This is a genomic window from Bacillus sp. PPSBB_2, assembly GCF_045291115.1.
Classification (GTDB): Bacteria; Bacillota; Bacilli; order Bacillales; family Bacillaceae_G; genus Bacillus_A; species Bacillus_A cereus.
Genome location: NZ_CP147983.1, coordinates 2,433,437 through 2,491,107 on the forward strand (window position 1 = coordinate 2,433,437; position 57,671 = coordinate 2,491,107).

Genomic DNA, 57,671 nt, shown 5'->3' on the forward strand with positions numbered 1-57,671 from the left:
AAAAAGTACAAAATCTAAAATGAGCATCGAATTAGTGTATAACGATTGAAACGGCACTGAAAACTAATAATACGGCCATAATGATGTTAAATAATTGGTTATGTTTTACTAATAATTTTTGGAATATTGAACCAAATAAACTCCAACTAAATGTACTCATTAAACCGACTACACCTAGAAATAATGAAAAAAGTATAAAACTTGAATATGAATTGTAGTAAGGGAGTATGAAAGTCGATACTACAGTCAGTCCGAATAAAATCCCTTTAGGATTAACGAATTGAAGAGAAATCCCAACTGTGAATAAGTTTTTATTATCTTTTTCAACGGGATTCGTACTGCTTTTACTAGTAAGTATTTTAATAGCTAAATATAACATATACGCTACACCTAAAATTTTTAAAGGGAATTCGATTATGGGTAAGATATTAAGTAGTACAACATTAAAGAAACTACATAAAGAAGTGAGGATGAAAAAACCAAAAGCTACTCCGAAGCAAAACTTCATGCTTCTTTTTAATCCGTGTTGATTTGCGTATGTCATCGCTAAAAAATTGTTAGGACCAGGTGTGAAGCTACTTATAAATACAAATAACAAAAAAGAAAATATAGGCATTTGGACCCCCCTAATTATTTGTGTGTGTTATAATGACCGAAAAGAACAATATAACGTGCGCTTTTTATTATACATAACGGTCGTTATATTGTATAGAGTGTAGGGGTGTGTTTTATGGAAGAAATTCAACTTATCCTGGCTAAAAATTTAAAAACAATACGAGAAAAAGAAAAATTAAGTTTAGAAAAAGTTTCCCAATTAACGGGTGTGAGTAAAACGATGATTGGACAAATTGAAAGAGGGGAATCAAGCCCGACACTAACAACAATATGGAAAATTGCAAATGGCTTGAAAGTTTCTTTTACTTCTTTAATCAACACTCCTCAGCCTGATACGAAAGTGATTTTAAGAAAGGATATTCAAGTATTGTCTGAAGACAATGGAAAATATAAAGTGTATCCTTCTTTCCCTTTTCAAGATGGTAGACATTTTGAAATGTATACAGTGGAAATAGAAACAGAAGGGAAATTAAGTTCAGAAGGGCATAAAGAAGGCGCAGAAGAATTTATAACGGTATTTGAAGGTGAATTGACAGTAAAAGTGAATAACTGTCAATATAAATTAAATAGTGGAGATTCAATTCGTTTTAAGGCCGATAGATCACACTCTTATTATAATTTAGGGAAATCTTTGACTCGATTAAGCATGACAATTTATTATCCAACTGCATAAGTTTACATTTATAGTAACAAAAGATAAAACCATCTATAAGAGATGGTTTTTATTTTTTATCATTCACAAAAAAAGACACTCATCTGAGTGTCAACATAGTATTGCTCTCGCGTATAGGATTGGAGTACGTTTCTCAAATACGTATTGAGATGGTTCGTAAAAGAGAAACTGTCTTCATATTTAATGTAACATCGGTGGAAGTCAGTGTAAATTGATAATGTATATACGGAAAATTTAGTATAGATAGTTTCTACTATGAATATAGTGCAATTTGTTCTTTAATGCGCCATCACTTTTATGAAATAATTGGGAGGTTTTTATCATGATAGACTTAGTATTTAATAAAGTTTATTAGAAAAAGAATGAATCATTTTTTAATCGATTCGTATAATTGTTAGAGAGGCACCTGTTGAACCACCTCCAACCAAATTAACGATGTATAATACGCCGAATAATTGAAGGGAAATTGTATTATCGGCAATTAAATTATTGTTATAATTTGAAGTTGATATAGCGGGAGAAAAAATAGAACCAGGAAGTGGAGTAGAAGCGTTTAATAGTAGTTTTGTTCCAGTGAGTAGAGCAGTTGTCGTATTAACTTGATAGGTTAAATGATATCTTCTGGCTACAGGAATTGTAAATATATCGTTTGAGGCGTTAACTGTAAAATTACCGAGGCTTTGGTTATTAGAAAGAGGAATATTAGTTCCACCTAATACCTAATGTATTATTAGCGAACATAGAGTTTGTTGTAACTATTGACCCAGTACTTCCGGTAGGTTCAGTACTTCCAGTAAGTCTGTATGGAAGAATAATTTCAAGAGCTATTGATACTAGTTCTTCTATTCTTTTTTCATTTTTATCTTGAATTTAAATCACCTCATTTTTAAATTAGAATGCAATAAGTTTCGTGTTTTTGGAATGGAACTATCATTTTATTATATTAATAGTAGTAGTTAAAGCAACGGTAAAATGTTTAATAACTGTATGAATCATTTGGAAAGAAAAAAGAATAGTTATGAAAGTATTCCTTAATAATAGACTCATACTTATGTAAGTTAATTAAAAATATGTGGAATGAGGAATTAAATTGAAGCGGAATGATAAATTATCAATAAATAAAGGTAAGATAGAACCTGAGAATATTGGACCTACATTTCCAGCTCTTCCACCAATATATATTCCAACAGGAGCAACGGGAGTAACAGGAGCAACAGGAGCAACAGGAGCAACGGGGGCAACAGGAATAACAGGAGCAACGGGAGCGACAGGTCCAACAGGCCCAACAGGAGCGACAGGTCCAGCAGGTACTGGTGGCGCAACAGGTTTAACAGGAGCAACAGGCCCAACGGGAGCAACAGGCCCAACGGGAGCAACAGGTTTAACTGGAGCAACAGGCTTAACAGGAGCAACGGGAGCAACAGGAGCAACAGGTCCAACAGGAGCAACAGGTTTAACTGGTGCAACAGGCTTAACAGGTGCAACTGGTGCAACTGGTGGCGGAGCTATTATTCCGTTTGCTTCAGGTACAACACCAGCAGCGTTAGTTAATGCGTTAGTAGCTAATACAGGAACTCTTCTTGGATTTGGATTTAGTCAGCCTGGTATAGCATTAACGGGTGGAACAAGTATCACATTAGCATTAGGTGTAGGTGATTATGCATTTGTAGCACCACGCGCAGGGGTTATTACGTCATTAGCAGGTTTCTTTAGTGCAACAGCTGCATTAGCTCCATTATCACCTGTTCAAGTGCAAATACAAATATTAACTGCACCTGCAGCAAGCAATACGTTTACAGTACAAGGCGCACCTCTATTATTAACACCAGCATTTGCCGCAATAGCGATTGGTTCTACAGCATCAGGAATCATACCTGAAGCTATTCCAGTAGCAGCCGGGGATAAAATACTGTTATATGTTTCATTAACAGCAGCAAGTCCAATAGCTGCAGTTGCTGGATTTGTAAGTGCAGGTATTAATATCGTTTAATTTGTTACAATGTTTAGTAGGAAATTAAACAGGGGTTTGTATATAGTCCTTCCTAATAAATTTAGGAAGGACTATATTTTTTTGGAAAATAAGTAATAAATCAATTGAACAATTACTCTTTGTTAAGTTCGTATAAAAAAGTATAATTTACCCTTTCTCATTTAAGGAATAAGTTATGTAACTTTAAAAATTTTCGATCAGAAAAAAAGATGAATTCTTTAAAAAAAGAATTCATCCATAAAATAAACTATTTATTTTTATTGCAGTTACATCCTTTTTTCTTTACATAGCCTTGCTCGGCTAAGTCTCTTTGCGATTGGGAATTGGAAGATTGAGAATTGGAAGATTGAGAGGATGCTGAAGAGCTACTATTTTTATTATAAGAGTAGTTTTTTCGATAGTTATAATTACTCATAGTACTATCACCTCCAATTTAATATATAAATATTATATGTATGTACACTATCAATTGTTACTATTATTAATAGGAAGAGAAGATACAATAAAAAAATCTCCTCGGTATTTTCCTAGGAGATAAATGATGATTCTTTTAAAAATTTACAAATTAATAGCCCCAGTAAAGAGGAAAGTAATAAGAATCTTGGGGATACGGATTATGTTGTTGAGGGAGGGGCTGGGTTGGGTAATTTTTCATTCCACGGTTTTGATTGCAGTTTGCCGGAGGGCCAATAACAGTAGTTGATTGAATAGGAGAAACCGCTTGTTTCCATTGTTGTTCATTGAGGCAGTAAGTATGGGCCATCATATGAGCCGGAGTTAATCTTAAAATATCAGAACCGAAAATAACTTCTGGCGCTGGGGCATTGAAAATAGCTAATAAATGAGTATTATCTGCTGTAGCAATTTCATAATGCCACCACGCTTGTGGAATATTGGCAACTTGCCCGGGTTTTATCGGTAAGTTTAATATTTGATTCGTAAATGGATTAAGTAAAGAAACAACAGCAGACCCTGAAATACAATAAACAAGTTCAGCTGCATTTTGATGAATATGTGGTTCTACAACATTTCCTGTACTTAAATAAATATCTAATAATGAAGTATTTTCTAAAGTATTTAATTGTTTAATACCAAGTACATTTATATAATTTTGGGCATCTTTCCGAAAAAATTACTTTTATTTACATCATAAGTAAAATTGGTTGAGGGGGAGGTATAGTCGATGTTTGCAGTCAATTATATTACCCGCCTTTCTATAGGGAAGTTAGGTTACAAAATTAGGATATGTGTCTAGTCTTTGTTTTGTGCTGTTGTCGGTAGCTTAATAAATTCACTTATTCCATAAAGAATAAAGTATAAAGTATAAAGATTAAACTATATTCGTATTCCCATTCATACTTTGGATTGATGGAAAAAAGTAATGAAAATGTTAATTTAAAATTACATCAATCATTTATAAGGAGTGAATGTTCATGTCATTTAGTGAAATGATTAGAAATGAAGTACTCAGCTGGGCGGGTGTTTCTGAAAAACCGCATCGATTTGGTGGTATTGAAATAAATTATGGTAAGAAAGAACTTGGGCATCTTCATGGTGATAAATTAGCTGATTTACCATTTCCGAAGTTAAAGCGAGATGAATTAGTGAAGCAAGGATTGGTAAAACCACATCACGTATTACCTGAATCAGGATGGGTCAGTTATTATTTAAAGAGTGAAGAGGATATTCCATTTGCAATTGAGTTATTTCGTATGCAATATGATCGAATTAAAAAGTAAAGAAACAAAGTAGGATAATAAAAATTTATTTTTATGTCACATCCCTCCTTAATCGTTCGTCTTGTATGTAGAACGATTAAGGAGGGATTTTATTATGAATACATTTGATATAGCAATTGTTGGCGGTGGGCTTGCTGGATTAACAGCATCTATATATTTAGCGAAAGTTGGAAGGAAAGTGATTGTATTAGAAAAGTCCAGTCAATTCGGTGGCCGAGGGATGACTACAAATAAAAATGGAATCTGCATGAATCTTGGTGCACATGCTTTATATAGAGGCGGGGCAGCGTTTATAACTTTTAATGAGCTCGGTATGACTCTTCCAGGTGGAATACCATCTACAAAAGCACATGGAATATGGAAAGGGGATATATTCACCATCCCAACAGATTTTCGCTCAATTTTATCAACACCACTACTTTCTTGGTCTGCAAAAGTACAATTCTCACGTCTTATGATTCGTTTAGGAAATTTAGATGTAGGAGAAGTTCCGAAAATGAGTCTAACTACATGGGCAGAAAATGAAATAAAAGATCCAATGGTTCGCAATATATTTTATGCGCTATGCCGGACAACAACATATACGTTTGCTCCTACAATACAATTAGCATCATCTGTACTAAAGCAAATACAGCTTTCTATAAAAGAAGGAGTGCTTTATGTAGATGGTGGTTGGGAGACGATAATAACAAAATTAAGAGCTATAGCGAATGATATCGGGGTGCAGTTTTTGGCTAAAAAGCATGTTGTGGAAATTGAGCATTCCGAAGGTAAACAAAGAATACATTGTGTTGATGATGAGGTTTTTGAAGTAGGTACAGTCATCGTGACGACTCCGCCGAAAGAGGCTTGTAAAATAATAAAAGGTGCAGAAGGAACAAGTTTGCATAAATGGAGTGAACAATCGGTACCGGTTACTGTTGGTGCATTAGATATTGGCTTGAGACAATTACCCAATCCTACACATCAATTTGTATTAGGATTAGATCAACCTATATTTTTCACAAATCAATCGAGAGCAGCTAAATTAAGTGAAGACGGATCAATTGCAGTGAGTCTAATTAAGTACCATAATCCTGTGCTAGAGATGAATCATATTCATGAAGATAAAGAACAGTTGGAAAGTACGATGGAGTTGTTACATCCAAATTGGAAAAGAGAAGTTGTTGCACAGCAATATTTACCGAAAATAACAGTAGTACATGATTTTCCTCATATTGACCGTGTTGAAAAGCCGGGTCCTAATATACCTGAAATGCCAGGTGTTTATGTTGCAGGAGATTGGGCAGGGCATGATGAAATATTAGCTGATGCTGCGGTAGCAAGCGGGAAACGTGCAGCGTTACACATTTTAAAGCAATATGAAAGTGAGGCAGCTCATCATGGAAACGGAGCAGTTATATGAAGCGTATCAACCATTATTATTTTCGTTATCATACAGAATCCTTGGGAGTGTTATGGATGCTGAGGATATCGTTCAGGATGTATTTATCTCGCTAAATAATATAGAAGATCCACAATCTATAGAAAATATGAAAGCATATTTATGTAAGATGGCGACAAATCGTTCAATTGATAAATTACGATCGGCAGCGCATAAACGTAACGTGTATGTAGGGATGTGGTTACCAGAGCCACTTGTAGAAGAGAGTGATGAGCCATCAAAGTCATTTATAATGAAAGAATCCCTTTCCACCGCATATTTATTACTTTTACAACAACTATCTGAGGTAGAAAGGATTGTTTTCATATTAAGAGAGGTTTTCAGTTATGAATACGAAGAAATAGCTTCAATTGTTGATAAGAGTAGTGTGAACTGCAGGAAGATCTTTCAACGTGCACGAAAAAGCATGTTGGAGAAACCGAAGCAATCAAAATTAAGCACGGAGAAAATGGCTTCTTATGTTGAAAAGTTTGTAGCATCATTACAGTGTGGGGATACGGAAGGTATGTTGGAAGTATTAAAAACAGATGCTATATTCAAAGCTGATGGTGGCGGTAAAGTTACGACTGCGATCAATCCAATTTATTCTGCAGATCGGATTATACGTTTGTTCTTTGGGATTGCACAACGATTGACAGAAGAGTACACTGTTGATTTCAAAATGGTAAATGGTATACCAGGAGTTATAGTTACAATAAATAATAAAGTAACATATGTTCTTTCGTTTGCATTTGAGGATGAGAAGATTTCAAATATTTATATGATGGTTAATCCTGAAAAACTTATGCATTTAAATGTAAAAATATAAAAAAGCGCATTTCTTCAGAAATGCGTTTTTTATTATTTTTCTAACATTTCAAGAGGTACATCTTTTTCGCCAGCCACCTCAAATTTAATTTCCCCGTCTTCTTCATAAATACGTGTAATAATCGGTATAGTAATCATTAATTTTTTATGCTGCTTTCGTTTTCGAGCAGCATCTAAGCTAATCACGTTCATTTGTAAGCATCCTTTCTTCTGGAAATATATAAACAAAGAAAATGCGTCCGAAAAGGGCGCTTAATTGAATTTGAAATACCGATTCATTTAAATGGGGTTTATATAATTTAATAACTGCAATTTTAATATGAAATAATATGAATGGAATAATTGCACGTAGAAATTAACTTTACCAAAAAACGAAACAATATGCTATAAAAAATTATAAATCTTTGTCATATAACAGGAAAAAGGTTTTTGTTTCGCATATAATAAAAAGTAGACGGGCAGCAAGAGCTTTTTCATCATATTGCTTGGAAAGGCGATGAAAAGAATGGATACAGTAGATTCATTATTATTGCAACTTGAACAATATGGAGAAGAGCATGATCGAAATAAAAAAACAAGGGAAGAAAAATTACGGAATGTTTCTCGTGAGATGGGGCAATTTTTATCAATTTTAGTAAAAGGGTGTAATGCAAAAAATATCTTAGAAATTGGAACTTCTAATGGTTATTCTACATTGTGGTTGGCTAATGCGGTAGAAGAAACAAATGGAAATGTAACAACTGTAGAGCTTTCTTCAGAACGAGTTGGAGAGGCACTTGTCAATTTTGAAAAGGCAAACCTGTTACAAAGAATTGATATTCATAATCAAGAAGCAGGGGCATTTTTAGATTCCCAATTAGATCATTCATTTGATTTTATTTTCCTAGATTCAGAGCGCACGCAATACATGTGGTGGTTTGAGCATATAAAACGTATGTTACAACCAAAAGGTTTTCTTGTTGTTGATAATGCAACTTCTCATGCAAGTGAATTAGATGAGTTTATAAAAATGATTGAAGAAGATGATACGTTTGAAACAGTGTTATTAGCGTTTCAAAAGGGAGCATTTGTAGCTCGCAAAAATAAATAGAAGTGAGTGTAATAGAATTATCACATTGAAAACGGGTGAATGTCAAAAGATTGAGTGTAGCACGATTAAAAGAACGTAAATTATTTAGGAAATATATGAAGAATCCGCCTTCAGCATGTAGTTCTCTAGGTCTTAAGTCTGAGGAAAATTATGTTGATTACAGGTATACTTATAGTAAGAAACAGGGAATGACTGCATAAACAGACATTTCTAAAAAAATCGATTTCAAGCAGTCAGAATGTATATGAAATACGATATAATTGATGAAATATAGTGCATGTAAATTCGCACATATAAATAAAGGAGCGATTTTGTTGACTGAACTCGAGAAAAAAGAACCTGTATCCATTGTGAAAGATAATAATGTAGAAGTAGTAGTTGATACAGTTATAAAAGATGAAGAATTAGAGGAACTAAATAAAGAAGCTGATCTTTATGTACAAAAGTTAAATAGCGAGCAAAATACAGATTTATCAAAAGTATTGTCTCAGCTAGGAGATTTAGGAGATAAAGAGCAACAAGCAGCAGGACAAACGTTATCAGCTTTAAAACGCCCTGTAACAGCGATGATGAATGGGAAAAATGAAGAAATTCCAAATACATTGTTAGAATTACGAAAAGTGGTATCAGAGCTTGATCCCAATTCACTTAAAGCAAGTGGTATGAAGAAAATAATGTTTAAAGTATTCAAGAAAAATCCACTTGAAACATATGTGCATAAATACCAATCTATAGATAAACAAATCGAGGAAATTATTAGATCCCTTCTAATTGGCCGTGATAACTTACAAGAGGATACAGTTGGTCTTGAAATGTTAAAAGAACAATCGCACGATAAAATTCATGCGCTTGATAAACAAGTATACTTAGGGAAAAAGCTTGCTGGCATGCTTGAAGCTGAGAAACAAAACCCAGATCGTCAAAGGGATATTCCGTTAATTAACGATGCGTTAGAAAAGATACTTGTACGTACACGTAATATGCAGCAAGCGAAAAGTGTATTATTACAATCTATAGCTTCTGTAGACATCATTAAGAAAAATAACGAAAAGTTAACAGAGGCAATACGTAATGCAATTACGATGACGCAAAACGTTGTAACAGTTTCAGCTGCTATTCAGCTTGCATTAACGAATCAACGTAAAACAATTGATGCGGTAAATGCAACGAATGAAGCAATTGAATCGATGGTATTAAGTAATTCTCAAGCGTTAAAACAAAATACAGAAGAAACGACGAAATTGCTTGAAAACCCTGCTATTAGCATGGATAAATTACGTGAATCATTCCAAAATGTGTTCGCTGCAATTGAAGCATCTGAAAAATCGTCAGAACGTATTATCGAGTCAAGTAAGAAGTTCGTTATTGAACTAGACACATTTAATGATGAGATGAAGCAGAAACTCATTCAGCGTCCAAGGAAATAACGGATTATTAGAGGAGGTGAACAAATGAGTTTCATTCAAACAGTACTATTACTACTCGGTACATTGCTTTTAATAGCATTTACTGTTGTTGTTTTAGTCGTATATTTCGGACGGAAGCTGTATTTTTCATGGACGAAGCCATATAAAAGAGCGCAAGATTCTTTAGATAAGTTATCAAACAAATCAATACCGTTTCTACAAGAATTTACACAACATCCACTGTTTTATCGCTGGATTCGCACCGAAGGGAAGAAAGAACAAAATACATTAAATACTCTATTTTGTGCATCAGGTCAACGTACGAGAGAACAAGTCTTCTCGATGTTACCGAAAGAAAAGCAGAAAAAAGTGCATGTAATGGCAAAAACTACGAAAAAGCTTACGAATGAAGATATCGATGTAGCCACGATGAAAGTGAAAGATTTCTTAAGACAAGAAACACAGCAAACTGTAAAACCGACAGACTTATCATTTTACAAATTGTATTTTTATGACCGTTATCCAGACGCATTAAATACAATTCAAGCGTATAAACGCTCAATAAATCCTTCATTACAAAGAACGGTTGATGATATTACAATTTCAGTATTGAATGCACTTCCGTACTATCAAGAGCAACGCATGTTTGAACAACAACATAAACTTGAAACATTCTTAATGAAAGATTTAACGGCCATGTTATCGTTGGTAGTACAATTACCACCTTCACAAAGACCAGAGAAGGAAGAAGAACTGAAAATCTACTTGGAAAATTTCCAAAAAGAAATGGAAGTAGTAGAGCGAGATATTCGCGACTCAATTGATCACGATTTAAATGTGAAGATGAGAGCAGCGACTGAGAAGTTTAAGAATAAATAACAAAAAGCGCCTTAAAAGCTAAGTATCACGGCTTTAAGGCGCTTTTTTTATGAGGTTTTATTTTGCTCTAACGGTAGTATGACTAGAAGCCACACTTTCATTATGCAATCGATCAACTGCAGTTACGACATACGTATACGTTTCTCCAGAAATAGCGGTTTTATCTACATAAATTTCTCCAAGTTTTGTTTTTCTTACAGTAGTAAGTAAATTTTTCGGATTTTGTATATCCACTTCATTTTTCCCATTCGCGCGGTAAATAGCGTAATAAGTAGAATCATTATCTCTATTGTCAATGATACCGATTGCAATACCTTCATCTCTTGGAATGGCGCCTTTTAAAGTCGGTTGTTTTGGTGGATCATGATCAAGCCAAGGCATAGGCGGGATTAATGCAGGATGTTTATATATGTTTTTTGAAAGTCTATCTTTAACTCCGAGTGGATTGTTATTAATATCTTTTAAGCTAAAATGCATACTACCTTTTATATCAGGATATAGCCGGTTTAATGCAATTTGTTTTGGATATTCTTCTGGATCAGACCAAGCAGGGACGGAGTTATTATTAATTTTATAGGCCGCTTGACCGATGTATAGGTGAATCGGTTTGTTATTTGTTTCTTTAACCCACCAATCTACTAATATGTCATATGCAGCTGGGGTGAAACCTATATTCCAATATATTTGCGGTGTAATGTAGTCAATATATCCTTTTTGTATCCACTCACGTGTGTCAGCATAAAGGTCATCATAGTTTCTTTGGCCTGCGGTTGTGTTAGAGCCAGTGGGATCGTCAGCTATATTTCGCCATACGCCGAACGGACTAATGCCAAACTTTACATATGATTTTTCTTGTTTTATACCAGTATTTAAATCTTTTACAAGTTCATTTACATTATTACGTCGCCAATCTTCTATATTTGTAAATCTACCATTATTATATGTTTCGTACGTTTTCTGATCTGGAAATTCTTCACCGGCTACTTTATATGGGTAAAAATAATCATCCATATGCAGCGCATCAATATCGTAATTTTGTACGATTTCTAAAGCGCCTTCTGTTATAAATTTTTTTACTTCCGGAATACCGGGATTGTAATATAACTTTCCGCCATAAGGGACAACCCAATCGGGATGTTGCCTTGCAGGGTGATTATTTGATAATCGATTTATATCGGTGTGATTCATCGTTATTCGGTATGGGTTAATCCAAGCGTGGAATTCTATATTTCTTTTATGAGTTTCTTCAATCATAAATGCGAGCGGGTCATAACCAGGATCTTTTCCTTGTGTTCCTGTAATGTATTCAGACCAAGGACCGTAATTTGAAGGATAGAAAGCATCAGCGGTTGGTTTAATTTGTACAACAACTGCATTCATACCAGTGCTTTTTACATCGTCTAATAATCTTATAAATTCTTGTTTCTGTTTTTCAATGGGTAAGCCAGTTTTTGAGGGCCAATCAATATTCAGAACAGATGCAATCCATACAGCACGTAATTCATGTTTTTTGTATGCAGTATTTACTTCAGCATAAGTAAAGTGAGGGGGAATGAAAGAGAAAGGGATGAACAAGATGACGATACAACATATCATTAATAAACGTTTAACGATCATTTATACGCCTCCCTATCATATGATTATTTAAAATAATATATGAGGCGAGGTTGATTTTGCAATAGAGAAAATTGCATATTGAAACATTAATTTAATAGGAAAAATATTTTTAATGAAATTTACTTTCATTATAACTAAATTCATTTACTACTTCATATGCTTGTTAGTAAAGTGAAACTTCCTTTCATTTGAAGGGTAATAAATTATAAGTATAGGAGGATTAATAAATGAAAGTCTTGTTCGTCTGTTCTGGAGGAATGTCCAGTGCAATTGTTGTAAACGCTTTAAAAAAAGAAGCGGAGAAAAATGGTGTGAACATGGAAGTGCATGCAATTGGAACGAATGAGGTAGAGGAAGAAGTAAAGAATGGCTGGGATGTCGTAATGGTGGCACCTCAAATAAGACACCGATTTGACTCTGTAAAAAAATTTGCAGAGGAGGGATCTATTCCGTGTGGCATCATACCGCCGCAAGCATACACACCGCTTGGCGGCCCGACTTTATTAAAAACTGTAAATGAATTAATCAGTTAGGGGGAAACGTTATGAATAAGTTTGTCACGTTTCTTGATAAAAACTTATCTGGACCGATGGCAAGGCTTTCTGAGCAGAGACATTTACAAGCAATCCGTGATGGAGTTATTTCGGCGTTACCATTTATTATAGTAGGAAGCTTCTTTTTAATAGTAGCATTTCCACCACTGCCGAAAGATAGTTTTATATCAGTTTGGGCATTAAAGAATCAAACAAGTATATTGATACCATATCGTTTAACCATGTTTATTATGTCCTTATATATCGCATTTGGAATAGGATATAATTTAGCGAAAAGTTATAAATTAGATGCTTTATCAGGAGCACAGCTCGCGGTATGTTCACTACTTTTAACATTAACGCCTGAGTTAATTGATAAAAAAGGATTCATGCTTCCGATGACAAATCTCGGAGGTCATGGATTATTTGTGACGATGATTGTTTCTATTTTATCCGTAGAGATTTTAAGGTTTTGTAAGAAGAAAAATGTAATGATTAAAATGCCAGAACAAGTACCGCCATCTGTATCGCGTTCATTTGAAGCACTTATACCTGCAGCATTCGTTATTATTATAATGAGTCTAGTAACTGTCGTTTTTAGCATTGATTTACACCATGTTGTTGATAAATTAGCAGCACCATTAGTAAAAGCTGGGGATAGTTACTTCGGTGTAATGATTCCAGTGTTTTTAATTACGTTTTTTTGGTCATTCGGAATCCATGGTGTGTCGGTTGTTGGAACTGTTGCTCGGCCATTATGGGAAGTATACCTAGGGAAAAATGGTGAAGCAGTTGCTAGTGGAGCAGATCAGTTGCCATTTATTTCACCAGAGCCGTTATATCAATGGTTTATATGGATTGGCGGTTCTGGTGCGACGTTAGGGCTTGTATTAGCTATGATTGTATTTGGTCGATCGAAATATTCGAAAGCATTATCAAGAACTTGTATTGTTCCGGGTATTTTTAATATTAATGAACCAGTCATATTCGGATTACCGATTGTACTAAATCCAATTTTAATTATCCCATTTATCATTACACCACTTGTAACAGCAACTGTTGCATATTCAGCAACTGCGATGGGATTTGTAACACCAACGCATATTATGCCGCCATGGACACTACCTGCTCCAATTGGTGCATATTTAGCAACAGGTGGAGATTGGCGTGCGATTGTATTAGTTTTTATAAATATAGCAATATCGTTCCTTATTTATTTACCATTCTTTAAAATGTACGACAAAAATATGCTTGAAATTGAAAAGAATGGTGACGGGGAATCTGTTAATCCTTAATCTGCACGCTGTTATTTTGAGTGATAGACTTTTTGTCTATCACTTCTTTCACATTAAAACTAGAAAGGGGGAAATAGAATGAATATAAAATTTAGTTATAAAGGCGTATTTTTATTATTATTTGGAGTGATTTGTGCAAATTTACTTTTTGTCCCTTTATTAGGCATGCTAAATCTATCACAAATGCATAGTATATGGCTCGTTACAAGTATTGCGGCAAGCGTTTTGCTTACGGTAGTTGTTTCTTTCATTGATGGATCGTTTGCATCAAAAGCTCAGTTGTTTTTTAGATTTATATTGTTTTCGATTGGTTGTACGTTCGTTACTTACATGATTGTTTTTTAGTAAATAGGAGGTCATGCACGTTATGTATATTGCAGGGGTAATGTCTGGTACTTCATTAGATGGAATAGATGTAGCGCTCGTTCATATAGAAGGAAGTGGTGTAGATTCTAAAATCGAACTCATCCATTTTACTACTGTTCCATTTTGTAATGATATGAAAAATGAGATCCAACAAGCGTTATCAATTGAAACTTCGAATGTCCAACTTATATGTAGTTTAAATTTTAAACTTGGTTTATGCTTTGCCAATGCTGTAAAGGAAGTTTGTAAAGAGGCCAATTTTCCTTTGAGACAATTAGATTTAATAGGCTCTCACGGACAAACGATTTATCATCAGCCAAAGCAAGAAGGGAATATTATTTCTTCAACATTGCAAATTGGGGAACCAGCAGTAATAGCATATGAAACGAACACGACGGTTATCTCGAATTTCCGAACGATGGACATGGCGGCAGGGGGACAAGGTGCACCACTTGTACCATATTCAGAGATTATTTTATATCGGCATCAAACTAAAAATAGACTACTGCAAAATATTGGCGGGATTGGTAATGTTACAGTGGTTCCAAGTAAACGAAGTAATGAGAGTGTTATTGCTTTTGATACTGGACCAGGCAACATGGTAATCGATGAAGTATGTCAAAGATTATTTCATGTACCATATGATCAAAATGGTTGGATCGCAAGTCAAGGGGTGGTTGTAGATGAAATTTTAACATACTGTATGAACCATCCATTTTTGAACGTGAAACCACCAAAATCAACAGGTAGAGAACATTTTGGAGAAGCGTTTGTGACTGAATTATTAAATCGATTTGAAAAGCATAGTAAAGGAAATATATTGGCAACTGTCACGATGTTTACAGCATGTTCAATTGTTCATCATTATAAGGAGTGTATTTTACCGTATTATGACATTGATGAGGTGATTTTAGCTGGTGGTGGAAGTTATAATAATACACTTGTTGAAATGATACGGAATGGATTAAGAGAAGAGAAATGTAGTATATGTATACAAGAGGATATTGGTCATTCTTCAGCAGCGAAAGAAGCGATTGCATTTGCTATTTTAGCAAACGAAACGTATCATCGTAATCCGAGTAATGTGCCGAGCGCAACAGGTGCTAAGAATTCCGTGGTTTTAGGGAATGTAACATTCCCTCCAATATGTAAATGAAAATGAGGCGAACATATGAAGTATATGATTGGAGTAGATGGCGGGGGAACGAAGACAGAGGCAATTGCATTTGATCAAAATGGAAATGAAGTTGTAAGAGGTACGAGCAGATTTGGAAATGTATTAATAGATTTTGATCAGGCGCTTTTGCATATTATGGAAGCAATTAATCAATGCCAGAAGAATTTAATAAATGAGCATTGCGTTTGTATTTGTTTAGGATTAGCTGGTATAAGCGGAGCGAATACAAATGAATTAACATTACGTTTAAAAAAGAAATACGGAACAAAAATTGAAATTTTTAATGATGCAATGATCGCGCATGCAGCTGCTTTAAAAGGTAAGGATGGAATATTAACTATAGGTGGTACAGGTGCAATTTGTATAGGAAAGAAAGGAGAAGTATATCAGTATAGCGGTGGATGGGGACATATTTTAGGAGATGAAGGGAGCGGATATTGGATTGCATTACAAGCTTTAAAGAAAATGACAATTCAATTCGATCAAGGAATCAGCCTTTGTCCATTGAGTTTGAATATTCAAAGGCAGTTTCAACTTTTGACACCGTCTCATATAAAAAGCTTAGTATATACTTCTTCTAAAGATAAAATTGCAGCAATCGCACCATTAGTTATTCAGGAAGCGAGAAGTGGCAATGATGATGCGCATGAAATTATAATGCAAGCTGGAAAGGAATTAGCAAGAATTACGGTAGATGTTTATAACAAGATGCAATTTAAGCGCTCAACTCCAATTGCAGTAAGTGGCAGTATATTGCGTTTAGCTCCTGAAATATTTGCTGTATTTAAGAAATGCTGTGAAGAAAGTATGAAAGAAATTACATTCGTATCACAAGCAGAAATGGCAGTGAAAGGAACATACCATTTAATGAGGGATATATATTTTTAAAATTAGCGCATGAGAATTTTTGTATGATTTGTAAAAATATGATGTTAAAATGTATAAAGGGATGTATGTTAAAAACGTACAATATACGTAGTAATTGAATATTGTATATGTATTCCCATTTAGAAAGTGAATGATTACATGATTAATAGTATGCAGTTTTTATATTTGGTGGCTTCTTATTTAATTGGAAACATATTGACCGCTTATATAGTAACAAAATTGAGACATAACGTTGATATTAGGGATGAAGGAAGCGGAAATCCTGGCGCAAGAAATATGGGGCGCGTATATGGAAAAGGGTATTTCATCGCTACATTTTTAGGGGATGCGATTAAAGGGGCAATCGTTGTTACTGTTGCAAAATATCTTTTTGAAGATCCTACATTCATAATGTTAACATTATTGGCCGTTATTATTGGACATATTTACCCAGTTTTATTTAAAGGTAAGGGCGGTAAAGGTATTTCAACATTTATTGGAGGATTAATCGCATTTGATTATTTGATAGCGCTTACCCTCATAGGCATTTTTATTGTATTTTATTTAATATTCAAAGGATTTACGAAGCCAGGACTAATTACGATTGCTTGTTTACCAATTTGTATGATTCTTTATTCTTATTCTGTTGTTACGACTATTTTAAGTGGAATGATTATTGTACTTATTCTATATGTAAATCGAGAATAAAATAAATGTTTAATAAGTGGGGATAATCTCCACTTATCATTTTTTATTAAATAGATAAAGGAGATAAGGCATGGGGTTAATTTATAAAGTTGCTGATCAAGATTGGGAATTTGAAAGTATACATAAATTAAATTATAAAACTTTTGTAGAAGAGATTCCGCAACATGAAGAAACGAAAGACCGGTTTCGTATAGATCGGTTTCATGAAGAAAATACATATTTAATTTGTTTAGATGAGGATAGATTAGTAGGTACGGTGCGGGGAAAACGACCATTCTCGTTAGATTATAAAATTTCAAATTTAGATGTTTATTTGCAAGAGCATGGAGAAAAAGTGTATGAAATTCGTTTACTTTCAGTAGAACGTGAATATAGGAATGGAAGAGCGTTGTTAGGATTAATCCGTTTTCTACATCGTTATTTGCTTCTAAATGGATATGAATTAGCACTCATTTCTGCAACAACACGTGAACTAGCTTTATATGAGCAAATGGGATTCAAAGTTTTCCATACGTTAGTTGGTACAGAAGAAGCGGCCTTCCAGCCAATGTATGTTACCCCTGCTATGTTTGAAGAATCGAGCGTTGGGGGGATTATGACGAAAGAATATACGTTTTTACCTGGTCCAGTAGATATTGAAGAGAACATTCGAAAGGCATTTTCTACGCGGCCTATTTCGCATCGCTCTAAGTCATTTCAAGTGATGATGGACAATGTGAAAAAACGGTTACTTTACATGACAAAAGCAAAACATGTACAGCTTATGTTAGGAACAGGGACGTTAGCAAATGATGCGATTGCTTTACAGTTACGTTCTTTAAAAGGGAAAGGACTAGTATTAACAAATGGGGAATTTGGTAATAGATTAGTTGGACATGCAAAACGAGCACAGTTACATTTTGATACTTATAAAAAGGAAATGGGAGATCCATTTATTTATACCGAATTAGAAGAAATCATGACAACTGGAAATTATGAATGGCTTTGGTTTGTTCATCATGAAACATCTACTGGAATGTTAAACGATTTAAACGAGCTAAACACTCTTTGTAACGAGAATCAAATAAAACTATGTGTAGATTGCATAAGCTCAATTGGAGCAATACCATTAGACTTAAAGGATGTGTATTTTGCAAGTGGTGTTAGCGGTAAAGCGATTAAATCATATACAGGAATTTCTTTCGTTTTTCATAACCACATTGTAAAAATAAACGAGGCTGTGCCGGCCTATATGGACATTGGTATGTATGAAGAAAATGAAAGCATTCCATACTCACAATCATGGAATTTAATTTATGCATTGCAAGAAGCGTTGAAGAGATTTGAAGATGAAAAGGTATTTGTAAAAATTAAAGAGACATACGAGTATATTGAAGAAGTTATTACTGATATGGGGTTAAAGCTTGTTTCACCTAAAGAACATGCCGCGAAAATTATATTTACAATTCAATTAAGCGAAGGTCAGTCTTCTAAAACGGTAGGTGATGCGTTAGCTTTACAAGGATATATTGTCCATTATGAATCAGCGTATTTACAAAAGAATAACTGGATCCAAATTGCATGCCTGAATCATTATAAAGAACGTGATATGAAGAGGATGTTAAATTGTTTGCAAATGTGTTTATTTCAGAGTGGGGTACATATATAAAGACTTTTTCTTTTCGTATAAAGGAGCTACGACTTACGAAAACTTAGGAATAGAACATTGGAAGAGGTGTAAGTATGATAACTAGAAAACTCCCATTACATATAGACGATATTAAAAAAGCTCACAAGATTCTAGATAGAAATGCTCGTAAAACGCCATTAGTAAAATCTTTTTACTTGACTAGTAAAACGGGCGGAGAAATTCATTTGAAATTAGAAAATATGCAGTTAACGGGTTCTTTTAAATTCCGTGGCGCATTTAATAAAATGTCGCGGCTCGCGGATCAAGAAAAAGAAAAAGGTGTAATTGCATGTTCAGCAGGTAATCATGCGCAAGGAGTTGCATTATCAGCGCATTTACTTGGTATTAAGAGTAAAATTGTTATGCCAATTTCTGCACCTCAGGCGAAAGTGGAAGCAACTAAAGGATATGGATCTGAAGTGATTTTACATGGTGAAACCTTTGATGATGCAAAGGCAAAATGTGAAGAAATTATAAGGGAAACAGGTGAGACATACTTACATCCATATGATGATGTAGAGGTAATGGCTGGGCAAGGTACAATTGGATTAGACATTCTGGATGATATGTGGGATATTGATACTGTCATTGTACCAATCGGTGGAGGCGGAATTATTTCTGGTATTTCTGTAGCATTAAAATCTTTTAATCCATCCATTAATATAATTGGTGTCCAAGCAGATAATGTTCATGGAATGAAGGCATCTTACGATAAAGGAGCAATCGTAGAACATTATGAGGCGCCTACTATTGCAGATGGTTGCGCAGTTAAAATACCAGGGGAATTAACATTTGAAATTGTAAAAGAATTAGTAGATGATATTGTAACTGTATCAGAAAAAGAGCTGGAAGTAGCGATGAAAGATTTATTACAACGTGGGAAAGCTGTTGTAGAAGGTGCAGGTGCATTAGCGACTGCTGCACTGCTTGCAGGGAAAGTTGATAGCTATATAAAAGGAAAAAAAGTAGTAGCGGTTATATCTGGTGGGAACGTGGACTTACAGCGCATATCAAGTGTATGTGAGCACTTTTTTGTCGCTAATGAAGTGAAATAGTTTTATAAAAGAAGAGCTAAGAGAAATGATCTTAGCTCTTACTTTTTGTCTACCGTTTACTGTAAGTAGCAATAAGTTTGCAGAATTTGCTGTTTAATGAATTGTTTTATTTAAGCGTCTATTTTTACACATATCTTTAATGTTACAATAATTATTTCAATATTGTCGAAACATAAGCAGAAATTTAATATAATAGTTTTAATGTGCTAATGAGCGGTGAGGAGGGCAGGTCATGAATAAAGAAGAACAGGTCATGAACGGTTTCAGGGAATTATATAATAAGCTGGTTTGGCTTAATAAAGATAAGATGGAAGAAGGTCTTAAAGGTTTTAAGTCTTCTGAAGTTCACTGCATTGAATATATTGAAAACAATGCAGATTCTAACGTGACACAACTCGCAGAGGCTTTTTATGTGACTCGCGGCGCTATAAGTAGAATGACTAAGAAGCTCATACAAAAAGGCCTTATTGAAAGCTACCAAAAGTCAGAAAATAAGAAAGAAATTTATTTTAGGCTTACGGAAGAAGGGAAAGAAATTTATAAAATCCATGAAGATCTGCACAAAGAGTTTCAAGAGCGGGATAAAGCTGTATTTGAGCAAGTAACTGAAGAAGAATTCGACAGTATAATTCGTTTCGTGGAAAAGTATAGTAGACATTTGGATGCAGAAATAAAGAAACAAGGTGTACATATTAAATCGTAATACATTTTAATAATAAAGTGAAACATTAATCAGTGGGGGTTTTCTTCATCTCCACTGATTATCAGCCCTCACCAATCGGGCTTTTACGGGCAGCCTTACTCTAATGAGAATAGGCTGCTTTTTTATCATGTTATTTTTGTTGACTAATCAATAAAACAGAGTTATCATTTTGTTGACACAGCAACAAAATGTTTTGAGGAGAGAAGTTAAATGTCTATATTTAGATCACAAAATGAAAGGGAAACTGAAAAAAACATAGATAAACATGCTTTACTATTCGGACTTATTTCTGTATTTCTTTGTGGTATAGGTTTCAGTATCATCATGCCTGTAGTTCCATTCTTAGTACAGCCATATATAAGTAATTCAGAAGAACAAGCATTAGTTGTTACACTACTAACTTCCGTATATGCGGCTTGCGTGTTTTTTGCTGCCCCAGTACTCGGAGCTTTAAGCGATAAATATGGGCGTCGTCCATTACTTTTAATATGCTTATTTGGTTCTGCAATTGGGTACTTAGTTTTTGGTATAGGAGGAGCTTTATGGGTACTATTTGCTGGACGCATAATAGAAGGAATAACAGGCGGGAGCATAAGTACTATCTTCGCATATTTTGCAGACATTATTCCAAAAGAGCAGAGAACGAAATACTTTGGATGGGTGAGTGCAGTTGTAGGTGCGGGAACTATCATTGGCCCAACCCTTGGAGGATTACTTGCTAAGTTTGGTGCTACTGTACCTTTGTATTTTGGAGCAATCATAACTTTATTAAATGTTGTATATGGGATGAAATATATGCCAGAGAGCCTTGACAAAAATAATAGATTGAAAGAGATTACTTTTGTAAGGTTGAATCCTTTTGCACAGCTAGCAAACATACTTTCCATGAAAAATTTAAAAGGGTTACTTGTCTCGGCGTTTTTACTTTGGATACCTAACGGATCTTTACAAGCAATTTTTACACAATTTACAATGGATACTTTCAGTTGGAAACCTGCATTAATCGGACTTATGTTTTCAATTTTGGGCTTTCAAGACATTGTTTCACAAAGTTTTATCATGCCAAAGCTTTTAATCAAGCTTAGTGATAAACAAATAGCAATTCTTGGGATGGTTTCGGAGATTATAGGCTACAGTTTTATTGCAGCATCAGCTTTGTTTTCGGTGTATCCACTACTTATCGTCGGAATGTTAATGTTCGGCTTTGGTGATTCAATTTTCGGGCCTTCATTCAACGGGATGCTTTCAAAGTCTGTTAGTTCTAGTGAACAAGGAAGGATTCAAGGTGGAAGCCAATCTATTCAAGCTTTAGCAAGAATGATTGGTCCTATTATTGGAGGGCAAATCTATGTATCGCTTGGTCATGCTGCACCTGCTTTTATGGGTGTGATCCTTATAGTCGCGGCAATAGCAGTTTTGTATAGGGGGACACGTGCAACTGTATAACAGATAGATATAAGAACAAATAATAGGGTGACAGAACTTAGGAATAAGTGCTGACACCCTATTTGTTTACAGTTTGAGGACTAAGAGAAATTCTTTTACTGTTTAGGAATTTATTCTGCAATGCTCTCATGGTAAATGACTAGATAGTTTAATTATGCTTGTGCTGAAGTAAATAATGACTCCATTTTCAATTTGCTCTTCTCTCGAATTTCAGCATCTGCGTGTCTCATAACGTATTTATGCGCTACAGCGATTGCTAAAACATCATCTAATAAGCCAATCCCAATAATAGCAGCTATATCTGGAATGAAATCAATTGCTAATACGTAATAAGATAAAGCGGCTAATATTATGAATTTCGCTTTAGTAGGTAATTCTTTCTTTTTCATTGTGTAGAATAAAATAATACTTTCATATACGCTGGATTTACCGAGGTTTACAGAGCTTTTTTTGAACTTTTTCCAAAGTGTCTGTTTCTCCATATAAACACTCCTTTTACAAAAACATAGATTTTTTAAAAGGATGGACAAAGAAGTGAGAGATTAATCAATTTTATTGTTTTTCTTAATTATATATTTCCATAAAAATAGGGGAATACCTGTTCAAAATAATATATATACTATGCAACGATTCACAGTGTTCCGTTACATAGTATATATATTGTAAGATGTATGTGGGTGATTTAGTTATTATTATGCATTTTATAAGCGGTATGGGGGAAGGAAAATGAAAATAATAGAACTACCAATTGAATTCGAATTTAATGGGCAAAAACAATGTATTTATCCAAGTTTAATTATAGTACATAATGAATTAACGTTAGTCGATACAGGATATCCAAGCTTTTTACCTTTAATTGAAAATGCAATGTTAAAACATGGATATGAGATGAAAAACTTAAAGAATATAATTATTACCCATTATGATGATGATCATCTAGGGGCTTTATATGATTTCAAATTGAAATATCCTCAAATTAATATTATTGCTAGTGAAATTGAATCTAACTATATTAGTGGTGATATAAAATCAGAGAGGTTGGCTCAAGCTGAAAAAATGCTAGAACGTATGCCAAATGAAGAAAAAGAATTTGGTAAATGGTTTATACAACAGTTAAAAAATATAAAACATATTTCCGTCGATGAAAAAGTACATGATGGTCAAATGATTTTGAATAATGAATGTCAAATAGTAGCGACGCCAGGACATACTTCGGGGCATATTTCATTATATTTTCCGAATTTAGACTGTGTAATTACAGGAGACGCAGCGGTTCAAGAGAATCGAGAGTTAGTTATAGCTAATCCGAATTTTTGTTTGGATATAGAAAAAGCAAAAGAGTCATTAAATAAGATTAAAAGTCTTAAAGCAGCGCAGTATTATTGCTATCATGGAGGAAAGCTTACTGTATAAACTAATGAAAACCGGTCTTTCCTAAATCGAAAAGATCGGTTTTTTAGTTCTAAGATAAGAAAGTATAAGTTTTTGAGCGCGAAGTGCCCTCTTGGAAAGCTTGCTGTATAAGGCATTACGAACAATATTTGGAATTTCCATAATGAGTTAGATTGTGCTATTTTTTAGTTATGGAAGCAAATATATTAAAACGTATTTTCTTTGATGAACATAGTCATTGGGAACGATTTAAAGATAAATATGGCGCGAGGATCCGTTCAGTTGTTTTGAAAGAAATTGAAAAATTTAGAGGGTGTGGAGACCCTGAAAATGGATTTAAATTGTTTGTATGTGAAGGGTGTCATCATGTTCGAAAAGTTCCTTATCGTTGTAAGGGCCGATTTTGCACAACTTGTTCTGTAGGAGAAAGTGAAGAATGGAGTAGACTTCTTTCAGAAGACGTATTCCAGGTGAATCATCGTCATGTTATTTTTACCGTAGATNTCCAGATGAACAATTCAAAATGATTCGTCATTATGGCATGTATGCACGTCGCATTAAAACATTATGTAAAAAACTATTAAATGAATGGCAAAAGAAAGCCAGACGTTGGATAATAAAAGTGAAAAAAACACTACGTCGTCAGACGTGGAGGGAACGAGTTATCGCAAGTGGAAAAAAAGATCCTCTTCTTTGTCCAAAATGCGACTCATTTTATGAATACAAGGGAGAGGTCTGCCTAGAAAGCGGAGAATGGCAAATAAAAGTAGCTTTATGCCAAAATACGCGAAATTATTTAAAGAGGGTGATTGATTATTTCGCCAGTAAGCAAACATCGAAAAAAGAAAAAAAAGAAAAACACAGTTGGGCATAAGCGAATTAGCTATGTACAGTATGTTTGTTTAGGTTGTGCTCAAACAGAAAATATTCCCGATTCTGTGGTAAAAGCGTTTGATGTTATGGATATAGGAGATTCGCTTGTTCCGCCTAGGTTTTCCTGTGAACGATGTGGTGAAGATATGTATCCGCAGGATTACACAGGGATTGCTGGGATTATGTACAAGTTATCAGATTTTCGCTAGACGAAAAAGGACCGGGTGGGTTTCCCGGTTTTTCTTAATATATTTTGCGATTTCAACCAAATCAGTAACATTATATTTCGGTAAAATTGAAATATATATGCAAAGAAGAATATATATAATTTGAGCAAGGGTATAGGGGGAAAAGATGGGTTCGTGATTTGATGTAATAGCAAATGTTATTTTATTTTATCCTCGAAATGACATGAAATTGAAACACCATATCGCAAAATTAAGTGAATTTGAGTGGTTTCGAAGGCTACACGAAGATACAAAGTATACAAGATTAATTTGGAGTAATAGAAAAATTAAAAAGTTCATTCTATCTTCTACTAATATGCAAGCATTAATAAAATCTGAGAAAAAACAAAAAGAATTTGTCCATCTAGTACAGGATGAATATAAAAAAAGAAGATAAGAATTTTTTTATTTTTCATATTTAGCGAAACAAATGGTACAATGAAAGCTAATGTGAAAAATAAGGAAAAGAAGTGGTCTATTTGAAAAACTTTTTAGAATTAGGAATTAGTGAAACTTTTAATCATACATTACGTGAAAATGGAATTACAGAAGCAACACCAATTCAAGAGAAGGCAATTCCAGTTATTATGTCAGGTAAAGATATTATTGGGCAGGCGAAAACAGGAACGGGTAAAACGTTAGCATTCGTGTTACCGATTTTAGAAAAAATCGATCCAGAGTGTAGTGATGTTCAGGCTTTAATCGTTGCGCCAACAAGGGAACTAGCCCTGCAAATTACAACTGAAATTAAAAAAATGCTTGTTCAAAGAGAAGATATTAATGTACTAGCGATATATGGCGGGCAAGATGTCGCACAACAGTTGAGAAAATTAAAAGGTAATACACATATTGTTGTAGCGACACCGGGACGATTATTAGATCATATACGCCGTGAAACAATTGATTTAAGTAATCTTTCAACGATTGTATTAGATGAAGCGGATCAAATGCTTTATTTTGGTTTCTTATATGATATTGAAGATATTTTAGATGAGACACCTGGTAGTAAACAAACGATGTTATTCTCAGCAACGATGCCAAAAGATATTAAAAAATTAGCGAAGCGTTATATGGATGAGCCGCAAATGATTCAAGTACAAAGTGAAGAAGTAACGGTAGATACAATTGAACAGCGTGTCATTGAGACGACAGATCGTGCAAAGCCAGATGCACTTCGTTTTGTTATGGATCGTGATCAGCCGTTTTTAGCAGTTATTTTCTGTCGTACAAAGGTTAGAGCAAGTAAGCTTTATGATAATTTAAAAGGACTAGGTTATAATTGTGCTGAACTTCATGGTGATATACCTCAAGCGAAACGTGAAAGAGTTATGAAGAGTTTCCGCGAAGCTAAAATTCAGTACTTAATTGCAACGGATGTAGCAGCTCGTGGACTTGATGTAGATGGTGTAACGCACGTATTTAACTATGATATCCCTGAAGATGTAGAAAGTTACATTCATCGCATTGGCCGAACAGGACGTGCAGGTGGATCAGGTCTTGCAATTACGTTCGTTGCAGCGAAAGATGAAAAACATTTAGAAGAAATTGAAAAAACGCTTGGTGCACCAATACAAAGAGAAATAATCGAACAACCGAAGATAAAACGTGTAGATGAAAATGGAAAACCGGTACCAAAGCCGGCTCCGAAGAAATCAGGTCAAAATCGTCAAAGGGATAGCCGCGAAGGTTCAAGAAGTGAATCAAGACGTGATTCGAGAAATAGCTCGAGAAGTGATTCAAGAAATAGTTCTAGAAATGAAAATAACCGATCATTTAATAAACCAAGTAATAAAAAAGGTAGTACAAAGCAAGGTCAGCAAAGACGTGGTCGTTAAATAGTTATAATTGTAAAAGAGTCGCAAAATATTGTGGCTCTTTTTTTGTTTGTATACAACAAGGATGATGGCAAGAAAAAACAAAAATTTCATTCACCGTATTTGAAATTTATAAAGAAAATTTTATAGTCCAAAACCAGTAGAGCAAGGGTATTACTACCATGTCGTCATTCAAGAACAAGTGCAACTTATGCATGAAAAATATTTAAGCGGAAAAATCGAGAGAAAGCAATTTGTAACATATTCAAACGGTACGGGAATGTTATGCAGTAGCAAAAGAGAAAGGAACTTATTATGTCTACTATTTCGGCAGAACACTTTGGTTGAAAGAAAAGGTATTAAAGTGAGCGAGTATTTTCATTACACGTTCCGCAATTATCGAAAGAGAACAAGAGAAGTTTATGAAGGATTAAACTCGTATTGGTTTACGATCGTTGGAAACTGGAAAACTAATTTGTTAGTTTTGATCAATGAGGAACTCGAGAAGCACCACTGCCATCCTTATAGGGAAATTGCTTATGACGATGAAGGTAATGTAGTGATAATATGCGAAATAAGAAAAAAGGACTAGCAGTCGTACCTGCCGTCCTTTAATAGGAGAAAAAGTAATCTTGTTTAGAACTACGGATAAACAGAAAATCTGCTTGTAATTAGTTTTACCCTAAATATACGTGTCTATACAAAAAAGGGATAAGTAAAAAATACTTATCCCCGGAAGGGAAATCCCAAGCACCAAAATGGCTCGTATTGGTCTGCAGGTTCAAAAGTAGTATATGTAAAACGAAAAATCTCATACAAAAAGCAGACAACGATTTTGGTTGTCTGCCAGTGAGTTCAATGAGTTAGCTAATTGTGATAATTTGCATCCCCATTGCGAGAAGAGTGAAGCTGCTAGTTCAAACAGCTTGTTGGTATTATTTTCGATTTCTTAAAAAATATACATCAAAAGAAAGAGGTATTAGCCATGGACACGGCAGCTTGAAAGTAGTATGTATTTTTATTTGAAAAATATTCAAGGGGTGAAGAAACATGGAATGTTTAATAAAGGTGTTTGTTTTATTAATCAGTTAATTAATAAAACAAAATAGTTATTTGGGAGAAAGGGAAAATGAATATGAGATGAATTGAAGCTGTTGAAAAATTACTTGAAGTGATGAAAGAATGCTTTTGGAACGGAACATCTTTAAAGGGTGAAGCTAATGATTTTAATATTGTATCTTGGCTGATTGAAGAAGCGACGCGTAAAACAAAATAAAAATTTCATTTTGTAGCAAAGGGGAATAGATATGTGTACTTATTGGGGAAAAGTAGATAAAGAGTTCTTTAAGAGGCAAGAACCGGAACAAAATAAAAGAGCAGCTAGCAAAAGCTAACTGCTCAATACAAGGAGATACAGAGAAGACTACTTTAAATGAATGTTGGCATACAGCCCACATTCAGTATTGACCGAATATTTATTTTAAATTCAATTTATTTAAAGTAAACATCCTAACAGATAAAATGGTTGCGCCTGCTACAGAACCTAGCCAGTCTCTCCAGCCTAATGTATTTAAAGATGCATCTGTTAAATCCGTAATTAAGAAGATAGCAAACATTAATACACCAAATGCTAAGCATCCCCAAAATGTTTGCAAATATTTAATCATCTTCTTTCGGAACTTGCTCATATAAATCACCCTTATTAATAATTTATATTTTTATAAATAAATTATCGCATGTGCGAAAATTAAAAGTGCGAAATATGCAATATTACATATTGGAACTCAACAAAATACTCCATTGATAAATACATAGATTGAACGGAGGGGGAACCGTATCGTATGAATCAAATGTCATTTTTTGAAGTCATCGATGTAAAGGAGATGCGCTGACTTGTGGTGAAGGAGCTGAAAAACTACAAAGTATTGTGCGTCTGGATGAAGAATCGAGAAAAATAGGATCAAGCGGAGGGCATCGTTCTTTTAAGTGAAANTTATCAAATGAGACAGTACGTCCGGACACTTGAATCAAGAGCTATCGTCCAGAGTATGTCTCGAAAAGGCAACTGTTACGACAACGCAGTAATAGAAAATTTCTTTGGGATTATGAAGTCGGAGTTCCTCTACATAAAAGAATTTGAAAATGTAGAGCACTTTAAAATAGAATTAGAAAAATATATAGATTATTATAATACGAAACGGATTAAGGCAAAATTAAAAATGAGCCCGGTACAATACCGGACTCACTTTTATCAAGCTGCCTAATGAAATAACCGTGTCTAACTTTTAGGGGTCACTTCATAACACTTTGAGCTGAACGGTTAGGTTAAAAGTATATGTTATAGAAAAGGAATAAGACCTAAAACTTATTTTTAACTAAATTCAAAAGAGAGCAGCTAGCATAGGCTAACTGCTATAAGAACATTACATTCACGAATTTAAGGAGTATAAATATTTCGTGAGTTTTGTATAGTATGGACAAAAATATCAAGTTTATGTAATGAAAATTAAAATAGAGCAGTCATTTGCATTAACTGCTCCATTTAATTAAAAAAACTTTTTACATAACAATTTAATCCTTTGTAGAAAACTACGAGGGGTTAAATTGTTCAAAGAGTATTCCATTTGAGGTCTAATTAATTTAAGTTCTTAAATGAAATTTTGAGGAAAACATTCACGAACACCAGAATTTCTTAATGAATTAAATAATGCTGCACTGATTCTTAATAGGACGTTGTTATCAGTTCCATCTTCTAAATCGTATATTACAAAGTATGAATTGTCGACTGTGAAAATACATTTTCGTTCTAATTTAAATCCAGGTGGTACAGTTGGAAGTGTATCAACTGGTTCAATTACAGGTGTATCTCCTTCATCTCTGATAAAATTGAAAGTTTGCTGATCAATTTCGTAGATATTAACTGGATCAATTTCTACACCTTTATCTGGAATTGTAATTTCATCTTCAACTAATAAGAAAAAGCGTTCGTTTCGAAAATTGAAAAGAGATCTTGCTCCAATTTCAAATGATGCCATTTTATATTAACCTCCTTAGCAACTTTTTTATAGGTTTAAAGAGGGTGTTGCAAAACTAAAATAAACATGCAATGTTATGAATCAAAAAAACTAGCTGAACATGCAATAGATAGCGATTTTGACCATACCAACGTGGCTGTTCCAACCCTTTATCTTTGAGTTTACTAAACTGTTGTTCAATTTTCCTACGTTCTTTCATCAATTGTTTACCAAAGATAGTTTGTATAAAATGAGATAATACACGACGATGTGTACTCTTATTTTGTTCACCATTCCTAGGATTGATTGGATTCATGGCAAAGATGTTACATGTTCGTGCAATTTCATAAATACGTTGACTATCGTAAGCNAAATATAAACCACAAGATACACGAAATGAAGGATATTGATGCAAAAAACGTGTTAATTTGCGTAAAGAGTCAATTTGAAATACAGTTTTCAAGAAAAAGCATTTCAGTAAGGCTTTTCTACAGATTGGTGGGCGACCTGTCACAGGCGGAACGCCTTCAATAGTTAAACTGTCTACGTATGCAAATAAAATCTGTAAAATGGATTGATTTTCATCAAATTTGGTTATCATACTAGTAAATCCGTCCTTTCTGGAGATAGTTTCGGTTACTATCATTTTTCCAGGAAAACGGATTTTTTTATGCATTCATTTTTGGATATTTATGAGTTTTGCAACACCCTCTTTAAAGTCACTTTTATACAATATGTTAGATTAATAGATTTGGTTACGGCATGTACTACGTAAATTACTAAATTAGGGGTCTTGCCCTATGCCTATCAAGCTAAGGTTATGAAGTATTCCAAAAACGATAACAGAGCTTCGTTGTTACAAGAAAGTTAAAATTTTCGTTCTGGGAATCTATTAGATTTTAATTTGATGGTGATGGGGTAGTGCATGTTTTTTGGGAAAAGCGTATTAAAAAATAAATAAAAGCGTTATTTTATAGTGATATAAAAAGAGTACATATCGAATATGTACTCTTGAAAAAAGGAAGTGTAAATAAGTGATGAAACATTATACTACAACATATGCTTGTCTCATTTAAAAGTGCAAGGAATATAACAAAATAGTTATTTTAATAAAAAACGGGGAAATGAGGGGAGTGAAAAGAAAAGAACCCTTTATATAAAGAGTTCTTCTGGCAATTTAATCTATTAATTGCACTCGTGGTAATATTCATTACATGAATCGTTATTATCGTTACAGCAGATACAAAATGTTTTTTGAATAAATAAACTAACTACACTAGCAGGACCTTCCTGCTTTGTAAAAGTAAGACTTTGAAAATCTTCAACTTGAAATATTTTTGTTTGAACGGGTTGTAATGTAGTAGTAATTGGTAGGCTAGATCTTCTTGTTAGAATAGTTACTTGAACGGGGGCACTCATGCCGACAACAAATAACTGAATTAATGTTTTATTGTGATTGTTGGTGAAATCTTCAAATACTGTTTGTGGAGTGGTATCTAGGAGGTCGATAGATATAGGTATATTTCCATTTAAATTTACTCCTGAACCACCAATTGTATGAGTCTCAACAAAACAGTTATTTTTTTGAGGGTCCGAATGCGCTTGGTTTTTATAATACTTTTTACCATCTTTATAAAAGTAATCAGCCATATGAATTTAAAGCTCCCTTCTTTTAGATGTCTATATAGTCTATTTAATAAAGCGAAGTAGTGCTTGTACAACATAATAAAATCCGCTCTCGTAATTATTTGAAAATTAAAGAGCGCCATTCAAGGCGCTCTCGGATAAACAATAATATTGAAAAAGAATACCACATTATATTTTATGCATGTTCTTAATAAATGTGCAGTTTTTTAACAAAATCCTTATTTGAAAACAAGAAGCCCTAGAGTTAGGGCTCTAGGGCTTCTTGTTTTGGTATTCTCACATGGTTTTTCAAAAAGAATAGAACATATTGAAGATAACATGTGAATGTTTCATAAATGTATCAAAAAAGTGAACAAAATTGCTATTGCAGAAGAAGCAGAAATGAAGTTTCTAATACGTAAGTACGTGAAATGTATTATTTCCAGTGGATAAAATGCGCATGGGACACTTAATCATTATTTTATCGGGGGAAAAGAATATGTTATGAACTTGGTTGAATGAAAAAATGAAAATTTTACTTTTAGAGTGAAACTAAACAAAAACGCTATTCAGTAGAGCTTTAATTCCATGGGAAAAGAGCACTTCGTAAAAGTGCTCTTCTGACCCAAATCCATTTTGTAAAAGAGAGGAATACGTAATATCATATGAATTTATTTTTAAATGTGTTTAAAATCGTATAAAAACTTCATTTTATACAATAAAACAGCTAGCGTGATTAGCTAGCTGTTCTGGTAAAAAAAGAAAACGGTGCTTATTAAATGTTAATTGTGTAATTGCAAATTACAACCATAGTATTCGCAGAAGCGAAAATGCTATGCAAGAAAGTTAAATAAAAATTTCATTTTGTGTAAAAAAACCCTAGTTCCCTAGGGTAATGAGATAACAGCCAAATATATTTTATCCTTTTATATCGTAACGTAATATTACGTTGAAAACATCAGGTAAATGAAACCAATTACAGAAAATAAGAGCAGCTAGCAAAAGCTAACTGCTCTCCAGAAAAACGTTAAGAAGGAAGTTCAGAACTCAAGTGCATTTATAGTATGGACGGAATATTGAATTTTATTCAGGGGATAGAGCGAAATGGGTAATGCATGTACATGCCATATAGATAAAGATAAATGCTTTTGGTGCAGAGTTCGGATTGGGACATTTGGAACTAACTCATCGCAAGGAGTGTTTATGTAACTTTCTAATGGTAAAGAATTTAGATTTCATACACATGATATGAATAGTGCTCATGAATTAGCTGATGCATTAAGTGATAATGTGGTCAAATTGGATATACCAAACGATAACAACTTAGACAAGCCTAATAGAATTAAAGAAATCATCAATTCTTAACAAAATAATCCTTTTGTTTATAGAAAAACAAGCTACCACGTTTCATTGATTGGGAATCTTTTCTAAGGTATTCTTAAGAGGATGGGAATAAAAAGAATATCTTCGAGAGGAAAGGGATTAATTTATGTTAGGAAATTGGTTTGATAAATTAAAAGAACCTAAATGTATACATAGATATAAACTTATTAAAAGTCATGACAATGAAAATTTTAAAGCTGGTAAGATGGGGATAGTTATTAGTTATTAGTTATTAGTTATTAGTTATTAGTTATTAGTTATTAGTTATTAGTTATTAGTTATTAGTTATTATAAATGTGAAAAGTGTGGGAAAGAGAAGGAAATCAGCAAATATACTAATGATGTTAATAATGACTATTGGGATATATAAAATAACATTCGAATATAGTCCGGCTAGAAAACTAGAGGACGCCAATTCATTAAAGCAGCAGTGAAAGCTGTTTTAGGAATTGGTGTCCTTTTTATTTTGAAAAGGGAGATGGGGAAATGAGGGTGTTAAAGGATTAGTTACATGAATGGAAAAGTCAATCCAAGCAAGGAAAGAAGAAAAATAAGACAAAACCAAAAGAGAAATTAAGTACTCGTGAAATTGAGGATTTAATGGGGATGCATAGACCTTGTTATGAACGAAGACGTGGAGCAATAAGACAAAAGTAATCTAAAAATAAAAGGAGTGGTCTTACATGACTAAACAATTATCTTTTTTACCAAAAATTTACAGAACAGCGACACACGAAGAATTAGAAGGTGTTTTGGAAAGTGTACGTATACATAGACAATTTGGGATGATGCGTAAAGAAATGAAAGTCACTCCTTCTTATGAAATACGTGAGCACGGTCCTACACATGCTGTTGGTAAACCGTTAGAAGATGTTGCTATAGTAAATATTCAACAAAGCAAACGAGAAGAGTGGCTTGAAATAATGTCGGTACGTATTGATCAGTTTTTAAATCGATTAGGAAACGAACGTGCAGGAAGTATTCAGAGAGATATTATTTATAAACGTTATTTAGAAGATGAGGACGTGTGTGATTATATGGTTTATAACGAAATAGGGATGTCAGAGCGTACTTATCGACGTTGGAAATCTAAAGCTTTTTATAAACTTGCTTTTGCGCTCGGATTAGAAGTTTACGAGACAGAAGAAACGGGAGGTAATGAATAATGAATTTCGTTCAACCAATACGTGATCCAGAGCAAATACAGCAGCTTAAAGAGTATTTTAAGGAAAAGAGCTTACGTAATTACATTCTCTTCATTATGGGCATTAATACAGGTCTTAGAATCTCGGATATTTTGAAACTGAAGGTAGGAGATGTCAAGGGCAGTCATATATCTATGAGAGAAAAGAAAACAGGGAAACAGAAACGAATACAAATTACTGCAGCACTGAAAAGAGAACTGAAATGGTTTATTGAAGAAAGGGAAGACAATGAGTATTTATTGCAAAGCAGACAAGGTAAGAATCGTCCTATTGGTCGTAGCATGGCATATAAGATATTAAGCGGAGCAGCGTCAGAGTTCGGGTTGGATGAAATAGGAACACATACGTTAAGAAAAACATACGGGTATCACATGTACATGCAAACAAAAAACATAGCATTACTCATGGAGATATTTAATCACTCGTCAGAGAAGGTCACGTTACGTTATATAGGTGTAAATCAAGATGCAATGGATAAAGCAATGACTAGGTTTAAAATCTAAGCATTGCTTATTTCTTTTAAATCTAGGGGTATCGTAGTATTTTTGAAAAAACACGTTAAAAGTATGCAAGGTTTTATACAGTTTTTTGGCTAATCCAGTAACAAACAATAACCCTAAAATCGCGCTAGGATAGGAATGTATAAAAAATGCATAGATCCATAGAACAAAATAGAAGGTTCCTTTCTGTCGATAATGAGACGTTATGTTAATTAGGTTTGGATATTGTATACATCGTCTTTTCTTCAACTAAGAGTGCAGATTCATACAATAGGAATTATTTTTAAAATTATAAAATAAGAAAAAGTGAACCTATATTAATACTGATAGAGCTATGTTATAATCAAAATAAGGGTTTTACCCTTATTCCCTTTTTATAGGAGAGTGTTTAACATGATTATCAAGTTCATTCGTTTACGTTAATTTTAAACACAATTCGTTATGCCTAACTATTTTTTTTAAAAAATATGTGGGTTTATTTGATTGTGTCTTTTTTATTAACTAAATACGAATGAAATGAGGAGTTAATCATGACTGAAAAGATTATTAAAATTAATGAAATTGATATATGTACAGAGAGCTTTGGCGATTCAGCAGATCCAGCAGTCTTACTGATTATGGGAGCCATGTGTTCAATGGTTTATTGGGATGAGGAATTTTGTCAACAATTAGCTGATACCGGCCGATATGTTATTCGTTATGATAATAGAGATGTCGGACGGTCAACTACTTATAAACCGGGGAGTTTCCACTATACTGTGGTAGATATGGCTGATGATGCGATTGGAGTACTCGATGCATATCATATTGACGAAGCACATATTGTTGGAATGTCATTGGGTGGAATGATTGCTCAAATTGTAGCCTTAAGGAACCCTCAGAGAGTTCTAAGTATAACTTTGATTGCATCAGGTATTTTTGGTTCTGAAGACAACAACAGGAATTTACCTCCGATCGATGAGAAGATACTCGCTTACCATGCTAATGCGGCCAAACTAAATTGGTCAGATGAAGAATCTGTTGCAAATTACTTGGTTGCAGGATCAGCTTTACTCTGTGGTTCAAATCATAAATTCGATGAGAAGAGGGTTTATAAGCAGGTAGAAAAAGAAATAAAACGAGCAAATAACCTACTCAGTATGTTTAATCACTCCCTTCTTAAAGGTGATGATTCTTATGAAGGGAAGTTAAAAGGAATCAATATACCTACTTTGGTTATCCATGGTACAGAGGATATAGTGCTTCCATACGAGCACGGTCTTGCTCTTGTTGATGAAATTCCCCATGCTTTGTTACTAACCCTAGAAGGATCGGGTCACGAGATTCACTGTGACGATTGGAATCATATAATCAACGCTATTTCGAATCATACTTCAGTCCTATAATCATTATAGGAGCCGTATAAAACAAAAAAGATTTGGAAAAAGGGTTACAATCGAATCTGTAACCCTTTTTTTCTATTAAAAATCATTTTTGGAACTGTTACTCAGTTAAAAAATATTAATGCTCAGTGATTGATATTTCCTTCCTATAAGAGGAAAGTATGAAAGAATAGAATTTAATTGAATATGTTTTCTATTACCCGTTTCAAGCTTTTCCCCATACCTTTTACTGCCCATACTAGTTTAAGGAACACTTTAAAGATAGCATCCCATACGTGTTCATTAATAAAAAATTCGTATACTTTCTTTAACCACTCTTTCGGGGATTTACTCTTACGTTTAAACCTTTGCCAATGCGTTTCTTCACTAGTTTTCATAACTACCCCTTCTTTCTTAATCGAATATGCTTTCTATTAGAAGTTTTAACACCTCGCTATAATGATGAAAAGAACGAGGTTTATCATATCTGGCAATTTAATCACTCCTAATTTTAAATTAAATTCATTATATAACGATTTCTAAATTTTAAGTTAATTATCGGTGAGAATTAAGCAAAATTTAAACAAAAACACTTATATTAGGCTTTAGTTACAGGTTTTCCCCCTATAAAATCAACTATTTGCGCCACCAACTATGGGGTACGCAAATTACTTTGATATTATCTTTGAACGAACAAAATAACTCCTTTCGAAAAACAAATGAACTGATATTAATCAACTTCCAATAACGAGAATTATGTAAATAAGCTGTCCACATGGGCAGCTTATTTTATTTTTGTCTTAGCTTGTTTTTCAAAATATTAGTGGTATCTCAATACGGTTACTCATAATTTTCGTACTGTGTAACTCAAAAGAGAAAGTGAAATGAAATCAATGATACCAAGGGATTAAACAAAGGGTTCAGTTACACACAATATAAGATATGGGTAACTTGCACAGAGAGGGTGTCTACCTTGTTTTATTTTAATGATAGAATATTAAATATGGAAGGGAGTGTCATAAATGGAAGAGGAATATAGAAAAAGAGAACTTGAAATTAAAAAGAAAAGGGTGCTAGAAGAGTTGAAAAATAATAAGTTTGGGTTTAAGGAACTACAACAAAATATAACGAATCCTTTGCAAGATATACTTGCATTTAATCAATCTGTAGATAAACTGAACAAAACCATTCAGAGTACATATAAAACTAATTCTGAATTAATGCAACAAATTGCTCAGCGTAATCAGAATGCATTAAAACAGAGTACATATAAAACTAATTTTGAATTAATGCAACAAATTGCTCAGAATGCTCAGAATGCATTAAAACAGAGTATATATAAAACTAATTCTGAATTTGGATTATATTTTTGTTGCCAGTTCATAATAATTCTCCCTCATACAAACAGTTTAATTATATTATACAGTTATTAATGCGAATGTTAAGAAACCTTGATATGAATTAAGGTAAATTTAAACAAAATAGTTATTGTAATTAAAAAGCAGTTAACTTTCGCTTGCTGGGGGTTCTTTTTATGTAATTTAGATAAAGAAACTATCCATTAAAAATATAGCCCCTATCAAAATTAGAGAATCAACTAAAATCAAGAACTGTTTTTTCTGTGGCTTTCGAAATTCCTTTATTAATCTAAAAACTGCATTTATTCCGAAACAGATGTATAACAAAATCATTATTGTTTTTAACATTACTAATACTCCTAATATATTAATCATTTAATTATATAACGAAAAATATATCCATATAAGTTTTTAACAAAATACTTATTTTAGAGAAAGGGATTGTCTAAAATAAGTATTAAATAAAATAAATGAAGATATATATGCAGGCGAAGAAAATGCTAAAAATTATTAAACCAACAAAAGCGAACGTTTTAGCTATACCTTTCGGAGCAAAAATAGCTAAAACGATTGAGATAGGTATCAAAATTAAAAAAGGACCGGCAAAATATAGATTGAAAAATAAGAATCCAGTTAAAAACATTGAAATGAAAACAAAGTATTCTCTCATTGTGTTATCCCTTCTTAAAAAGTGAATTATGCAGATTATCCCATCGAGAAAATGAATCAAAATGATTATGTAATAAAATTTTTATTTGGGGTAAATGGAATTGTTATAAATGTATTTCAGCTAGCCCCAAACATAGCCCCGATGATAGTAGCAATAATAATGGAAAAGAAGGGGTAGAAAATACTTACAAGTATAAAAACTATAATAGCAAAATTCCTTCCTATACCTTTTGGAGCAAAAATAATTAAAACTAGTGATACAAATATTAAATAAATTAAATTACTATCACTATAAAAATTGAAAAATACGATAATAGTTAACAAAATTGAAATGAAACCAAAGTATTTTCTCATTACTTTAGCCTTTCTTGAAAAAATAAATAATACAGATTATACCATAAATGAATAAGTTTGAAGTGGAATTTTAACAAAAGCGTTATTTTATTAGAAAAGTATGGTTGTATGAAATATCATGTATGAAAGAAGAGGTGTTAGCAAAAATACGCCTTAACGAAATCGGCTTTATTTTTCAGCAAAGTAATCTTCTTAAGTGACTCATGATGTAAAGGTAGCAGTGAAAACAGAAAGAGTTCTTTTTTTGGCAGACTGAGAAATTGTTAGTGAAATACGGATGGGAAAATAGGAACATGATTATTTGAAAGTACGGGAAGAGAAATTGCTAAAATGGCAAGATGTACTTGGATTTTAAAGAAAAAACTCCTATTGAATGTAGGAGTTTTTTCTTTGTTTGAAAGTTCAAAAAGATATATAATAATTTTCTGACTATTAATTCATGGAGGGGTATTAATGAAAACTGAAACGTTACACACACAAGAAGACATTTTAAAAATGCTTGATTCATTATTAAGACCTGCAGAACCATTTTGGAATGAGTTTTATGAGAATAGAGAAAAGGATGTTCCGTTTTTTGAAAATGTTCCAGATGAGAATCTAGTTTCGTATATACAAAAAGAGAGAGTTTCAAAAGGGAAGGTATTAGAACTTGGATGTGGTCCAGGTAGAAATGCCATTTATTTAGCGACTCAAGGATTTGATGTAACAGCAGTGGATTTATCTGTAGAAGGCATTAATTGGGCTAAAGAAAGGGCATTGGCAAAAGGGGTAGCAATTCATTTTATTTGTGATTCAATTTTTAATTTAGAGGTTCAAAACGAATTTGGTTTTGTATACGATTCGGGCTGTTTGCATCACATTCCACCGCATAGAAGAATAAATTATGTGGATTTAATTAAAAACTCATTAAAATCGGGTGGTTATTTCGGATTAACATGTTTTGCGGCAGGCGATTTAGATGAGCGAAATGGATCGGAAATAACAGATTGGGATGTATATAGAGGATGGAGTCTACAAGGTGGTCTTGCATACTCGGAAGAAAAGTTAAGAGAGATATTTAAAGAATTTGAGGTAATTGAGATTAGAAGGATGAAACAAATGAAACGACCGAAAGAAATGTTTGGAGAATCATTTCTTTGGACAGCATTATTTAAGAAGAAATAATAAAGTAGATAATTGACAAACTCATCGTTTTTATAGACAATACACTTATAGGAATATACGTTCGGTTTTTGGCCGACTTATGTTTTACATAAATATATAACAAGGGGCTGTCTCCATATGAGTAACACAAATCAAAAAATTACTACGTTTTTAATGTTTGAAGGCAAAGCTGAGGAAGCAATGAATTTTTATACGTCGCTATTTGATCAATCGGAAATTGTAAGTATTTCTCGCTACGATGAAAATGGACCTGGTAAAGAGGGAACTGTAATTCATGCAACTTTTACGTTAAATGGCCAAGAGTTTATGTGTATTGATAGTTATGTAAATCATAATTTTACATTCACTCCAGCTATGTCTCTTTATGTAACTTGTGAGACAGAAGAAGAAATTGAAACGGTCTTTCATAAACTAGCGCAGGATGGAGCGATTCTTATGCCTTTAGGTTCTTATCCGTTTAGTAAAAAGTTTGGCTGGTTAAATGATAAGTATGGTGTATCTTGGCAGTTAACTCTTGCTGAATAAAAAAGAAAAAGCGTAGCTTATTTGTTTGTAAAAGATGTTCATCTTGTATGGAATGAAGTTTCTAGGGTTTTAAAGAATAAAGGTATTCTTATTGCTGGATTTACAAATCCGTTACTATGGATCTTTGATGATAACCAAGAACAAAAAGGTATTCTGGATGTTAAACATTCAATTCCTTCATCAACATTGGATTATTTACCAGAGGATGAAGTTCAAGATTACATCGATTCAAATCAAACAATAGAATATGCGCATACTTTAGAAGACCAAATCCAAGGCCAAATTGAAGCTGGTTTTGCTATAACAGGTTTTTATGAGGATGATTTTGGTGGAACAAGGATATTAGATAAGCATATTAAAACATTTATTGCGACAAAAGCTATAAAGTTAAAGATGGATTAAGAATTTTTGCTTGTCGCACGGGGTGTTAGTCGAAGAACGCTCTTAAAATAGAAAAGGATGGTGCTTTCCATCCTTTTCCTTATGTATTTTGATTGTCGAAACTATTCTCAAAACAAGTTTTACACTACCAATTGTATAATTAGGTTATGCTTTTATATTAAGAATTTTGCTGACCAAATCTTTTCCCGAGTTTAGCTAACAATTCAGGTTGATCGCTTTGGCTCATTATAACTTCAATAAAGATAAGTTGATTCTTATTAAAAGTTATATTTGTTAAGACTTCTGCTAATTCTGCTTCATTTTCTACTTTAAATGTTAGACTTTTTTCTTCTGACCCAAATACCATTGATAGTTTATTGTAATCCCACATTTGTATATCATTATAAGGTTGGCTTTGGCCGTGAATGGCACGTTCAACAGTGTATCCGTTGTTATTGATTAAAAATATAATCGGTTTTAAATTATGACGTAGTACAGTTGATAACTCTTGGGCAGTTACTTGGAAAGAACCGTCACCAATAATTAAAATGTTGCGCCGTGATAAATTGGCGAGCTGTGTACCAAGTAGAGCAGGCAGTGTGTAGCCGATAGATCCCCATAACGGTTGTCCTACATATGCAGTGTTATTAGGTAGAGGGATAGCAGCACTACCAAAGAAAGGTGTTCCTTGCTCTACAATTAAGACGTCGTTTTCTTGTAAGAAATGGTACATTTGCTGCCAAAAACGTTTTTGTGTGACCATTTGTGCTTTTGGAATGAACTCTTCAGTAAAAGGTGATGATTCTAAAATAAATGGCTTAACGTCAAGGGTATCTTTATTACGATGCTCAATTGAATCACTTAAATGTTGTAAAACATCCTGCATTACAACTGGACCGTATTTTTTATCTATAATTTTCACAGTGTAGGGATGGATTTCTATAACTTGTTCTTTTGTAAAACCTTGTGTGAAGCCGCCTGTAATAGTATCAGTTAACTTCACACCAATACTAATAATACAATCAGATTCATCAATTCTTTTTCGCAAGTACGGAGAACTTACATCACCAGTATAAACCCCTATAAATTGAGGGTGTTTTTCTGGGAATATTCCTTTTCCCATACTGAACGTCGCGATGGGAAACCCAGTTTTTTCTACGAATTGATGTAAATTTTCTTTAGCGTGAAATCGATCTACTTCAAAATCAGCTAAAATAACAGGTTTTTTGGCACTATTTATTTTTGAAATGGCATGTAGAAGCATTTTATTTAATGCTTCTTTATTACTTAAAATAGGTTTATTTATAATAGGTTCTGTCGGTTTATTAATTGGTTTATTATACACATCAATCGGCAAATTAATATGAACAGGGCGTTTTTCATTCCAACATGCACGTAAAACACGGTCAATTTCCTCAGCAGCATGCTCAGGTGTTACATTTGTTTGTGCTATAGTGATTTCTCGATACATATTGGAAAAATGATCGAACTTTCCATCTCCTAACGTATGATGGACGATTGCTCCATTTTCCATTACTTTTGTTGGTGGCGTACCCGTAATTTTTATAACTGGCACGTTTTCCGCATATGAGCCAGCAATACCGTTAATAGCACTTAATTCTCCAACACCGAAAGTAGTAATAAGAGCAGCGATTCCTTTTATGCGAGCGTACCCATCTGCTGCATATGCAGCATTTAATTCATTACAATTTCCAATCCACTTTAAATTTTCATGTGCTACTACATCATCTAAAAAGGCAAGATTATAATCACCAGGAACGCCAAATATATGTTCAATTCCTAATTCGTGTAGTCTATCCAATAAATATGCACTTATAGTATATTGTTTTTTCAAATGAATCATCTCCTAATTATGCAATGAATGTTTCAATAGACTAAATAAGTTCTAATGCGTTGATTAAAATATTCATTACTAGATTGTGGTATAATTTACATACAGGGGGAAAGTAGATGACACAACATAAAGAAGAACAGATGAATGAGGCATTAGCATTATTTTATTTTGCATATAAAACATTTACTGAAAAGCCAGATGAAATTATAAAAGAATATGGCATTCAACGAGTACATCATCGAATTTTATTTTTTATTGCACGTTTTCCAGGGATAAGTGTAAATGAGTTACTATCACTATTAGAAATAAGTAAACAAGCTCTCCACGGACCGCTACGTCAACTTGTGGAAAAGGGCTTAATTGAGAGTAATGAAGCTATGCATGATCGACGTGTAAAACAGTTGTCTTTAACAGAAAAAGGTGCAGATTTAGAGAAAAAACTGAGTGATGTACAAAGACAACAAATGGGTGCTATTTTTTCAAAATTTGGTGAATCATGTGAGGACAATTGGCACCAAGTTATGAATGAAATGGCAAATAGCCGATCAGGTTTTGATGCTTGGATATCGAAACGTGAAATACCAGTCGATCAAAAATAATGAAAAAACTTCTGTTTTTATCGTTTGAAAAAGAACAAATTTTATCCATACATTTGGCAACTATGATTTGGTCATAGAGTGAATGGATAAAAAGATACATTACTAGATACTTTATACGTGTACGCAATGGAACAATAAAATTCACATTTCCGAAAGGGGAATTATAATGATAAAACTTGTACTTATTCGTCACGGACAAAGCTTATGGAATCTTGAAAATCGCTTTACTGGATGGACAGATGTTGATCTATCAGAGAATGGATTAAGTGAAGCGAGAGAAGCAGGAGCAATATTAAAGAAAAACGGATATACTTTTGATGTGGCTTATACATCAGTATTAAAACGCGCAATTCGGACGTTATGGATTGTACTTCATGAGATGGATCTTACTTGGGTTCCAATACATAAATCTTGGAAGCTAAATGAAAGACATTATGGTGCATTGCAAGGGCTGAATAAAGATGAAACTGCACAAAAATATGGTGAGGAGCAAGTTCATATTTGGAGAAGAAGTGTTGATGTAAGACCACCGGCTCTTACTGAAGACGATCCTCGATATGAAGCGACCGATCCAAGATATAAAACACTCAAAAAAGGTGAATTTCCATTAACTGAATGTTTAGAGGATACGGAGAAGAGAGTACTTGCTTATTGGCATTCAGAAATTGCGCCGACATTAAAAAGTGGTAATAAAGTAATTATTTCATCACACGGTAACACAATTCGCTCGCTAGTAAAATATTTAGACAACCTTTCAAGTGATGGTGTAGTTTCATTAAATATTCCCACTAGCATTCCGCTTGTTTATGAATTAGACGAAAACTTACGTCCGATTCGTCATTATTATTTAAGTATGGATGGAGAAGTACCTGAAGGGGAAATTCCGAAACATATTTCTTTTTAATACGAAAATTTGAAATGAATGCTTGTCTACATATACAATATAGACTCATGGTAAAGTGAAATTTTAATCAGTGGGGGTCTTATTTCCCACAAATAACAGGATAAAAGACGTGGTACTTTCTAATATATATGCGATGTAGCTAATTTTAGAAGCTTGTCCACGTCTTTTGTCATAAAGAGAGCAGCTTGCGCATGTAATGATATCGTGAGTAGTTTTTGAATGGAGGGTGATGTGATTAATGATCTCTAACATTCGAATTGGCTTATTTGTTTTAGCGATTGTCTTTGTAGTCCTTGTTTTCTTTTATTGGAAAAATGAGGAGTTGTACGAGGAGAAAAAGCAACGTATTAGAAAGACTTGGTATGGTTTGTTTATCATATCTGTCACCGTGTATTTCATGATAAAAGGAATTGATTTAACCCTCTGGAAAAATCTTTTAATGTTTACTGCAATGGTTATTTTTGTTGATATTGCGTTCATTTTAACGCCTAATATTTCAGAAATATGGGGTGCGAAATTTAGCGATATTGGCAAGACAGTTCAATCAATAAAACGATCATTAATTGCATCTAAAGCGAGAGGGGAAATATACACGACAATTATTCAAAATGTTAATCCAGCAGTATTCGGTACGATGGAATGGCATACGGAAGAGGAATATACAAAGAGCTTAAATGCATTTTTAGATTCATATGGGGAAAAGATTGGCGCGAAAATTGTTGTTTTTGAAGCCGCGAAGGAATTAAATACAAACTTTCGTGGTATTCGCTCGCAATTTAGTATTATCGTTCCGTTAGAACATATCGAGCAATTGAATGAGCAGAAAGCGGTGCAAGTAGAAAATGTCGGGATTATACCAGCAAAAATAGTAAGTGATGTTTTCATTGTTATTGATGGAAAGAAAAATAACCTGCAAGATCGGGATTTTGAAAATGTATATAATTTAACAATACATCATAGTTATTTTAGTAAATAAGGACAGAATCTTTTTCTGTCCTTTTCTTCTATACATAAATTAAAAACAAAATCCGACAAAGTTGAATAAAATTGGACAATCATTCCTACACTAGCATGTAGAGGTGATTGTAGTGGTAAAAGATTATGACAATGATTTTTTTAAAGAAGATAATGAAGATACAACAGATTTCTCTTTAATAAAAGGGGATACGTTGCAGCAAGTAGAAGAATTAGAAGAAGAATTAAAAAGAAAATCATAAGTGTACACTCTTTCTACATTTGCTATATAATATAAATAAAAGGTTGTATCTTTTTGAAAAGGGGGAGAGGAGATGGCTGAAGTCAATGTACAAAAGTCTTCGTTTTTTAAAGAAAAAAAAGAAGAATCAAATACAGATTTCTCTCTTGTGAAAGGTGCATTAACGGAGAATATAAATCGGTTAGAGAAACTGATGAATAATAGTAGTTCAAAATATATACAGGTGAAAAGAACAAAAGAAAATGCATAGAGCATTTTCTTTTGTTTTTTTATTTAATAGTAAACTTATCTTTTACTTTTTTAGGTAAATCTGTTTTCTGAATCTCTTCATAGGACTTTACTTCAATTGATGGTATTTCATTTTTTGCTATTATCATCTTGATCTACATAAAGGCGTAAAAACGCGTCTTCATTTAATTTATGATTGTTTTCTTTTTTTGTACTTCTAAATGTAATTTGTTTTTTGACGCCATCTTCATTAAATGCGGGCAGCGTATAGTTTCGTAAGTTTCTATCATCTACCTTTTCAATAGTTCCTTCGCCTTTTATCTGCACGTAATATACATCTTTACTAATTCTATTTAGTGACGCTCTCTCACAGCCAATAGTAAAACTAGAAAGTAATAAACATAGTGTAATAATTGCTAAAAACTTTTTCATTTTCTTTATCTCCTTTAATGTGCTTCTTTAAAAAGTATACGGCTATTATTAAATGAGAAAAATCTATATAGATTACAACGCTCTTACAATATTGTAATATTGTTGTATATAAAATAAACAATAAAAGTTAAAAGAAAGGTAAAATAATGAATCATGGTATAATGATAAAAGACTTACATACTATTTTTTCATTTTGAGAGGAGCTTGAACATGTATTCTACTTTAGAACAATTAACAGAGCACCCTGTATTTTATCATTTTGCAGAAATTTCAAAGATTCCTAGAGGATCAGGTAATGAAAAGGAAATTAGTGATTATTTAGTGGGCTTTGCAAAAGAGCGTAACTTAGAAGTCATTCAAGATGAAGCATTAAATGTCATTATTAAAAAAGAAGCAACAGCTGGTTATGAAAATGTACCAGCTATTATTATTCAAGGTCATATGGATATGGTTTGCGAAAAAAATCAAGCAACAGTACATGATTTTGAAAAAGATCCAATTGAATTACGAATCATTGGGGACATGTTATATGCAAATCAAACAACTCTAGGTGCTGATAATGGTATTGCAGTTGCGTATGCATTAGCTTTATTAGATTCAAAAGAAATTCCGCATCCAGCACTTGAAGTCGTTATCACTACTGAAGAAGAAACGACAATGGGTGGGGCTTTTGCTATTGATCCAAATCATTTTGAAGGAAAGATATTTATAAATATTGATTCTGAAGAAGATCATAAATTACTTGTAAGTAGTGCAGGTGGTGCGAAAGCTGTTGAAACAATTCCCGTAATTTGGGATGAAACACCAGCGAATATGGATGCATACCGTCTATATGTTGGTGGTCTAAAAGGCGGACATTCTGGTATGGAAATTGATAAACAACGCGGTAATGCGAACAAAGTATTAGGACGAGTATTACGTGATTTATCAGCACATATGGAGTTTAACATAAGTGAAGTTCACGGCGGTTTAAAAACGAATGCAATTCCGCGTGAAAGTGTAGCTACAATTTTAATTCGTACAGAAGATGTAGGAAAAGTAGAAGAAAAATTAGAATCATGGACACGTGTATTACAAGAAGAAATGCGTGCTGTTGATCCAGATGTTCATGTTACACTGACAAAATTGGATGAAACAGTTGAAAAAGTATTTGCTAAAGAGACACAAAAGCAGCTTATTTCATCATTATTCTTAATTCCAAATGGCATTCAAAGCATGAGCATGGATATTAAAGGTCTTGTAGAAAGCTCAACAAATTTAGGCGTTATTGAAACGTTGCAAGATGAAATTAAATTACGTAACGAAGTGCGAAGTTCTGTAAGTAGTTTAAAACAACATGTTGCAGAAGAAATCAAATATATTGCTGAATTAGTTGGTGCTACATTTGAAATAGAGTCAGAGTATCCAGAATGGCCATACAATCCAAACTCACAAATTCGTAATTTATTTGAAAAAGTACATCAAGAAAAATACAATAAAGAAATTGAAATCTTCGCTGTGCATGCGGGGATTGAGTGTAGCGCATTCGTTCAAAAAATGCCTGAATTAGATGCAATTTCATTCGGACCAGACATTTTTAACGTCCACACTCCAGATGAACATATCAGTATCTCTTCTGTAGTGAATAACTGGGGATTCTTCATTGATGTAATGAAGGGTACAAAAGAATTAGCTAAGTAATAACGACGAAATAAAAAGGAGTCTATAAAAATTTATAGGCTCCTTTTTTGTATTGGAATTTATCCCGCAATTTGCCGGGCAGTCCGATTGGTTTAACTAATAATCAGTGGGGGATGAATAAAACCACTACTGATTAAAGTTTCACTTTATGAGAAGTCATTTTTCGTTAGTATGTAATATTAAGCTTGAACAATTAATAAGGATGAATTGTTGATGTTTTTTAGTACTGATGAAGGGGTGGAGAAATGAAGGAAAGAAAGCATTTTATTGTTTGTATGTTTTTATTGTTTTTCACATTTAGTTTTATTGGTGTTCAGAAAATAATAGCAGAAGAAGTTGAATTTTCAGGAACAACAGCTCCATTGAATGTAAATGTTAGAGAGGCAAAAAGTTTAAATGCAAATATTGTAGATGTGATTCCCGGAAATACAAAAGTATCTTTTAAAGGATGGGAGTATGGTGAAACGGTTAAAGATTATTGGACAGGAAATTTAGATAATCGTTGGTTTTATTATTTTAAAGATGGAAAAAAAGTATATGTAACGTCAGCGTATATTAATGGAAATCCTCCAAATACATCAATAGATCGTAAATTATCTGTACCTAACATATTACAAGAAAGGTCAAATTGGTGTTGGGCAGGCACTTCGGTTTCAGTTTTAAATTATTTTGGAAAAACTCCTTCACAAGATCAGTACGTTAGGTATGTTAAGGGTGGATCATATAATAATCCTGCAACTTCACGTGAAATACAATATGGATTATCAGGATATGGTGTTAGCTCAGCTATAAGTTCTGGAGCAAAATCTTATGATTGGTTCAAAAGTCAAATTAATAGTAATCAGCCGATGATTGCACTCATTATGTGGCAAAATGGAGCTAACATCGGACACTTTCTAGTACTTGATGGGTTTTATAAAGGGACAAATGGAACAGATTATATAACGTACATGGACCCTTGGTATGGTGATCATTATAATCATAATTTCAGTACGTTCCATAACAATAATAATTTTTGGTGGAGTGAAACTGTTTATAATATCCATGCAAACTAATAATATTAAAAGCGGGGGTTCATAAATGGGAAAACTACTTAAGCTTGTGATATTGTGCATGTGCTTAATGACCGTTATTATTTTCGCTAGTAAAATTAGTTATGCATCAAAAAATAAAAGTGAATCAGTACAATCGATCGCATTAAAAGATTATCAATATAGTAAGGGGAGTTTTTCTGAAAATTTAAGTTTTGAAAAAATAACAACATCTCCATTTTCGTTACCAATCTATGCAACAATTCCAGCACAGCAAATTTTAAATAGCTCTGAATTTAAGAATTTACTATTACCAACAAATGAAAAGCTGTGGTTTATTATGAAGGGTGAGCAGCCAGAAGGACTAATTGTTGCGAATGATACTGAACCGATTCGAACGGGCGGAGAAAATAGAAGTAAAGATTTATATGGATTATATAAAGCAATAAAAAATAATACAAATGAAACAAAAGATATTAGTTATTTCGAATTTGAAGGGCAAGGAATATTGGTAGTAAATCAAAATAATGATCAAGAAATATACCTTAGTAAAGGTGCCGCTGCCATATTAAAACTTCCTGCTGGTCAAAAAGTATTGAGCAGTGAAGTAATACAGAAAATGAAAGAGAGAATTGTAACTGGTTTTGAATAGTGGTAATATCTGATTTTTTTGTTTATACAAGGTTGAATAGGGAACAGGATCAATGGTAGCATTAGGGCATCTTTACTGTTTGAAACCTAATAGTGTATATAAAAAGGTTAGAGAAGTTAATTCTCTAACCTTTTTATATTAATGTCTGAAATTTAAAAAGTGATGGAGTAAACCAAATAATAAAAGTTTGTCTGCTCTTCTATTTTTATTTGCAATTTAAACTCGTTATATTCAGCTATCTATTGTACAACCTTTTTACATAGCTGAATTTTTTTATTTGAAAATAAGGGTGCATCTATAAAACCATAATGATAAACTAAAATACCTAATTCCACTCTAGAATTAATATGCCATTTTTCTTTAATATGATTAATTATCGTTGAAATTCTTCGAGGGGTAACATATATTTTTTTTGAAATTTCTGCATCTGTGTATCCTTTTGCTACATAAATAGCCACTTCTAACTCTCTTTCGGTCAACATTCTTTTCATAAAATACGCTCCTTCGAAATTATTTATATAAAAATCAAAAGAAACTATTAAAAGAAATAAAGGTGAAAAATCATATTTATTTTAATCCGGCTATTTGCGGGTAGTAAGACTCCGACCTCAAAATTTAGATGTGGCAAAGAAGTCGGACTCCCTGTAAAAGCCTGCCTGGGGTGGACTAATAATCAGTGGGGGTGAATAAAACGCACATTGATTATTAGTGAACCATATTTTAATAATTTCTCGTATTGTGATACAAGTTTGTAAAAAAAACTATAAATCCATATAATTAGTAATTGTAACTATATCAATTTTACATTACATTAAAAGTTGGAAAATATTCTTATACTCATAAAGTGTTACATTTGAGGGAGGAAAGATGGAATTCTACAATCTTGGTATTATTATTAAAGAACTTAGAAAGAAAAAAAACATGTCACAATCTGAATTATGTCATGGAATATGTTCACAAAGTCAAATTAGTAAGATAGAAAAAGGTATTATTTATCCATCTAGCATATTGTTGTATCAATTATCTGAAAGACTTGGTCTTGATCCAAATTATATATTCGCACTAACCAAAAATAAAAAAATAAAATATATTGAAAATGTAAAATGTGTAATGAGAGATTGTGTAAAACAAAAACAATATAATGAGCTTTATGAAATAGTGAAAAAAGAGAAAAATGATAATAATTTCCAATCGAAAGAGGATAAACAATTTTTATTATGGCATGAAGCGATTGCTATATATTATGTAAATGGAGCAACAAGTAATGCTTTTGACATTTTAAATAGAGCATTAAAACAAACCTTAAGTAGTACTAACTTTTTATCAGAAAAAGAAATAAGCATAATGAATTCAATTGCTATAATACATGCAGAAAATAAAGAGTATGAGAAAAGTATAAATATATTAAAACAAAGTTTAATTAATTTTAATAAGATAGAATTTCCTAGAGAAAAAGAAATCAAATTAAGACTCATTCATACGTTAACAAAATGTTTACACCTTGCAAATCAATATGAAGAAGCAATAAAGTATAGTGAAATAGGTATAAAATTAGCCATAAATATGAATACTTTATACTTATTAGGTGAATTGTTTTTTGAAAAAGGTGCAATTTTATTGAAAGTTCAGCACTCTAATGAAGTTGGTTTAAGAGACATAAAAAAAGCATTATTTATATTTGAACTAACTGAAAGAAAACAATATATAAAAATAATCAAGGAAAAATATATTAAAAATCAAGAATAAACAAGAAAGAATTCTAACATAAACTATTCCTAATTGTTATTTATTTCTAAAAAAGTACTGTAATACGAACTATTCCTAATTGTTGTTTATTGCTAAAATAAATACCGTAATATTAGATAAATATAAAGGGTGGCATTTTATGAAATCAAGAGGAATTACTCGTAAAGCAGATAGTATGGGGCGTATTGTTATTCCAATGGAAATAAGACGGAACTTAGGAATTGTAGAAAAAGATTCTCTTGAAATGTTTATAGAAGAGGACCAAATTATTTTACGAAAATATCAATCTCCAAGATCTTGTGCACTTACAGGAGATATTTCAGACAGTAATATTTCGTTAGCGAATGGGAAGATTATTGTAAGTCCAAACGGGAGGGAACTGTTAATAAAGAAGTTACAGCAATATCTTTTAAAGTAAAAGGTAAGTAAGAACTTTAAAATAGAATATACTTGGAAAAAGTCCTCTATCATTTAGAGGGCTTTTTTATTGTTATCAATAAAATTGAGGGGCCGTAGTTGGTTCAATGGAATACGGATTACCTTGTAAATAGTCTGACTATTTTTTATAAAAAAACTATTCATTTACATTTTTTGGTTTCGTGTTATATTTTTAGTGTTAACATATTTGTATTGAAAATTCTGATTTTAAAATTAGGAAAACTTTAGAAAATGAAATACTCTTACTTGAATTGAAAATCATATAAACATAATTTGAAAGTAAAGTATGAAAATGAATCAGATTTTTAAATTAAATTTGTCAATTCAATAGAGGTTTGTGGGGGAAATGTAACTAAGAAGAAATCTCTTATACTCCATGTTTTTTATTTGTAAATCGGTAATTCTAATAGCTCTGACGAAAAGTAAAGGAGTAAAAAAGAAGTGGATAGTTTGTTTAATAGAAGATAGGGTGTGAAAAATAAAACAACGGAGGTTTTATAATGAATAAAGGAATACTGCAGATTACAGAAATTGAAGAAATTACTATTCCGAATCTATTGAAGGATAAAATGAAGAATCTGATAGAAAATGAATTAAAAACTCATAATCCTTATACTTGTGATCAAGAAATAGCAGCATATTTTTCAAAAGAGTGGCTTAATTGTTTGATTGACTATTCAAAGAAAAATCCGAATTCAGATATGAAAAACCTACTACATGTGATAAAAATAGCGAATTGTGGCGGGAACGTACCACCTACTCTTATTAAAAATACTCCATGTGATCCTATGGAAACATTATTACCTGGGGAAAATCGCAGAGGTTTTAATTATGGTGAAGACGAACACGATAGAATGAAAAAATATTTTTATGCAGAATGGGTCACATGGCTTTTTGCCACACTTTTTAATTATGATGCTTTAATTCACCCATCCGAACATGCAGGGAAAAATAGATTTCATCTCATTTCACCTTTAAACAACGATGAAGTTTTGCGAAATGTCGGTGCAAGCACCGGTGGCGGGAACTTTTATCAACATAACGATGCCACAGTGTATACAGATATGAAAGACCAGTCAGATATTGAAGCGAGATTGAATACATTCAATACAAATTTAGAAATTGTATCAAATAGACTTAATAAATCCGTGGAACGAATAGTGTCTGAAATTACTTGTGGCAAATTTACTAGAGTTGATGCTCTTTTATTAAAAGGAGTGTTAAATTTAAAAACTCAAACTCATATTGGAACGCCAAAATTACTTCAAAAGCATCTTGAAGAAAATCACTTCAGTAAAGATGACATATTGGCGATAAGTAAAATGCCTATTGCTCATATCGCAGGAATGGCTGATGGTGAAATATCTGGATTTGTAGGGGAAATAAACCAAATTATATTTTTGGATGATAATGGCGATATTATTGCAACTTGTTTAAATGGAGCAGAAAATAGATTGATTTATGTGGGAGAAAGTGAAGAAGAAAAATTGAAATTTGACATGTTTTTAGAACTCTTACGAACAACGCCTACTTATAAGGTTCCACTTACATCTGAAGATTTATTACTTATACCAAATTCATACTATGGTAAACAAACAAATGTAACTCATGGTAGAGAAAGGTTATCTGAGGAAGAATATAAAATCCCGATTGGAAATAATAAATACGGAAGAAGAATTGTTTGCAGGCAATACGTTTCCAGCCGATTACGTGATCAGAAAGAAAGTTACTTTAAAGATTTAATTAACTAGTTTAAAGAGAGGAGGGAAGATGGGGAGGTTTGGGGTATAATAGCTCAAGCCTTCCCATATTCTTTGTATGGATTTTACTATTGAATTACTTATACTACTATTTTTAGTAGCTGTATTAGCAGGATGGATAGATACGATTGCTGGAGGCGGTGGTATGATAACTATCCCGATAATGTTATTAGTAGGTATGTCTCCTTCTGTAGCGATAGCAACTAATAAACTGCAAGGGAGTAGCGGAACTCTCATGGCAACAGTGTTTTTTATTAAGAAGAAAGAAATTAATCTTAAAGAAATGCGTTTGTCCATCTTAATGACCTTTTTTGGATCAGTTTTCGGTGGATGGCTTGTTTTACAGATACGAGCAGAATATCTAATTATGATATTACCTTTTTTACTTGTTTTTATTGGCATTTATTTTCTATTATCTCCAAATATAGCAAACGAAGATCGGCCGAGAAAAATAAGTATGTTGTTGTTTGCGTTAACAGTGGCTCCGTTACTAGGATTTTATGATGGTTTCTTCGGCCCAGGAACAGGTAGTTTAATTGCTTTAGCATTCATTCTTTTATGTGGATATAGTGCTACACGGGCGACTGCAAATGCTAAGATTTTGAACTTTACAAGTAATTTCGCTGCTTTGTTGTATTTTATTATTTTTGGCCAAATCGATTGGACAATTGGATTGATTATGATGCTTGGTCAAATAATAGGATCATATATTGGGGCGAAGATGGTGCTTACAAAAGGGACGGCATTAATACGACCAATAGTGGTTATTGTTTGCTTTGTCATGGCAATTAAGATTTTTTTACAAAATATGAACTAAATGTAATCAATATATTATTTGTATCAAAGTTAGAGTGTTTTCATGTTCCTATTGCAGTATTACGCTGTTTAAGATGTGTTCAAAATTACACAATTTGACTAGTGTAATGTATTGCGTTATGCTTTTTTATAGTATAAAAGAAAGGCTTGAAGATAATGATTCGTCGTTTGAGAAAGCTAAAAAATGTAGCAGTCGTAGTAAGCTTCTAAGTAAATAGCAATATATAATACTTAGAAGCGAGGAATAAAGTTATGAAGTATCCATTATTTAATCATTGGTCAGAAACAAAGTATATAAAAGATATAGTAACAAATCCACTCATTGAAGTAGGAGAGTACTCCTATTATTCAGGCTATTATAGTCATCAAAATTTTGAAGATGGATGTATAAGGTATTTGTGGGGAGATGCTAAGTCCCAAGCACTGTTCAATCCAATTGAACAGATGGGATGGCACCTTGACAAACTCATTATTGGGAATTATGTTTGCATAGCAAGCGGGGTAGTCATTTTAATGGGTGGTAATCATAATCATCACTCAGAATGGATTACAGTATATCCATTCGCTGAGCAAATTAAACAATCATATGAACCTAAGGGAGATACAGTCATTAAAAGTGATGCTTGGATTGGAATGAATGCTATAATAATGCCTAGCGTTACTATTGGTGAAGGTGCAATTGTTGCTGCAGGATCAGTCGTAAGTAAAGATGTTCCGCCGTATACAATAGTTGGTGGAAATCCTGCTAAGGAAATAAAGAAACGATTCACTGATACAGAAATAAACATGTTAATGGAAATGCGTTGGTTTGATTGGGATAGGAAATTGATTGAGAAGGCAATTCCGCTGTTATCTAGTCCATCCATCGAACCATTATTTGCTTTTTATAAAAATGAAGTGAAAAATAAATAAATCAGTTAGAAAAACTACATCCAGTATAGGGTGTAGTTTTTTATTTTTTGTAAATGTGGAACAAATGTATTATTTAGATTGTCTATTAACTGTAATCCTAAAAAAATATGAAAGTGTGAATCATTTTGAAAAATATAAGGGGATTAAAAATAAGGATATGTGTGGGAATACAAAGTATTAGCGCACCTGAAAATGTCGGATGAGATGGTCTATATGAAAGCGATTCTAACGTTTTATATGTATATACAATTTGAGAACACTTTCTATTTTTTTGCGGGATTATGTTAGAATAACGCTTTTTTTGAGTACAAAGAAATTGGAGGTAACAGAAGTGAAAGGTATGTTTTGCAATAGAGTTATTGCAATAGTAACAGTGCTTACAATATTTTGTAGCATGGTCGTTACAATTGGAAAAGCAGCAGCGGAAACAGATCCTGCTATAGACGTTGAAGCAGGATCAGCAATTTTAATAGAAGCAAATTCCGGGAAAATTTTATATGAAAAAAATGCAGATGAATCATTGGCAATTGCTAGTATGACAAAAATGATGAGCGAATACTTAGTTCATGAAGCGGTGGATAAAGGAAAACTTAAATGGGATCAAAAAGTTAAAATCTCTGAATATGCACATAAGATTTCGCAAGATCGTTCACTATCAAATGTTCCATTAGAAAATGGTGGCTCTTATACGGTAAAAGAGTTATATGAGGCAATGGCAATTTACTCTGCAAATGGTGCAACAATTGCTTTAGTTGAACAGATTGCTGGTAAAGAGGTCAATTTTGTAAAAATGATGAACGATAAGTCAAAAGAGTTTGGTATGAAAGATTATAAGTTTGTAAACTCTACTGGCTTAACAAATCAAGATTTAAAAGGATATCATCTAGAAGGGACAACTCTAGAAGAGAAAAATAAAATGTCTGCAAGGGATTGTGCAATTTTAGCACAACGTCTTATTCAAGATTTCCCCCAAATATTAAATACAGCAAAAATTCCTAAAAAAACATTCCAAGAGGGTGGTAAATATCCAATTGATATGGCGAACTTTAACTGGATGTTAAAAGGCTTAATTAAGCAATATGAAGGTGTAGATGGTTTGAAAACAGGAACTACTCCAGAAGCGGGAGATTGTTTCACTGGTACAGTAGAAAGAAATGGTATGCGACTAATTTCTGTAGTGATAAAAGCAAAATCTCATACGGCACGTTTTGATGAAACAAAGAAATTATACGATTATGGATTTGCGAATTTTGAAGTGAAGAATGTCTACGGAAAAGATTCAGTAATAAAAGGACATGAAACAGTTCAAGTGGCAAATGCAAAAGAAAAAGATGTAGTAGTTCAAACGAAGCAAGCTGTTTCACTTCCAATGCCGAAGGGCAATAAAGACATTTATAAAAAAGAATTTAAAGTATCCAATATGGAACAAGGAGCGCCTATTAAAGAGGGGGGAACTATTAGTAAAATGATTATCTCTCCTAAAGATAATACAGATTCTGGTTTCTTATCAGGTAAATCATTACAAATAGACCTTGTAACAAAATCTGATGTCGAACAAGCAAATTGGCTTACACGTTTTATACGTAAAACAGGATCTTTTTTTAGTGGTATGTGGGATCGTTCGATTGATATAGTAAAAAGCTAATTTTATAGGATACAACTAAATATTAGTTTGAAACAAAAGATTTCAAAGTACTATAGATTCTTATGTGGATAGCTTGGAATGTCAGGGTGTAATTTTTTCTTCTTACTTTGTGCATTGCAATGACACTACTTTTTTCTATAGTTTCATATCATTTAATCGAAAAGAAATGTATCAACTGGGCGAAACAAAGAACAACAAATTTTTTGAAAAAAGTATAATTCCTAGATAGATTTTATTTCTTTAGTAAATATATGAATATGACCGATTCTGAATGTAAATATAGTAAAGTGGAATATAATTGAAATCGAAAACCACTTAGAAATAACAATTACGGTGTGAGCTATTGTATAGTATAGATATGGTTAATAATAAAGGGGGAATACATATGTGGAAGCGATTTGTAGCAATTGGCGATAGTTTTACAGAGGGGATAGGGGATGAAGTTGAGGGAATTGCATTAAAAAGCTGGGTAGATCATTTTGTTCAACTGTGTGAAAACGATATAGAATATGCCAATTTTGCAAAGCGTGGGTTAGTAACTGAAGAAATTCGCTTGCAGCAATTGGAAAAGGCGTTAACTTTTAATCCAGATTTGGTTAGTCTCATTGCAGGGGCAAACGATGTTTTAAAAGGACGTTGGAATCATGATGCATATAAGAACGATATGGAATTTATGATAGATACATTAAGTAAAGCAGGGGCTGATATTATTATAGCAAACCTTCCAGATTTTACAGTTAGGCTCCCTTTTGCTTCTGAAAAAAAACAAGTAATAAAAGAACAATTATTAGAGGCAAATGAAGTTATACATTCACTGAGCAGAGAGTATAAGCTTCATCATGTTGATTTTTGGAATCATCATTTAGTTAATGACAATACGCTTTGGTCTAAGGATTTAATTCATCCAAACTCAAAAGGATATGTAAAAGTTGCTGAATTAATTTTTAGTAGTTTGCCTGTACAGAAGACAAAATAATAGTTTGCAATGTAGCGAATATGATATTAATTGTATGAAGCTATATTTTTTAGTAAATGGAGAGAACTAAAAATTTAGCAAACAAAGCGTATCTACGATATATTTCTACAGTAGTGCACAAATGCAGAATCACAAAGAAAGATCACTTATGGAAATAGGTGGTCTTTAAATGTTTTTATAACTAAATTAGTATATACTGTATTACTAACAGTTTCGTACTACATAAAAATTAAGTTCTCTTATAGAAAAACTGATTTTATATTATCTTAAAATATAATAACATGTTCAAATCATATTTTGGGTATGTATCCTAATTGTGAATGATGTGTAATTTTTTGAAGTATAAATATCCAATAAATAAAATAGGTAGTAGGTGCAGAAGTATTAATACTATATTATTCAATTCTTGTTATGAGTACATTAGTGATTGGTAGTATTATATTTTCATTATCAACTTTAGTTATTGGAATTAATTTGCATAGAAAATATGTAGGATAAGAAAAAAATATACTTTATTGTATATTTTTTTTGTTTAGTAGGATTTACGGTCTCTTTAAACTATTATGTTAATAAAATTAAAAAACTTAATTCTTGATACCCTTATGGTTAAAGCTATCTATAAAATGAAAATATAAATAAATAATAGTTTGTTATGATTTATGGATTTGGTTTTTTTATCCGAATTTTCTGATTCAAATATTTCAACTTTATGAATATAGTAGGTTAAATATTTGTGTGATAGTATTTGAGATAGAAAAAAGCCAACTTTAAAAAGGATGTGAATTGAATGTGCAAACGACTGTAAAGGGTTATATTAAGGCAACGTTTAGCTGTTATTAGTGTAAGAACCTGTCTA

The 57,671-nt window shown here is 32.9% G+C and carries 57 protein-coding genes and 7 pseudogenes (1 of these 64 cut by a window edge); 49 read left to right on the plus strand and 15 right to left on the minus strand.

The features are described from left to right. Positions 1-31: 31 nt before the first annotated feature. Complete coding sequence (locus V6946_RS12245; RefSeq protein WP_001121284.1) at positions 32-616, minus strand: LysE family transporter; 585 nt, start codon at positions 614-616, stop codon at positions 32-34. A gap of 114 nt (positions 617-730) precedes the next feature. Between V6946_RS12245 and V6946_RS12250 the strand changes: the two genes are divergently transcribed. Next, entirely contained in the window at positions 731-1,288 is a 558-nt protein-coding gene (locus V6946_RS12250; RefSeq protein WP_006924162.1) for a helix-turn-helix domain-containing protein, read from the plus strand. A gap of 374 nt (positions 1,289-1,662) precedes the next feature. Here the strand turns inward: V6946_RS12250 and V6946_RS12255 are convergent. Next, a pseudogene (locus V6946_RS12255) lies at positions 1,663-2,158 on the minus strand (BclA C-terminal domain-containing protein). 220 nt (positions 2,159-2,378) lie between these two features. Here V6946_RS12255 and V6946_RS12260 point away from each other — a divergent pair. Then, complete coding sequence (locus V6946_RS12260) at positions 2,379-3,278, plus strand: exosporium glycoprotein BclB-related protein (protein WP_406622319.1); 900 nt, start codon at positions 2,379-2,381, stop codon at positions 3,276-3,278. A gap of 565 nt (positions 3,279-3,843) precedes the next feature. Here the strand turns inward: V6946_RS12260 and V6946_RS12265 are convergent. Next, positions 3,844-4,475, minus strand: a pseudogene (locus tag V6946_RS12265) (cupin domain-containing protein). A 236-nt stretch (positions 4,476-4,711) separates the two neighbouring features. On the opposite strand from V6946_RS12265, the gene V6946_RS12270 reads away from it, so the two are divergent. The 3 genes from V6946_RS12270 (at position 4,712) to V6946_RS12280 (ending at position 7,269) form a co-directional block, all read left to right on the plus strand. Further along, complete coding sequence (locus V6946_RS12270) at positions 4,712-5,017, plus strand: luciferase family protein (RefSeq protein WP_006921730.1); 306 nt, start codon at positions 4,712-4,714, stop codon at positions 5,015-5,017. A gap of 94 nt (positions 5,018-5,111) precedes the next feature. Continuing rightward, positions 5,112-6,422 carry an NAD(P)/FAD-dependent oxidoreductase gene (locus V6946_RS12275; RefSeq protein ID WP_006921729.1) on the plus strand — a complete coding sequence of 437 codons (1,311 nt, stop codon included), beginning with the start codon at positions 5,112-5,114 and terminating at the stop codon, positions 6,420-6,422. After that, positions 6,400-7,269 carry a sigma-70 family RNA polymerase sigma factor gene (locus V6946_RS12280; RefSeq protein ID WP_033692368.1) on the plus strand — a complete coding sequence of 290 codons (870 nt, stop codon included), beginning with the start codon at positions 6,400-6,402 and terminating at the stop codon, positions 7,267-7,269. The genes V6946_RS12275 and V6946_RS12280 overlap by 23 nt, the downstream gene beginning before the upstream one ends. Positions 7,270-7,301: 32 nt before the next feature. Here V6946_RS12280 and V6946_RS12285 read toward each other — a convergent pair whose 3' ends face one another. Beyond that, a complete protein-coding gene (locus V6946_RS12285) occupies positions 7,302-7,460 on the minus strand; it encodes a hypothetical protein (protein ID WP_001100984.1) in 159 nt (52 codons plus the stop codon). A 304-nt stretch (positions 7,461-7,764) separates the two neighbouring features. Here V6946_RS12285 and V6946_RS12290 point away from each other — a divergent pair, with 304 nt between their 5' ends. The 3 genes from V6946_RS12290 (at position 7,765) to V6946_RS12300 (ending at position 10,643) form a co-directional block, all read left to right on the plus strand. Continuing rightward, a complete protein-coding gene (locus V6946_RS12290) occupies positions 7,765-8,358 on the plus strand; it encodes an O-methyltransferase (RefSeq protein WP_002094007.1) in 594 nt (197 codons plus the stop codon). A 314-nt stretch (positions 8,359-8,672) separates the two neighbouring features. After that, positions 8,673-9,785, plus strand: a complete 1,113-nt coding sequence (locus tag V6946_RS12295; RefSeq protein ID WP_140159256.1) for a toxic anion resistance protein — start codon at positions 8,673-8,675, stop codon at positions 9,783-9,785. A gap of 24 nt (positions 9,786-9,809) precedes the next feature. Beyond that, positions 9,810-10,643: a DUF3974 domain-containing protein gene (locus tag V6946_RS12300; RefSeq protein ID WP_006921711.1), complete on the plus strand. Its 834-nt coding sequence runs from the start codon at positions 9,810-9,812 to the stop codon at positions 10,641-10,643. 57 nt (positions 10,644-10,700) lie between these two features. Here the strand turns inward: V6946_RS12300 and V6946_RS12305 are convergent, their stop codons facing one another. Further along, entirely contained in the window at positions 10,701-12,260 is a 1,560-nt protein-coding gene (locus V6946_RS12305) for a glycoside hydrolase family 10 protein (protein WP_006921709.1), read from the minus strand. Between the two features lie 227 nt (positions 12,261-12,487). Between V6946_RS12305 and V6946_RS12310 the strand changes: the two genes are divergently transcribed. From V6946_RS12310 to V6946_RS12355, 10 genes are all read left to right on the plus strand, one after another. Next, positions 12,488-12,793, plus strand: a complete 306-nt coding sequence (locus V6946_RS12310; RefSeq protein ID WP_006921708.1) for a PTS sugar transporter subunit IIB — start codon at positions 12,488-12,490, stop codon at positions 12,791-12,793. An 11-nt stretch (positions 12,794-12,804) separates the two neighbouring features. Then, a complete protein-coding gene (locus tag V6946_RS12315; RefSeq protein WP_001032280.1) occupies positions 12,805-14,088 on the plus strand; it encodes a PTS sugar transporter subunit IIC in 1,284 nt (427 codons plus the stop codon). A 78-nt stretch (positions 14,089-14,166) separates the two neighbouring features. After that, entirely contained in the window at positions 14,167-14,433 is a 267-nt protein-coding gene (locus tag V6946_RS12320; protein ID WP_001021963.1) for a hypothetical protein, read from the plus strand. 22 nt (positions 14,434-14,455) lie between these two features. Next, positions 14,456-15,610 carry an anhydro-N-acetylmuramic acid kinase AnmK gene (gene anmK / locus V6946_RS12325; RefSeq protein ID WP_078993321.1) on the plus strand — a complete coding sequence of 385 codons (1,155 nt, stop codon included), beginning with the start codon at positions 14,456-14,458 and terminating at the stop codon, positions 15,608-15,610. Between the two features lie 15 nt (positions 15,611-15,625). Then, positions 15,626-16,519, plus strand: a complete 894-nt coding sequence (locus tag V6946_RS12330) for a BadF/BadG/BcrA/BcrD ATPase family protein (protein ID WP_086389124.1) — start codon at positions 15,626-15,628, stop codon at positions 16,517-16,519. A 138-nt stretch (positions 16,520-16,657) separates the two neighbouring features. Then, positions 16,658-17,206, plus strand: coding sequence for a glycerol-3-phosphate 1-O-acyltransferase PlsY (gene plsY, locus V6946_RS12335; RefSeq protein WP_033692366.1), 549 nt, complete (start codon positions 16,658-16,660; stop codon positions 17,204-17,206). A gap of 70 nt (positions 17,207-17,276) precedes the next feature. Next, positions 17,277-18,854, plus strand: coding sequence for an aminotransferase class V-fold PLP-dependent enzyme (locus V6946_RS12340; protein ID WP_006921698.1), 1,578 nt, complete (start codon positions 17,277-17,279; stop codon positions 18,852-18,854). A gap of 74 nt (positions 18,855-18,928) precedes the next feature. After that, positions 18,929-19,930 (plus strand): bifunctional threonine ammonia-lyase/L-serine ammonia-lyase TdcB, encoded by a 1,002-nt coding sequence (gene tdcB / locus V6946_RS12345; RefSeq protein ID WP_033692364.1) that lies wholly within the window; start codon positions 18,929-18,931, stop codon positions 19,928-19,930. A gap of 232 nt (positions 19,931-20,162) precedes the next feature. Continuing rightward, positions 20,163-20,633 (plus strand): MarR family transcriptional regulator, encoded by a 471-nt coding sequence (locus tag V6946_RS12350; RefSeq protein WP_001030896.1) that lies wholly within the window; start codon positions 20,163-20,165, stop codon positions 20,631-20,633. A gap of 210 nt (positions 20,634-20,843) precedes the next feature. Next, complete coding sequence (locus tag V6946_RS12355) at positions 20,844-22,079, plus strand: tetracycline resistance MFS efflux pump (RefSeq protein ID WP_006921696.1); 1,236 nt, start codon at positions 20,844-20,846, stop codon at positions 22,077-22,079. A 152-nt stretch (positions 22,080-22,231) separates the two neighbouring features. Here the strand turns inward: V6946_RS12355 and V6946_RS12360 are convergent, their stop codons facing one another. Beyond that, a complete protein-coding gene (locus V6946_RS12360; protein ID WP_000415083.1) occupies positions 22,232-22,561 on the minus strand; it encodes a YkvA family protein in 330 nt (109 codons plus the stop codon). Between the two features lie 244 nt (positions 22,562-22,805). On the opposite strand from V6946_RS12360, the gene V6946_RS12365 reads away from it, so the two are divergent. The 5 genes from V6946_RS12365 (at position 22,806) to V6946_RS12385 (ending at position 26,406) form a co-directional block, all read left to right on the plus strand. Next, positions 22,806-23,492 (plus strand): MBL fold metallo-hydrolase, encoded by a 687-nt coding sequence (locus V6946_RS12365; RefSeq protein WP_000691166.1) that lies wholly within the window; start codon positions 22,806-22,808, stop codon positions 23,490-23,492. A 152-nt stretch (positions 23,493-23,644) separates the two neighbouring features. Beyond that, positions 23,645-23,998, plus strand: coding sequence for a transposase zinc-binding domain-containing protein (locus V6946_RS12370; protein WP_406622320.1), 354 nt, complete (start codon positions 23,645-23,647; stop codon positions 23,996-23,998). Further along, positions 23,995-24,345 (plus strand): hypothetical protein, encoded by a 351-nt coding sequence (locus V6946_RS12375; RefSeq protein ID WP_406622321.1) that lies wholly within the window; start codon positions 23,995-23,997, stop codon positions 24,343-24,345. Before V6946_RS12370 ends, V6946_RS12375 begins: the two co-directional genes overlap by 4 nt. 410 nt (positions 24,346-24,755) lie before the next feature. Then, on the plus strand, positions 24,756-24,968 hold the full coding sequence (locus V6946_RS12380) for a hypothetical protein (protein WP_003270560.1): 213 nt from the start codon (positions 24,756-24,758) through the stop codon (positions 24,966-24,968). A 73-nt stretch (positions 24,969-25,041) separates the two neighbouring features. Further along, positions 25,042-26,406 carry a DEAD/DEAH box helicase gene (locus V6946_RS12385; RefSeq protein WP_006921689.1) on the plus strand — a complete coding sequence of 455 codons (1,365 nt, stop codon included), beginning with the start codon at positions 25,042-25,044 and terminating at the stop codon, positions 26,404-26,406. Positions 26,407-27,860: 1,454 nt separating this feature from the next. On the opposite strand, the gene V6946_RS12390 is transcribed toward V6946_RS12385, so the two are convergent. Beyond that, positions 27,861-28,073, minus strand: coding sequence for a hypothetical protein (locus tag V6946_RS12390; RefSeq protein WP_006921688.1), 213 nt, complete (start codon positions 28,071-28,073; stop codon positions 27,861-27,863). A gap of 306 nt (positions 28,074-28,379) precedes the next feature. On the opposite strand from V6946_RS12390, the pseudogene V6946_RS12395 reads away from it, so the two are divergent. Then, positions 28,380-28,649, plus strand: a pseudogene (locus V6946_RS12395) (transposase); the annotation flags it as partial. A gap of 384 nt (positions 28,650-29,033) precedes the next feature. On the opposite strand, the gene V6946_RS12400 reads toward V6946_RS12395, so the two are convergent. From V6946_RS12400 to V6946_RS12410, 3 genes are all read right to left on the minus strand, one after another. Then, positions 29,034-29,420 carry a hypothetical protein gene (locus tag V6946_RS12400; protein ID WP_006923995.1) on the minus strand — a complete coding sequence of 129 codons (387 nt, stop codon included), beginning with the start codon at positions 29,418-29,420 and terminating at the stop codon, positions 29,034-29,036. Between the two features lie 55 nt (positions 29,421-29,475). Next, positions 29,476-30,000, minus strand: coding sequence for a transposase (locus V6946_RS12405; RefSeq protein ID WP_406622322.1), 525 nt, complete (start codon positions 29,998-30,000; stop codon positions 29,476-29,478). 584 nt (positions 30,001-30,584) lie between these two features. After that, entirely contained in the window at positions 30,585-31,049 is a 465-nt protein-coding gene (locus V6946_RS12410) for a hypothetical protein (RefSeq protein ID WP_016122509.1), read from the minus strand. Between the two features lie 2,042 nt (positions 31,050-33,091). Between V6946_RS12410 and V6946_RS12415 the strand changes: the two genes are divergently transcribed. The 3 genes from V6946_RS12415 (at position 33,092) to V6946_RS12425 (ending at position 35,498) form a co-directional block, all read left to right on the plus strand. Beyond that, on the plus strand, positions 33,092-33,574 hold the full coding sequence (locus tag V6946_RS12415; RefSeq protein WP_006924000.1) for an ArpU family phage packaging/lysis transcriptional regulator: 483 nt from the start codon (positions 33,092-33,094) through the stop codon (positions 33,572-33,574). Beyond that, positions 33,574-34,116, plus strand: a complete 543-nt coding sequence (locus tag V6946_RS12420) for a site-specific integrase (RefSeq protein ID WP_006924002.1) — start codon at positions 33,574-33,576, stop codon at positions 34,114-34,116. Before V6946_RS12415 ends, V6946_RS12420 begins: the two co-directional genes overlap by 1 nt. A gap of 527 nt (positions 34,117-34,643) precedes the next feature. Further along, positions 34,644-35,498 (plus strand): alpha/beta fold hydrolase, encoded by an 855-nt coding sequence (locus V6946_RS12425; protein WP_006924004.1) that lies wholly within the window; start codon positions 34,644-34,646, stop codon positions 35,496-35,498. A 173-nt stretch (positions 35,499-35,671) separates the two neighbouring features. On the opposite strand, the gene V6946_RS12430 is transcribed toward V6946_RS12425, so the two are convergent. Continuing rightward, positions 35,672-35,872 carry a hypothetical protein gene (locus V6946_RS12430; protein ID WP_000858032.1) on the minus strand — a complete coding sequence of 67 codons (201 nt, stop codon included), beginning with the start codon at positions 35,870-35,872 and terminating at the stop codon, positions 35,672-35,674. Between the two features lie 624 nt (positions 35,873-36,496). Here V6946_RS12430 and V6946_RS12435 point away from each other — a divergent pair. The 6 genes and pseudogenes from V6946_RS12435 to V6946_RS12460 all read left to right on the plus strand — a co-directional run. Continuing rightward, a complete protein-coding gene (locus tag V6946_RS12435) occupies positions 36,497-36,907 on the plus strand; it encodes a hypothetical protein (RefSeq protein WP_006924008.1) in 411 nt (136 codons plus the stop codon). Positions 36,908-37,314: 407 nt separating this feature from the next. Next, positions 37,315-37,527 (plus strand): hypothetical protein, encoded by a 213-nt coding sequence (locus tag V6946_RS12440; RefSeq protein WP_366982063.1) that lies wholly within the window; start codon positions 37,315-37,317, stop codon positions 37,525-37,527. 524 nt (positions 37,528-38,051) lie between these two features. Further along, positions 38,052-38,210 (plus strand): annotated as a pseudogene (locus V6946_RS12445) (ABC transporter ATP-binding protein); the annotation flags it as partial. Between the two features lie 98 nt (positions 38,211-38,308). After that, a complete protein-coding gene (locus tag V6946_RS12450; protein ID WP_006924016.1) occupies positions 38,309-39,019 on the plus strand; it encodes a class I SAM-dependent methyltransferase in 711 nt (236 codons plus the stop codon). Between the two features lie 117 nt (positions 39,020-39,136). Then, on the plus strand, positions 39,137-39,544 hold the full coding sequence (locus tag V6946_RS12455; RefSeq protein WP_000072495.1) for a VOC family protein: 408 nt from the start codon (positions 39,137-39,139) through the stop codon (positions 39,542-39,544). Positions 39,545-39,556: 12 nt separating this feature from the next. Next, positions 39,557-39,946 (plus strand): annotated as a pseudogene (locus V6946_RS12460) (SAM-dependent methyltransferase); the annotation flags it as partial. 157 nt (positions 39,947-40,103) lie between these two features. On the opposite strand, the gene V6946_RS12465 reads toward V6946_RS12460, so the two are convergent. Next, positions 40,104-41,789 (minus strand): alpha-keto acid decarboxylase family protein, encoded by a 1,686-nt coding sequence (locus tag V6946_RS12465; RefSeq protein WP_061684617.1) that lies wholly within the window; start codon positions 41,787-41,789, stop codon positions 40,104-40,106. Between the two features lie 107 nt (positions 41,790-41,896). Between V6946_RS12465 and V6946_RS12470 the strand changes: the two genes are divergently transcribed. From V6946_RS12470 to spoIISB, 5 genes are all read left to right on the plus strand, one after another. Then, entirely contained in the window at positions 41,897-42,379 is a 483-nt protein-coding gene (locus tag V6946_RS12470) for a MarR family winged helix-turn-helix transcriptional regulator (protein ID WP_000191886.1), read from the plus strand. A 166-nt stretch (positions 42,380-42,545) separates the two neighbouring features. Next, on the plus strand, positions 42,546-43,283 hold the full coding sequence (gene gpmA, locus V6946_RS12475) for a 2,3-diphosphoglycerate-dependent phosphoglycerate mutase (protein WP_000594152.1): 738 nt from the start codon (positions 42,546-42,548) through the stop codon (positions 43,281-43,283). Positions 43,284-43,521: 238 nt separating this feature from the next. Continuing rightward, complete coding sequence (locus V6946_RS12480) at positions 43,522-44,259, plus strand: type II toxin-antitoxin system SpoIISA family toxin (protein WP_000624977.1); 738 nt, start codon at positions 43,522-43,524, stop codon at positions 44,257-44,259. A gap of 112 nt (positions 44,260-44,371) precedes the next feature. Continuing rightward, complete coding sequence (locus V6946_RS12485) at positions 44,372-44,500, plus strand: hypothetical protein (RefSeq protein WP_000237818.1); 129 nt, start codon at positions 44,372-44,374, stop codon at positions 44,498-44,500. A gap of 72 nt (positions 44,501-44,572) precedes the next feature. Next, complete coding sequence (gene spoIISB / locus V6946_RS12490) at positions 44,573-44,749, plus strand: stage II sporulation protein SB (protein ID WP_000852629.1); 177 nt, start codon at positions 44,573-44,575, stop codon at positions 44,747-44,749. A 19-nt stretch (positions 44,750-44,768) separates the two neighbouring features. Here the strand turns inward: spoIISB and V6946_RS12495 are convergent. Continuing rightward, a pseudogene (locus tag V6946_RS12495) lies at positions 44,769-45,159 on the minus strand (YxeA family protein). 210 nt (positions 45,160-45,369) lie between these two features. Between V6946_RS12495 and pepD the strand changes: the two are divergent. The 3 genes from pepD (at position 45,370) to V6946_RS12510 (ending at position 48,522) form a co-directional block, all read left to right on the plus strand. Then, positions 45,370-46,839 carry a beta-Ala-His dipeptidase gene (gene pepD / locus V6946_RS12500; RefSeq protein ID WP_006924028.1) on the plus strand — a complete coding sequence of 490 codons (1,470 nt, stop codon included), beginning with the start codon at positions 45,370-45,372 and terminating at the stop codon, positions 46,837-46,839. Positions 46,840-47,084: 245 nt separating this feature from the next. Further along, positions 47,085-47,894, plus strand: coding sequence for a papain-like cysteine protease family protein (locus V6946_RS12505; RefSeq protein ID WP_000664545.1), 810 nt, complete (start codon positions 47,085-47,087; stop codon positions 47,892-47,894). 25 nt (positions 47,895-47,919) lie between these two features. Continuing rightward, entirely contained in the window at positions 47,920-48,522 is a 603-nt protein-coding gene (locus tag V6946_RS12510; RefSeq protein WP_033692635.1) for a hypothetical protein, read from the plus strand. A gap of 239 nt (positions 48,523-48,761) precedes the next feature. Here V6946_RS12510 and V6946_RS12515 read toward each other — a convergent pair whose 3' ends face one another. Then, a complete protein-coding gene (locus V6946_RS12515; protein ID WP_000827560.1) occupies positions 48,762-49,013 on the minus strand; it encodes a response regulator transcription factor in 252 nt (83 codons plus the stop codon). A gap of 376 nt (positions 49,014-49,389) precedes the next feature. Here V6946_RS12515 and V6946_RS12520 point away from each other — a divergent pair, with 376 nt between their 5' ends. The 8 genes and pseudogenes from V6946_RS12520 to V6946_RS12555 all read left to right on the plus strand — a co-directional run bounded on the left by V6946_RS12520 (position 49,390) and on the right by V6946_RS12555 (position 56,815). Further along, positions 49,390-50,268 carry a helix-turn-helix domain-containing protein gene (locus V6946_RS12520; RefSeq protein ID WP_006924030.1) on the plus strand — a complete coding sequence of 293 codons (879 nt, stop codon included), beginning with the start codon at positions 49,390-49,392 and terminating at the stop codon, positions 50,266-50,268. A gap of 139 nt (positions 50,269-50,407) precedes the next feature. Beyond that, positions 50,408-50,686, plus strand: coding sequence for an AbrB/MazE/SpoVT family DNA-binding domain-containing protein (locus tag V6946_RS12525; RefSeq protein WP_006924031.1), 279 nt, complete (start codon positions 50,408-50,410; stop codon positions 50,684-50,686). 520 nt (positions 50,687-51,206) lie between these two features. Then, positions 51,207-52,457 (plus strand): hypothetical protein, encoded by a 1,251-nt coding sequence (locus V6946_RS12530; protein WP_006924032.1) that lies wholly within the window; start codon positions 51,207-51,209, stop codon positions 52,455-52,457. A 67-nt stretch (positions 52,458-52,524) separates the two neighbouring features. Continuing rightward, entirely contained in the window at positions 52,525-53,283 is a 759-nt protein-coding gene (locus tag V6946_RS12535) for a TSUP family transporter (RefSeq protein ID WP_000347986.1), read from the plus strand. Between the two features lie 251 nt (positions 53,284-53,534). After that, entirely contained in the window at positions 53,535-54,194 is a 660-nt protein-coding gene (locus V6946_RS12540) for a CatB-related O-acetyltransferase (RefSeq protein ID WP_033692636.1), read from the plus strand. Positions 54,195-54,525: 331 nt separating this feature from the next. Then, on the plus strand, positions 54,526-55,839 hold the full coding sequence (locus V6946_RS12545) for a D-alanyl-D-alanine carboxypeptidase family protein (protein WP_006924035.1): 1,314 nt from the start codon (positions 54,526-54,528) through the stop codon (positions 55,837-55,839). A 92-nt stretch (positions 55,840-55,931) separates the two neighbouring features. Continuing rightward, a pseudogene (locus V6946_RS12550) lies at positions 55,932-56,057 on the plus strand (acyltransferase); the annotation flags it as partial. 167 nt (positions 56,058-56,224) lie between these two features. Then, a complete protein-coding gene (locus V6946_RS12555) occupies positions 56,225-56,815 on the plus strand; it encodes an SGNH/GDSL hydrolase family protein (protein ID WP_000265875.1) in 591 nt (196 codons plus the stop codon). A gap of 853 nt (positions 56,816-57,668) precedes the next feature. On the opposite strand, the gene V6946_RS12560 is transcribed toward V6946_RS12555, so the two are convergent. Next, the gene (locus V6946_RS12560; RefSeq protein WP_372584424.1) for an IS5 family transposase occupies positions 57,669-57,671 on the minus strand (it continues 787 nt past the right edge of the window). Within the gene, positions 57,669-57,671 belong to an annotated coding region that runs on past the window's edge; the region does not span the whole gene.

What these genes read in the sequence shown, in the direction of transcription:
- anmK (WP_078993321.1), top strand. Translation starts at nt 14,456, where the DNA reads ATGTATATTGCAGGGGTAATGTCTGGTACTTCATTAGATGGAATAGAT.
- V6946_RS12505 (WP_000664545.1), top strand. Translation starts at nt 47,085, where the DNA reads ATGAAGGAAAGAAAGCATTTTATTGTTTGTATGTTTTTATTGTTTTTC.
- V6946_RS12380 (WP_003270560.1), top strand. Translation starts at nt 24,756, where the DNA reads ATGAAATTGAAACACCATATCGCAAAATTAAGTGAATTTGAGTGGTTT.
- V6946_RS12465 (WP_061684617.1), bottom strand. Translation starts at nt 41,789, where the DNA reads ATGATTCATTTGAAAAAACAATATACTATAAGTGCATATTTATTGGAT.
- V6946_RS12300 (WP_006921711.1), top strand. Translation starts at nt 9,810, where the DNA reads ATGAGTTTCATTCAAACAGTACTATTACTACTCGGTACATTGCTTTTA.
- V6946_RS12540 (WP_033692636.1), top strand. Translation starts at nt 53,535, where the DNA reads ATGAAGTATCCATTATTTAATCATTGGTCAGAAACAAAGTATATAAAA.
- plsY (WP_033692366.1), top strand. Translation starts at nt 16,658, where the DNA reads ATGATTAATAGTATGCAGTTTTTATATTTGGTGGCTTCTTATTTAATT.
- V6946_RS12330 (WP_086389124.1), top strand. Translation starts at nt 15,626, where the DNA reads ATGAAGTATATGATTGGAGTAGATGGCGGGGGAACGAAGACAGAGGCA.
- V6946_RS12360 (WP_000415083.1), bottom strand. Translation starts at nt 22,561, where the DNA reads ATGGAGAAACAGACACTTTGGAAAAAGTTCAAAAAAAGCTCTGTAAAC.
- V6946_RS12340 (WP_006921698.1), top strand. Translation starts at nt 17,277, where the DNA reads ATGGGGTTAATTTATAAAGTTGCTGATCAAGATTGGGAATTTGAAAGT.
- V6946_RS12355 (WP_006921696.1), top strand. Translation starts at nt 20,844, where the DNA reads ATGTCTATATTTAGATCACAAAATGAAAGGGAAACTGAAAAAAACATA.
- V6946_RS12515 (WP_000827560.1), bottom strand. Translation starts at nt 49,013, where the DNA reads ATGAAAAGAATGTTGACCGAAAGAGAGTTAGAAGTGGCTATTTATGTA.
- V6946_RS12310 (WP_006921708.1), top strand. Translation starts at nt 12,488, where the DNA reads ATGAAAGTCTTGTTCGTCTGTTCTGGAGGAATGTCCAGTGCAATTGTT.
- V6946_RS12350 (WP_001030896.1), top strand. Translation starts at nt 20,163, where the DNA reads ATGAATAAAGAAGAACAGGTCATGAACGGTTTCAGGGAATTATATAAT.
- V6946_RS12280 (WP_033692368.1), top strand. Translation starts at nt 6,400, where the DNA reads ATGGAAACGGAGCAGTTATATGAAGCGTATCAACCATTATTATTTTCG.
- V6946_RS12245 (WP_001121284.1), bottom strand. Translation starts at nt 616, where the DNA reads ATGCCTATATTTTCTTTTTTGTTATTTGTATTTATAAGTAGCTTCACA.
- V6946_RS12390 (WP_006921688.1), bottom strand. Translation starts at nt 28,073, where the DNA reads ATGAGCAAGTTCCGAAAGAAGATGATTAAATATTTGCAAACATTTTGG.
- gpmA (WP_000594152.1), top strand. Translation starts at nt 42,546, where the DNA reads ATGATAAAACTTGTACTTATTCGTCACGGACAAAGCTTATGGAATCTT.
- V6946_RS12535 (WP_000347986.1), top strand. Translation starts at nt 52,525, where the DNA reads ATGGATTTTACTATTGAATTACTTATACTACTATTTTTAGTAGCTGTA.
- V6946_RS12410 (WP_016122509.1), bottom strand. Translation starts at nt 31,049, where the DNA reads ATGGCTGATTACTTTTATAAAGATGGTAAAAAGTATTATAAAAACCAA.
- pepD (WP_006924028.1), top strand. Translation starts at nt 45,370, where the DNA reads ATGTATTCTACTTTAGAACAATTAACAGAGCACCCTGTATTTTATCAT.
- V6946_RS12440 (WP_366982063.1), top strand. Translation starts at nt 37,315, where the DNA reads ATGCAGGCGAAGAAAATGCTAAAAATTATTAAACCAACAAAAGCGAAC.
- V6946_RS12275 (WP_006921729.1), top strand. Translation starts at nt 5,112, where the DNA reads ATGAATACATTTGATATAGCAATTGTTGGCGGTGGGCTTGCTGGATTA.
- V6946_RS12480 (WP_000624977.1), top strand. Translation starts at nt 43,522, where the DNA reads ATGATCTCTAACATTCGAATTGGCTTATTTGTTTTAGCGATTGTCTTT.
- V6946_RS12270 (WP_006921730.1), top strand. Translation starts at nt 4,712, where the DNA reads ATGTCATTTAGTGAAATGATTAGAAATGAAGTACTCAGCTGGGCGGGT.
- V6946_RS12250 (WP_006924162.1), top strand. Translation starts at nt 731, where the DNA reads ATGGAAGAAATTCAACTTATCCTGGCTAAAAATTTAAAAACAATACGA.
- V6946_RS12285 (WP_001100984.1), bottom strand. Translation starts at nt 7,460, where the DNA reads ATGAACGTGATTAGCTTAGATGCTGCTCGAAAACGAAAGCAGCATAAA.
- V6946_RS12450 (WP_006924016.1), top strand. Translation starts at nt 38,309, where the DNA reads ATGAAAACTGAAACGTTACACACACAAGAAGACATTTTAAAAATGCTT.
- V6946_RS12420 (WP_006924002.1), top strand. Translation starts at nt 33,574, where the DNA reads ATGAATTTCGTTCAACCAATACGTGATCCAGAGCAAATACAGCAGCTT.
- V6946_RS12290 (WP_002094007.1), top strand. Translation starts at nt 7,765, where the DNA reads ATGAAAAGAATGGATACAGTAGATTCATTATTATTGCAACTTGAACAA.
- V6946_RS12530 (WP_006924032.1), top strand. Translation starts at nt 51,207, where the DNA reads ATGAATAAAGGAATACTGCAGATTACAGAAATTGAAGAAATTACTATT.
- V6946_RS12415 (WP_006924000.1), top strand. Translation starts at nt 33,092, where the DNA reads ATGACTAAACAATTATCTTTTTTACCAAAAATTTACAGAACAGCGACA.
- V6946_RS12455 (WP_000072495.1), top strand. Translation starts at nt 39,137, where the DNA reads ATGAGTAACACAAATCAAAAAATTACTACGTTTTTAATGTTTGAAGGC.
- V6946_RS12525 (WP_006924031.1), top strand. Translation starts at nt 50,408, where the DNA reads ATGAAATCAAGAGGAATTACTCGTAAAGCAGATAGTATGGGGCGTATT.
- tdcB (WP_033692364.1), top strand. Translation starts at nt 18,929, where the DNA reads ATGATAACTAGAAAACTCCCATTACATATAGACGATATTAAAAAAGCT.
- V6946_RS12305 (WP_006921709.1), bottom strand. Translation starts at nt 12,260, where the DNA reads ATGATCGTTAAACGTTTATTAATGATATGTTGTATCGTCATCTTGTTC.
- V6946_RS12425 (WP_006924004.1), top strand. Translation starts at nt 34,644, where the DNA reads ATGACTGAAAAGATTATTAAAATTAATGAAATTGATATATGTACAGAG.
- V6946_RS12400 (WP_006923995.1), bottom strand. Translation starts at nt 29,420, where the DNA reads ATGGCATCATTTGAAATTGGAGCAAGATCTCTTTTCAATTTTCGAAAC.
- V6946_RS12315 (WP_001032280.1), top strand. Translation starts at nt 12,805, where the DNA reads ATGAATAAGTTTGTCACGTTTCTTGATAAAAACTTATCTGGACCGATG.
- V6946_RS12365 (WP_000691166.1), top strand. Translation starts at nt 22,806, where the DNA reads ATGAAAATAATAGAACTACCAATTGAATTCGAATTTAATGGGCAAAAA.
- V6946_RS12520 (WP_006924030.1), top strand. Translation starts at nt 49,390, where the DNA reads ATGGAATTCTACAATCTTGGTATTATTATTAAAGAACTTAGAAAGAAA.
- V6946_RS12470 (WP_000191886.1), top strand. Translation starts at nt 41,897, where the DNA reads ATGACACAACATAAAGAAGAACAGATGAATGAGGCATTAGCATTATTT.
- V6946_RS12555 (WP_000265875.1), top strand. Translation starts at nt 56,225, where the DNA reads ATGTGGAAGCGATTTGTAGCAATTGGCGATAGTTTTACAGAGGGGATA.
- V6946_RS12430 (WP_000858032.1), bottom strand. Translation starts at nt 35,872, where the DNA reads ATGAAAACTAGTGAAGAAACGCATTGGCAAAGGTTTAAACGTAAGAGT.
- V6946_RS12375 (WP_406622321.1), top strand. Translation starts at nt 23,995, where the DNA reads ATGATTCGTCATTATGGCATGTATGCACGTCGCATTAAAACATTATGT.
- V6946_RS12510 (WP_033692635.1), top strand. Translation starts at nt 47,920, where the DNA reads ATGGGAAAACTACTTAAGCTTGTGATATTGTGCATGTGCTTAATGACC.
- V6946_RS12320 (WP_001021963.1), top strand. Translation starts at nt 14,167, where the DNA reads ATGAATATAAAATTTAGTTATAAAGGCGTATTTTTATTATTATTTGGA.
- spoIISB (WP_000852629.1), top strand. Translation starts at nt 44,573, where the DNA reads ATGGCTGAAGTCAATGTACAAAAGTCTTCGTTTTTTAAAGAAAAAAAA.
- V6946_RS12435 (WP_006924008.1), top strand. Translation starts at nt 36,497, where the DNA reads ATGGAAGAGGAATATAGAAAAAGAGAACTTGAAATTAAAAAGAAAAGG.